This window comes from Winogradskyella sp. A2 (genome assembly GCF_046762865.1).
Taxonomy (GTDB): Bacteria; Bacteroidota; Bacteroidia; order Flavobacteriales; family Flavobacteriaceae; genus Winogradskyella.
Genome location: NZ_JBKQXM010000007.1, coordinates 115343 through 173013 on the forward strand (window position 1 = coordinate 115343; position 57671 = coordinate 173013).

Annotated in this window: 50 protein-coding genes (1 of these 50 cut by a window edge); 28 read left to right on the forward strand and 22 right to left on the reverse strand. The window is 33.4% G+C overall.

The window, feature by feature from the left end; all coding sequences use genetic code 11:
• Window positions 1-1605 carry the 3' portion of a sodium-translocating pyrophosphatase gene (locus tag ACFWV9_RS13630; protein ID WP_411895784.1) on the forward strand. The gene continues 765 nt to the left of window position 1, outside the view, so 1605 of the gene's 2370 nt are visible here — the last part of the coding sequence; its start codon lies off the left edge, out of view; it ends in the stop codon at window positions 1603-1605.
• 67 nt (window positions 1606-1672) lie between these two features.
• On the opposite strand, the gene ACFWV9_RS13635 is transcribed toward ACFWV9_RS13630, so the two are convergent.
• Window positions 1673-4189, reverse strand: a complete 2517-nt coding sequence (locus ACFWV9_RS13635) for a prolyl oligopeptidase family serine peptidase (protein WP_411895785.1) — start codon at window positions 4187-4189, stop codon at window positions 1673-1675.
• Between the two features lie 158 nt (window positions 4190-4347).
• Here ACFWV9_RS13635 and ACFWV9_RS13640 point away from each other — a divergent pair, with 158 nt between their 5' ends.
• Entirely contained in the window at window positions 4348-5352 is a 1005-nt protein-coding gene (locus ACFWV9_RS13640; RefSeq protein WP_411895786.1) for an App1 family protein, read from the forward strand.
• Here the strand turns inward: ACFWV9_RS13640 and ACFWV9_RS13645 are convergent.
• The 4 genes from ACFWV9_RS13645 to ACFWV9_RS13660 form a co-directional block, all read right to left on the reverse strand.
• Entirely contained in the window at window positions 5349-5963 is a 615-nt protein-coding gene (locus tag ACFWV9_RS13645; protein WP_411895787.1) for a deoxynucleoside kinase, read from the reverse strand. The two genes, ACFWV9_RS13640 and ACFWV9_RS13645, sit on opposite strands and share 4 nt — an antisense overlap.
• A 3-nt stretch (window positions 5964-5966) precedes the next feature.
• Window positions 5967-6749, reverse strand: coding sequence for a hypothetical protein (locus ACFWV9_RS13650; RefSeq protein WP_411895788.1), 783 nt, complete (start codon window positions 6747-6749; stop codon window positions 5967-5969).
• A 65-nt stretch (window positions 6750-6814) separates the two neighbouring features.
• Window positions 6815-7498 carry a response regulator transcription factor gene (locus ACFWV9_RS13655; protein ID WP_411895789.1) on the reverse strand — a complete coding sequence of 228 codons (684 nt, stop codon included), beginning with the start codon at window positions 7496-7498 and terminating at the stop codon, window positions 6815-6817.
• Window positions 7491-9023 carry a sensor histidine kinase gene (locus tag ACFWV9_RS13660; protein ID WP_411895790.1) on the reverse strand — a complete coding sequence of 511 codons (1533 nt, stop codon included), beginning with the start codon at window positions 9021-9023 and terminating at the stop codon, window positions 7491-7493. Before ACFWV9_RS13660 ends, ACFWV9_RS13655 begins: the two co-directional genes overlap by 8 nt.
• A gap of 124 nt (window positions 9024-9147) precedes the next feature.
• On the opposite strand from ACFWV9_RS13660, the gene ACFWV9_RS13665 reads away from it, so the two are divergent.
• The 5 genes from ACFWV9_RS13665 (at window position 9148) to ACFWV9_RS13685 (ending at window position 15305) form a co-directional block, all read left to right on the forward strand.
• Window positions 9148-9528 carry a hypothetical protein gene (locus ACFWV9_RS13665; protein ID WP_411895791.1) on the forward strand — a complete coding sequence of 127 codons (381 nt, stop codon included), beginning with the start codon at window positions 9148-9150 and terminating at the stop codon, window positions 9526-9528.
• Between the two features lie 16 nt (window positions 9529-9544).
• On the forward strand, window positions 9545-10399 hold the full coding sequence (locus tag ACFWV9_RS13670) for a GLPGLI family protein (protein ID WP_411895792.1): 855 nt from the start codon (window positions 9545-9547) through the stop codon (window positions 10397-10399).
• Window positions 10400-10541: 142 nt separating this feature from the next.
• On the forward strand, window positions 10542-11381 hold the full coding sequence (locus ACFWV9_RS13675; protein ID WP_411895793.1) for a GLPGLI family protein: 840 nt from the start codon (window positions 10542-10544) through the stop codon (window positions 11379-11381).
• 163 nt (window positions 11382-11544) lie between these two features.
• Window positions 11545-12432, forward strand: coding sequence for a GLPGLI family protein (locus ACFWV9_RS13680; protein WP_411895794.1), 888 nt, complete (start codon window positions 11545-11547; stop codon window positions 12430-12432).
• An 80-nt stretch (window positions 12433-12512) separates the two neighbouring features.
• On the forward strand, window positions 12513-15305 hold the full coding sequence (locus ACFWV9_RS13685; RefSeq protein ID WP_411895795.1) for a TonB-dependent receptor: 2793 nt from the start codon (window positions 12513-12515) through the stop codon (window positions 15303-15305).
• A gap of 55 nt (window positions 15306-15360) precedes the next feature.
• On the opposite strand, the gene ACFWV9_RS13690 is transcribed toward ACFWV9_RS13685, so the two are convergent.
• The 3 genes from ACFWV9_RS13690 to metK form a co-directional block, all read right to left on the reverse strand.
• Window positions 15361-17142, reverse strand: a complete 1782-nt coding sequence (locus ACFWV9_RS13690; RefSeq protein WP_411895796.1) for a carboxypeptidase-like regulatory domain-containing protein — start codon at window positions 17140-17142, stop codon at window positions 15361-15363.
• A gap of 129 nt (window positions 17143-17271) precedes the next feature.
• A complete protein-coding gene (locus tag ACFWV9_RS13695) occupies window positions 17272-19098 on the reverse strand; it encodes a hypothetical protein (RefSeq protein WP_411895797.1) in 1827 nt (608 codons plus the stop codon).
• Window positions 19099-19245: 147 nt separating this feature from the next.
• Window positions 19246-20499: a methionine adenosyltransferase gene (gene metK / locus ACFWV9_RS13700; RefSeq protein ID WP_411895798.1), complete on the reverse strand. Its 1254-nt coding sequence runs from the start codon at window positions 20497-20499 to the stop codon at window positions 19246-19248.
• 204 nt (window positions 20500-20703) lie between these two features.
• On the opposite strand from metK, the gene ACFWV9_RS13705 reads away from it, so the two are divergent.
• Both ACFWV9_RS13705 and ACFWV9_RS13710 read left to right on the forward strand, forming a co-directional pair.
• Window positions 20704-21798 carry an acyloxyacyl hydrolase gene (locus tag ACFWV9_RS13705; protein ID WP_411895799.1) on the forward strand — a complete coding sequence of 365 codons (1095 nt, stop codon included), beginning with the start codon at window positions 20704-20706 and terminating at the stop codon, window positions 21796-21798.
• A complete protein-coding gene (locus ACFWV9_RS13710) occupies window positions 21795-22538 on the forward strand; it encodes a head GIN domain-containing protein (RefSeq protein ID WP_411895800.1) in 744 nt (247 codons plus the stop codon). The genes ACFWV9_RS13705 and ACFWV9_RS13710 overlap by 4 nt, the downstream gene beginning before the upstream one ends.
• Here ACFWV9_RS13710 and gldA read toward each other — a convergent pair.
• Complete coding sequence (gene gldA, locus ACFWV9_RS13715; protein WP_411895801.1) at window positions 22531-23424, reverse strand: gliding motility-associated ABC transporter ATP-binding subunit GldA; 894 nt, start codon at window positions 23422-23424, stop codon at window positions 22531-22533. The genes ACFWV9_RS13710 and gldA overlap by 8 nt on opposite strands.
• 274 nt (window positions 23425-23698) lie before the next feature.
• Between gldA and ACFWV9_RS13720 the strand changes: the two genes are divergently transcribed.
• From ACFWV9_RS13720 to ACFWV9_RS13735, 4 genes are read left to right on the forward strand one after another with little or no spacing between them, the layout of a single operon-like run.
• Window positions 23699-24526, forward strand: coding sequence for a prephenate dehydratase (locus ACFWV9_RS13720; protein WP_411895802.1), 828 nt, complete (start codon window positions 23699-23701; stop codon window positions 24524-24526).
• The gene (locus ACFWV9_RS13725) at window positions 24523-25665 is read left to right on the forward strand and encodes a pyridoxal phosphate-dependent aminotransferase (protein WP_411895803.1); all 1143 of its coding nucleotides are present in this window, start codon (window positions 24523-24525) and stop codon (window positions 25663-25665) included. Before ACFWV9_RS13720 ends, ACFWV9_RS13725 begins: the two co-directional genes overlap by 4 nt.
• A 5-nt stretch (window positions 25666-25670) precedes the next feature.
• Window positions 25671-26522, forward strand: a complete 852-nt coding sequence (locus tag ACFWV9_RS13730) for a prephenate dehydrogenase (protein WP_411895804.1) — start codon at window positions 25671-25673, stop codon at window positions 26520-26522.
• A 29-nt stretch (window positions 26523-26551) separates the two neighbouring features.
• A complete protein-coding gene (locus ACFWV9_RS13735) occupies window positions 26552-27634 on the forward strand; it encodes a chorismate mutase (RefSeq protein WP_411895805.1) in 1083 nt (360 codons plus the stop codon).
• A gap of 81 nt (window positions 27635-27715) precedes the next feature.
• Here ACFWV9_RS13735 and ACFWV9_RS13740 read toward each other — a convergent pair whose 3' ends face one another.
• Together ACFWV9_RS13740 and ACFWV9_RS13745 are read right to left on the reverse strand one after the other, a co-directional pair.
• Window positions 27716-28432, reverse strand: a complete 717-nt coding sequence (locus tag ACFWV9_RS13740; protein ID WP_411895806.1) for a hypothetical protein — start codon at window positions 28430-28432, stop codon at window positions 27716-27718.
• A 164-nt stretch (window positions 28433-28596) separates the two neighbouring features.
• Window positions 28597-29076: a hypothetical protein gene (locus ACFWV9_RS13745; protein WP_411895807.1), complete on the reverse strand. Its 480-nt coding sequence runs from the start codon at window positions 29074-29076 to the stop codon at window positions 28597-28599.
• A gap of 79 nt (window positions 29077-29155) precedes the next feature.
• On the opposite strand from ACFWV9_RS13745, the gene rsgA reads away from it, so the two are divergent.
• The 8 genes from rsgA to rlmN all read left to right on the forward strand — a co-directional run bounded on the left by rsgA (window position 29156) and on the right by rlmN (window position 38575).
• Window positions 29156-30103 carry a ribosome small subunit-dependent GTPase A gene (rsgA, locus tag ACFWV9_RS13750; RefSeq protein ID WP_411895808.1) on the forward strand — a complete coding sequence of 316 codons (948 nt, stop codon included), beginning with the start codon at window positions 29156-29158 and terminating at the stop codon, window positions 30101-30103.
• Window positions 30103-30555, forward strand: coding sequence for a D-aminoacyl-tRNA deacylase (dtd, locus tag ACFWV9_RS13755; RefSeq protein ID WP_411895809.1), 453 nt, complete (start codon window positions 30103-30105; stop codon window positions 30553-30555). The genes rsgA and dtd overlap by 1 nt, the downstream gene beginning before the upstream one ends.
• 150 nt (window positions 30556-30705) lie before the next feature.
• Complete coding sequence (locus ACFWV9_RS13760; protein ID WP_411895810.1) at window positions 30706-32610, forward strand: DUF3857 domain-containing protein; 1905 nt, start codon at window positions 30706-30708, stop codon at window positions 32608-32610.
• A 22-nt stretch (window positions 32611-32632) separates the two neighbouring features.
• On the forward strand, window positions 32633-34666 hold the full coding sequence (locus ACFWV9_RS13765; protein ID WP_411895811.1) for a DUF3857 domain-containing protein: 2034 nt from the start codon (window positions 32633-32635) through the stop codon (window positions 34664-34666).
• Window positions 34663-34989, forward strand: coding sequence for a nucleotide pyrophosphohydrolase (locus ACFWV9_RS13770; protein ID WP_411895812.1), 327 nt, complete (start codon window positions 34663-34665; stop codon window positions 34987-34989). The genes ACFWV9_RS13765 and ACFWV9_RS13770 overlap by 4 nt, the downstream gene beginning before the upstream one ends.
• A gap of 34 nt (window positions 34990-35023) precedes the next feature.
• Window positions 35024-36250 (forward strand): 3-phosphoshikimate 1-carboxyvinyltransferase, encoded by a 1227-nt coding sequence (locus ACFWV9_RS13775; protein ID WP_411895813.1) that lies wholly within the window; start codon window positions 35024-35026, stop codon window positions 36248-36250.
• Between the two features lie 149 nt (window positions 36251-36399).
• Entirely contained in the window at window positions 36400-37449 is a 1050-nt protein-coding gene (gene queA / locus ACFWV9_RS13780) for a tRNA preQ1(34) S-adenosylmethionine ribosyltransferase-isomerase QueA (protein ID WP_411895814.1), read from the forward strand.
• 85 nt (window positions 37450-37534) lie between these two features.
• Window positions 37535-38575, forward strand: a complete 1041-nt coding sequence (rlmN, locus tag ACFWV9_RS13785) for a 23S rRNA (adenine(2503)-C(2))-methyltransferase RlmN (RefSeq protein ID WP_411895815.1) — start codon at window positions 37535-37537, stop codon at window positions 38573-38575.
• Between the two features lie 45 nt (window positions 38576-38620).
• Here the strand turns inward: rlmN and ACFWV9_RS13790 are convergent, their stop codons facing one another.
• On the reverse strand, window positions 38621-40066 hold the full coding sequence (locus tag ACFWV9_RS13790) for a T9SS type A sorting domain-containing protein (protein ID WP_411895816.1): 1446 nt from the start codon (window positions 40064-40066) through the stop codon (window positions 38621-38623).
• Window positions 40067-40311: 245 nt separating this feature from the next.
• Window positions 40312-41949 carry a choice-of-anchor J domain-containing protein gene (locus ACFWV9_RS13795; RefSeq protein ID WP_411895817.1) on the reverse strand — a complete coding sequence of 546 codons (1638 nt, stop codon included), beginning with the start codon at window positions 41947-41949 and terminating at the stop codon, window positions 40312-40314.
• A gap of 174 nt (window positions 41950-42123) precedes the next feature.
• Here ACFWV9_RS13795 and ACFWV9_RS13800 point away from each other — a divergent pair, with 174 nt between their 5' ends.
• The 4 genes from ACFWV9_RS13800 (at window position 42124) to ACFWV9_RS13815 (ending at window position 45739) form a co-directional block, all read left to right on the forward strand.
• Complete coding sequence (locus ACFWV9_RS13800; protein ID WP_411895818.1) at window positions 42124-43101, forward strand: polyprenyl synthetase family protein; 978 nt, start codon at window positions 42124-42126, stop codon at window positions 43099-43101.
• A gap of 119 nt (window positions 43102-43220) precedes the next feature.
• Window positions 43221-43784, forward strand: a complete 564-nt coding sequence (locus tag ACFWV9_RS13805; RefSeq protein ID WP_411895819.1) for an RNA polymerase sigma factor — start codon at window positions 43221-43223, stop codon at window positions 43782-43784.
• The gene (locus ACFWV9_RS13810; protein WP_411895820.1) at window positions 43771-44556 is read left to right on the forward strand and encodes a hypothetical protein; all 786 of its coding nucleotides are present in this window, start codon (window positions 43771-43773) and stop codon (window positions 44554-44556) included. Before ACFWV9_RS13805 ends, ACFWV9_RS13810 begins: the two co-directional genes overlap by 14 nt.
• A 49-nt stretch (window positions 44557-44605) precedes the next feature.
• Window positions 44606-45739, forward strand: coding sequence for a hypothetical protein (locus tag ACFWV9_RS13815; RefSeq protein ID WP_411895821.1), 1134 nt, complete (start codon window positions 44606-44608; stop codon window positions 45737-45739).
• A gap of 52 nt (window positions 45740-45791) precedes the next feature.
• Here ACFWV9_RS13815 and ACFWV9_RS13820 read toward each other — a convergent pair whose 3' ends face one another.
• Both ACFWV9_RS13820 and ACFWV9_RS13825 read right to left on the reverse strand, forming a co-directional pair.
• On the reverse strand, window positions 45792-46613 hold the full coding sequence (locus tag ACFWV9_RS13820) for a cyclase family protein (RefSeq protein WP_411895822.1): 822 nt from the start codon (window positions 46611-46613) through the stop codon (window positions 45792-45794).
• Between the two features lie 11 nt (window positions 46614-46624).
• The gene (locus tag ACFWV9_RS13825) at window positions 46625-48049 is read right to left on the reverse strand and encodes a T9SS type A sorting domain-containing protein (RefSeq protein ID WP_411895823.1); all 1425 of its coding nucleotides are present in this window, start codon (window positions 48047-48049) and stop codon (window positions 46625-46627) included.
• Between the two features lie 135 nt (window positions 48050-48184).
• Between ACFWV9_RS13825 and dnaG the strand changes: the two genes are divergently transcribed.
• Entirely contained in the window at window positions 48185-50164 is a 1980-nt protein-coding gene (dnaG, locus tag ACFWV9_RS13830) for a DNA primase (protein ID WP_411895824.1), read from the forward strand.
• Here the strand turns inward: dnaG and ACFWV9_RS13835 are convergent.
• Entirely contained in the window at window positions 50154-50786 is a 633-nt protein-coding gene (locus tag ACFWV9_RS13835; protein WP_411895825.1) for a response regulator, read from the reverse strand. The genes dnaG and ACFWV9_RS13835 overlap by 11 nt on opposite strands.
• Window positions 50787-50922: 136 nt before the next feature.
• Window positions 50923-51711 (reverse strand): NAD(+) synthase, encoded by a 789-nt coding sequence (gene nadE / locus ACFWV9_RS13840; RefSeq protein WP_411895826.1) that lies wholly within the window; start codon window positions 51709-51711, stop codon window positions 50923-50925.
• Between the two features lie 94 nt (window positions 51712-51805).
• Between nadE and gldB the strand changes: the two genes are divergently transcribed.
• Entirely contained in the window at window positions 51806-52762 is a 957-nt protein-coding gene (gene gldB / locus ACFWV9_RS13845; RefSeq protein WP_411895827.1) for a gliding motility lipoprotein GldB, read from the forward strand.
• On the forward strand, window positions 52762-53100 hold the full coding sequence (gene gldC / locus ACFWV9_RS13850; protein WP_411895828.1) for a gliding motility protein GldC: 339 nt from the start codon (window positions 52762-52764) through the stop codon (window positions 53098-53100). Before gldB ends, gldC begins: the two co-directional genes overlap by 1 nt.
• Before the next feature lie 4 nt (window positions 53101-53104).
• Here the strand turns inward: gldC and ACFWV9_RS13855 are convergent, their stop codons facing one another.
• The 5 genes from ACFWV9_RS13855 to ACFWV9_RS13875 all read right to left on the reverse strand — a co-directional run bounded on the left by ACFWV9_RS13855 (window position 53105) and on the right by ACFWV9_RS13875 (window position 57596).
• The gene (locus ACFWV9_RS13855; protein ID WP_411895829.1) at window positions 53105-53824 is read right to left on the reverse strand and encodes a hypothetical protein; all 720 of its coding nucleotides are present in this window, start codon (window positions 53822-53824) and stop codon (window positions 53105-53107) included.
• 195 nt (window positions 53825-54019) lie between these two features.
• Window positions 54020-54475 (reverse strand): hypothetical protein, encoded by a 456-nt coding sequence (locus tag ACFWV9_RS13860; RefSeq protein WP_411895830.1) that lies wholly within the window; start codon window positions 54473-54475, stop codon window positions 54020-54022.
• A 41-nt stretch (window positions 54476-54516) separates the two neighbouring features.
• Window positions 54517-56238: an amidohydrolase gene (locus tag ACFWV9_RS13865; RefSeq protein WP_411895831.1), complete on the reverse strand. Its 1722-nt coding sequence runs from the start codon at window positions 56236-56238 to the stop codon at window positions 54517-54519.
• 69 nt (window positions 56239-56307) lie between these two features.
• Complete coding sequence (locus tag ACFWV9_RS13870; protein WP_411895832.1) at window positions 56308-56655, reverse strand: TfoX/Sxy family protein; 348 nt, start codon at window positions 56653-56655, stop codon at window positions 56308-56310.
• A 26-nt stretch (window positions 56656-56681) separates the two neighbouring features.
• On the reverse strand, window positions 56682-57596 hold the full coding sequence (locus ACFWV9_RS13875; protein WP_411895833.1) for a hypothetical protein: 915 nt from the start codon (window positions 57594-57596) through the stop codon (window positions 56682-56684).
• Window positions 57597-57671 lie beyond the last annotated feature (75 nt).

Below are 57671 nucleotides of genomic sequence, written 5' to 3' on the forward strand. Positions count from 1 at the left end.
CCTGAATTTGATGGATTAGGTGCAGTTTATTTACCATTGGTATTAGCTGCTGTTGGAATCATAATGTCTATTATTGGTACGTTCTTCGTAAAAGTAAAAGATGGAGGTAATCCACAAACGGCTTTGAATATTGGTGAGTTTGGTTCAGCTGGTTTAATGCTTGTTGCGTCATACTTTATAATTACTGCTTTAATACCAGAAACTGTTGAAGGATTACCAAGTGGTGCAATAGGTGTATTTATTGCTGTAATTGCAGGCTTAATTGCAGGTTTGGCTGTTGGTAAAGTAACAGAATATTATACAGGTACTGGTACAAAACCGGTAAAATCTATTGTACGTCAGTCAGAGACTGGTGCAGCCACAAATATTATTGCTGGATTAGGTGTTGGAATGATGTCTACAATGATACCTATTCTTCTTATCGCTGCTGCAATATTAGTATCTCACCACTATGCAGGATTATACGGTATAGCAATCGCTGCTGTAGGTATGCTTGCTAATACAGGAATACAACTTGCAGTAGATGCTTATGGACCAATTTCAGATAATGCTGGTGGTATAGCAGAAATGGCAGAATTACCTAGTGAAGTACGTGAGCGTACTGATAAGTTAGATGCTGTCGGTAATACAACCGCAGCTATTGGTAAAGGATTTGCTATTGCATCTGCGGCATTAACGGCATTGGCTTTATTCGCAGCTTTTATGAAAACAGCAAATGTAACTGCAATTGATGTTTCCAAACCAATGGTAATGGCAGGTTTATTAGTCGGTGGGATGTTACCATTTGTATTCTCGGCATTATCTATGAATGCAGTCGGTAGAGCTGCAATGGCAATGATTGAAGAAGTTAGACGTCAATTCAGAGATATACCAAAATTAAAGGCTGCATTAGAAGTAATGAGAGCTGTAGATTCCGATATGTCTAAGGCTACGGATGCTCAACGTAAAATATTTGATGACGCTGATGGTGTAGCCGAATACGATAAGTGTGTAGCTATTTCAACACAAGCATCTATTAAAGAGATGGTTTTGCCAGGATTATTGGCTATCGCTGTACCAGTTGCAGTTGGATTTATTGGTGGAGCTGAAATGTTAGGTGGTTTATTAGCTGGTGTAACAACTTGTGGTGTTTTAATGGCAATATTCCAATCTAATGCTGGTGGTGCATGGGATAATGCTAAAAAAATGATTGAAGAACAAGGAAGAAAGGGTACAGATGCTCATAAAGCGGCAGTTGTAGGTGATACGGTCGGAGATCCTTTTAAAGATACTTCTGGTCCTTCATTAAATATCTTATTAAAGTTAATGTCTGTTGTTGCTTTGGTAATTGCACCTAGTATAGCAATTTCTGCGACAGGAATGGCATCTTACGAGACTGAAGAGATTAAAAAGGAGATTGTTGTTTCTGATAATAATGAGGCTGAAGCTACGGTTGAATACACTATGGTTGTAAATGGTAAAGAGGTATCTGAAAGTAAGACTTTTAAAGGAACAGAAGCTGAGGTTGAGGCGCAACTTAAAGCTTTTGAAGAAAACTTAAAGTCTACTGAGAAAGATGCAGAAGTTGAAACTATTATAGAAAAAGTAGAGGTTTCTAAAAGCTAAAATATTAGCTGATTATATAAAAAAACCCTCGCAATTGCGAGGGTTTTTCTTTTCCATGCAGTTTAGGCTATTTGCCTTTAGGCTTATCTCTATTCATTTCTGTAATGTCAATTTCAGTAGCTTCATGACCTAAAAGATGTTTGCTGAAGTGATCTGCTCGTAACCAAAAGGAGTATTCTGTCATACTACCAAATCCATGACGCTGCCCAGGCATTAACATAAAATCAAAACGTTTATTTGCTTTTATTAAAGAATTCGCCATCCGAATTGTTCCGCCTGGATGTACATTATTATCAACATCACCAGTAATTAACATTAAATGACCCTTTAAATTTTTTGCAAGCGATTGATTATTGTCAATCATGTACTTATATTTTACATTACCCTCTTCATCTATTTCTTCTTGCACACCGTGATGTGTTTCGCTCCACCAACTATTGTATATATTATTATCATGGTTTCCTGCAGAAGATACAGCCGCTTTGAAGAAGTCCGGGTAAACTAAAATTGCTGCGGTAGACATAAATCCACCACCTGAATGTCCATATATACCAACTTTTTCAATATCTATGTAATGGAATTTGTCAGCCAATTGTTCAGCAACATGTTTTTTGTCCGCTAAGCCATAATCTCTTAAGTTGCCGTAGCCATAATTATGATACCATTTTGACCTATCTGGATGACCACCTCGATTTCCCATAGTTACAACTATAAATCCTACTTGGGCCATTCGGTCTAACCTGTCCATTCTAACAGAGAATGATTTGTTTACAGCTTCTGTTTGTGGGCCAGGATAAACATATTCTAACAATGGGTATTTCTTTGTTTCATCAAAGTCAAACGGTTTATACATTACACCGTAGATATCTGTAATACCATCATCAGCTTTCATTTTGAATGTTTCAGGGAATTTATAACCTGAGGCTATTAGCTGTGACAAATCAGCCTCTTCAAGTTGCATTACCAACTTGCCATTACTATCGCGTAATTCAGATTTAGGAGTTGTATTAACTCTAGAGTAATTATTAACAAAATATTTGTTTGAGTCAGACATATTTGTATTCGTATTAAAATCGCCTGAGTTCAATGATTTTAACCCAAATCCACCCAAATTGATTTTATACATATGCTCGTAATAAGGGTCTTGATCTTTTGGTATTCCGTGGGCTGTAAAAAACAGTGTTCTAGTTTTTTCATCTACTCCTATAGAACGTTCTACGTGATATGAACCACTTGTTACTTGATTTTTTAGATTACCTTTAGTATCATATAAGTAATAGTGTGCCCAGCCAGAGCGCTCTGCCCAATGCAACATTTCTGTTTCATTATTGAATAAGACTAAGGGTCTTGTTTCAATGTAAGTATTAAAGCGTTCTTCTATTAATACTTTTACATCTCCAGTATTTATATCTGCCACACAGATATCCAATTTCTTACGGTCTCTACTTATACTATTAAAGTAAATTTTACCTTTTTTAGACAACAAAAGTGAGGGTTGAAAATCATCTCTATAGTTGGATTTTTTACGTGGCTCTCGATAAATCTGAATGCTTTGTTGCTTAATGGTATCTAATTGTACTTGGATACTATTTTTTGATGGCATATCAAAAACATGAATTTCTGTTTTATAGAATTCATCTTCTCCTGGCATATGGTATTTGTAAGTTTCTAAGGTTGGTCTTTTGCCAGAAGTTGTGTTAATAACCCAAAGATCTTTAATGTGTCTTGCATCACGTCTTTGAAAAACAAACTTTTGAGAGTCATGTGACCAGACACCACCTACATATTTGCGATTATCCTTGTTTTTGAGTTTTGTCTCATTATTTTCTCCTCTGGTTCTGCCACCATAACTATAATTTTCTTCACCATCAGTGGTCCACTGGTTTTCTACTATGGTAGAGTCTTTTTCATTTTTAACAGCTTTAAGGAAATTGTCCTTGTCCATCCAATAAAGATTGTAGTTTTTTGAAAATAATACTATAGAACTATCTGGTGCAATATTGGCCCATTTCTTCCATTCTTCTTTTTCCTTCTTTTTGTTATCTAAAACGATTAACGAATTCCCACCAAGACGATATTCAAAATGATAAATCTTATTTACCAATTTTGGTTTACTTTTTTTCTTTTTGGTTGATGTAGAATCAGTTTTCTGTTCATCCTCCTCGTCTTTAATTTCTTCTACCTTTTCAGTAGAAGTAACATAGAATTGTATTGCAGTTTCATTTTTTACAAACTTAAAGTCGAATTTTGGAAGATGCTTTGCATCATAGGGATCTTTAGTGATTTCTGTAAGCCATTGAGCCATTTTTTCATTGTCAAATAACACTTTTTTCGTTCTGTTATCAGCATCAACGATATAGTATTTAGAACCTTCTGTTGTTTTATATTGATACCAAAAGCGATTCCCCTTTTTTAACCAATTTGGCCTTACTGAGGTAGAGTGTACCATTTTACCAAGGCTTGTAGGTGAATATTTAGCTGCTGCTCTATAATTAGGGACAGGAATATTATCGTCATTTTTTGTCTGTGCAATAACATTTCCAAAAGTGAATGATACTAAAAGAAGTATAAGTAAATTCTTCATGAGTAGTTGGTTTTTTGAAGTTTAAAAGGTAATGCCACTAAAATACTTGTTAAATTTTGAAGTCATTCTTACTTTAACATTTTCATTAGTTTTTTAATTTGGCATCAAGAGTTAAATTATAGTTTTAGTATCTTCAAGCTTTCAAAAATTAAATTTCTTTGAGCTGGTTTAAAAAAGATCCATTACAGATAATACCTTTTTATACTTATGGTACAACTGAACATCTCTATTTAAAAGGTAGGGCATTGGAAGATGAGGATATAGATTTAGAAAAAAAGGATTGGTTTAGCTTGCTTTTAAATTCTTGGAAGCGTTTTGAAACGGATGAGATAAGAAAGACACCTTTGGTGGTCTCAATACCTAATAATGATATTATAAAATCAAGTACCGATGCCGAAGGGTATTACTTATTGGATAATCATTCAAAAAATTTAAATCAATATATAGATGATGAAGGTTGGCTAGAATATTATGTGTCTTATGAGAGTGAAAGTAAGAAAAGACAGATTCAACTAAACAATAGGTTTACAGGCCAAATGCTTATACCAAGAGAGAATGCCAGTTTTGGTGTGATAAGCGATATTGACGATACCATTTTACATACTGGTGTTACTTCTAGATTAAAGTGGCGAGTTGTTGTAAACACCTTTTTTAAAACGCCTCACAAGCGCAAAGCATTAGAGGGTTCAGCAGAATTTTACCATTTGTTACATAATGGAAAATCTAGTAATGAGGCTAATCCAATTTTTTACGTAAGTAATAGTCCTTGGAATTTGTATCGCTATCTAGCCTTTTTTCTGAAAAATAATAATTTTCCAAAAGGCCCAATTTTACTCAGAGACTTCAGAACCCCATTTGATAGAACACCCAAAATGGAGTTAGCGCACAAGTATCATGAGATTTTCAATATTTTGAAAACATATCCTAATCTCAATTTCATTTTAATAGGTGATTGTGGTGAAAAAGATGCTTATATATATTTAGATGTAGTTAAAGAATTTCCGAATAGAATTACTGCAATATATTTGAGAGCGGTTGAACATTCAAAACGGATGAAACGCATTGGCAACCTGTTCAAAGATTATGATGAAGTACCTGTTTTGATCGTAGAAAATGGAGAACAGGCGTTAAAGCATGCAAGAAATCACGGATTTATTGTTTAAAATAAGCCGTTGATCTGCGCATCGATTTTATTAATGATATCACCTAGATCTTCAGGATTATCAACAAAGTCTAAATCATCCACATTTATAATCAGCAGATTTCCTTTATCATATCCGTGAATCCAAGCCTCATAACGTTCATTTAGTCTACTTAAATAATCTATACTAATTGAATTCTCATAGTCGCGTCCACGCTTATGGATTTGGGCAACAAGATTCGGAATTGTACTTCTCAGATAAATTAATAAGTCAGGTCCCTTTACAAAAGATTCCATTAAATCAAACAAAGAGGAATAGTTCTCAAAATCGCGATTAGTCATTAAGCCCATTGCATGAAGATTAGGTGCAAAAATATGAGCGTCTTCATAGATGGTTCTGTCTTGAATAATATCTTTTCCGCTACTGTGAATCTGGTTTACCTGACGAAATCTGCTATTAAGGAAATATACCTGCAAATTAAAGCTCCAACGTTCCATTTGATTGTAAAAATCATCTAAATATGGATTGTCTACGACATCTTCTAATTGAGCTTCCCATTTATAGTGTTTAGCAAGTAATTTGGTGAGCGTAGTCTTCCCAGCTCCTATATTTCCAGCAACAGCAACATGCATAATCTATTCTAGTTTAAGTTGATATTGACGCAGAATTCCGTCGTTGTAAATATACAAGGTTTCATTGGTTACCAAAAACTGATTTATTAACAAATTTGGATGCGAAATTGGCATGATTTCAGAATTGTTTTTTGGTAAAATATAAAGCTGATTGTCACTTTTTAAAACAGTTTGAGCTTTGCTAAATGCCATTTTATCATAATTAATATTAGGAAATTTTTTTACTAAACTCCCAAAGTAATTATAGACATATAAATATTGTTTAGTAAGTAGATAACAGAAGTTATAATCACTCTTTAAGTCTATCACCTCAGATTGTATGGGGACTGTTTTAAGTCTTATTTTATTGGTTTTGTAATCATATAATTCTAATTGCTGTAAATCCTGATTAAAAATCCAAATGGTATTATCATAACCGGTAGAAACATAACTCACATTTTTATAGGGAACTACTGTGTTGAAGTCAATTTTAAAAATTTCAGCTAGTCTATTATCTAAAATTATTACCGAATTAAAATCCCTGTAGAAGAGATTAATTTTTAAAGGGTTAAAGGCATTTGCCGTACTTATTTCACTGAGTTGGTAATTGGTATAGGTTATTGTAGTATCCTTGGTTTTTTTGTTAAAAGTATTGTCGTTGGTAGAATAATACATGGTACCAAAAGTATCTACTCCGAAAATGTCAAGAACATCAATCGTCATAGAATCTACCAATTTAGCCTTAATAGATTTTTGGGAAAAGCAAACCGTACTTATAAATAATAATAAATAGAATATTTGTTTCATAACGTTTAGAAAAATACAAAAATTGAACTACAAATTAACGTTGTGGATTTGTATTTAGTTTTTATCTAGACAGTAAGTTTATAACCAAATCCTCTAACGTTTATAATTTGGATGTTTTCATCTTTGCTTAGTTTCTTTCTTAGCTTAGAAATAAATACGTCCATACTTCGAGCTGAAAAGAAATCGTCCGTTCCCCAAAGTTTGTTTAGGATGAGAGACCTATCTAAAACTTTGTTTTGGTTTTTAATGAGATGAAATAATAAATGCGCTTCTCTATGAGTAAGCTGTATAGGTGTTTCTTCTTTAAAGTGTAGAAATTGTTTTGGGAAATTAAATTGGTATTCTCCAATATTTAAAATATCTGCAGTCTTCTGAACTTGGGTTCTGTTTAGTAAATTATGAATTCTCACTATGAGCTCTTCCATACTAAATGGCTTTTTGAGATAGTCATTTCCTCCAATTGAAAAACCTTCTACCACATCTTCTGTTTGAGATTTTGCTGTGAGAAATATAATGGGAATACTATCATCAATTGCCCTAATTTCTTTAGCTAATGTAAAGCCATCTTTTTTGGGCATCATTACATCGAGTACAAGTATTTCAGGTTGTTCAGATTTATATTTTTCAAAGGCTTTCTCGCCATTTTCACATAGAGTTACTTCAAAGTCTCTTGTTTCTAGACTTTCTTTAATTATTTGGCCTAATGCAATTTCATCTTCTGCTAAAATGAGCTTTATTTTTTTAGCCATTAGGTAATGTAATTTTAAATGAGGTTAAATTATTTGATAAATCTAAATTAATTGCACCATTGTGTTTTTCAACAATAGTTTTGGTGTAATAAAGTCCTATACCAAATCCTTTTATATCATGGGTATTGCCTTTAGGAATGCGATAAAATTTTTCGAAAATTCTACTCTTATTTGCCTTGTTAATGGAATTGCCATTGTCTGCAATAGTAATCTCAAAATTCTCGTCTTTTGCTAGTAGCGTAATTGATATTATGTCTCCACCGTATTTTATAGCATTATCTAGTATGTTATTAATGGCATTTTCAAAATGAAAAGCATCAACATTAGCCATAAGATTTTCTACCATTAAGTTAAGATTAAAGGTTTTGCCAGGAAATTGGATGCCGTATCTGTTTAACAAAGAATTTAAAAGGTCATTGATATTGATTAGTTCCTTATTTAGACTCAAATTGTCGCTGTCTAGGGTAGCAGTTTCCAATAACTTCTCAACCATAAGGTTGAGTTTGTTTAGCTGATCAGAAGACATATTTATGTATTTTTTCGTCTTTTCTTTATCATCAATGCCATTAAAATTACTGATGCTTTCTAATGCCACACCAATAGTTGCAATTGGTGTTTTAAACTCATGTGTGATATTGCTTATAAGATCATTTTTTACTTCGGCCAATTCCTTTTGATTTTTAATAATTTTTAAAAGGTAGAAGAGGCAACTTATGACGGCCAAGACTAATACAGTCGAAATTAGAATACCATTAAGACTTCTTTTTAAAATGGTTAAAGTTTCATTGGTGTAGTTTAATTCTAGGATACTTCCTTTTGGAAGAAAGGAAGATTTTGATATTGCGGTAAGTCCAAATTTGTATTCTACGTTTTTGTTAGATAGTGAGTCTTTTATTCTCTTTACCTGTCGCTTAATATCTGATTCAAAAAAGGACAATTCACTTTTTAGTCCGATTTGTTTTCTTTTAAATTCTTCATTTAACAGACTATCCACTTCAGCCACATTTAAACTATCGTTTGTAATCGAAACTACAATTTTAGATGTCAACATTTCTATTTCATCTAATTCTAGATTTAAATTATTGGTTTTTATACTGTCAATTCTTTTTTTAAAGATTGCTGTTGAAGTAGAAGGAAATAATTTTTCATGGACAGCATTCATAGAGTCTAGTTTAGGACCCCTAAGAATGGTAATGCCATCTATACTTTTGAGTTTTAATGAATCTAATGTTTTAAACTCGTTATTTACACTATCTATTTGTTTAAAAAACTCATCTAACTCACCTCCTTCGGATAATGCATTCTTTTGCTGATCACCTTCAAGAAATACACCAATCGTAGTGCGCTCAGCAAGTGCAGTGTAATAATCATCTACAGCCTTGTCTAAACTAGCCTGAACATCACTAACCAATTGCTGTTTATTGTTTAAATAGTTCTTATAATTCCAATAGCCTTGTATGGCAATTGTTGCCACAATTACCGTGACAATAACATATAGAATCCATCTATATCGTTTTTCATTCATATATCAAAAGTATAAGTAATTATATAGTTTAAAGAATCGGTTAACACACGTTAACACTAGTTAACTCAAATACTTAGATTGAGTTGGGACATTTGTACGGTATTAATCAAAGAAATATAAAAACATGAAAAATTTAATTTTACCTTTATTGTTAATTGTTGGTTGTTTAGGCTTTAGCCAGACTAAATCTGTTGAAGAAATTGAAATAATAAAAGAGATCGAAGAAGCCAAAGTAGAAAGTGTAGATGTTGTTGTAACCGTTGATAATGTTGAAGAGTTGGAATCTACATTTACACTAGATGATATCAAAGAGATGTTTGATCTAGGTGAAGGAAATCAATCAGTTTCATTTAAATTAATTTGTAACGGCGACGTGATGTCTAATGGGAAGAAGTCTAACATGTCCTACAAAGTTGAAGGTACTTCTGATGATGAAGAAGCATTTGTAAAACGTGTAGAGAAAATTAGAAATGCGGCAATTAAGTATTACAAGAATAAAGAATAATTATAAAATCAATCAAATGACAACAATAATTAGAGTTATAGTTATATCCTTAGCATTGCTGTTTGCTTGTGCTATTGATGCGCAAGATTTTCAAGGTGTTGCAACATACAAAACGCAAAGAAAAGTAGACATTAAAATGGATAGCACCTCGATGAATTCTGAGATGCAGGAAAGGATGATGGAAATGATGAAAAAGCAATTTCAGAAAACATTTCTCCTCACCTTCAATAAAGAAGCCTCATTGTATAAACAAGAAGAAGAACTAGACAAACCAAATGTTGGTATGGGTGATGGTATTCAGATTGTTTCTATAGGAGGAGGTGGTGGTTCTGATGTGCTTTACAAGAACACAAAAGAACAAAGATATGCTGAGCAAGTAGATACATATGGTAAAATCTTTTTGGTTAAAGATGACATTGAAAAGATTGATTGGAAACTAGAGTCTGATACTAAGTATATCGGAGAATATCAATGTTTTAAGGCAACATATACAGAAATGGTTGAGAAACCTAGAGTTTCCTTTGGTAGTGATGAAGAGGTTGAAGAAGAGAAGGAACCAGAAATGGAAGAGCGAACGGTTACTGCATGGTATACACCGCAAATACCTGTAAATAATGGACCTGATAACTATCAAGGTTTACCAGGATTAATATTGGAAGTTCATGATGGACAGCTAACTATTATATGTAGCAAAATTGTACTCAATCCAGAAGATAAAATTGAAATTACAGAACCTACAAAGGGCAAAGAAGTCAACCAAGAGGCTTACGAAAAGATCATGGATAAGAAAGCCAAAGAAATGATGGAGCGTTTTAGACCGCGTCACGATGATAGAAATGGTGAGAGTATAAGCATCTCAATAAGAGGCTAAGTAATTAGAAATCAATATTCTGTTGAGGTTTATACTTATGTAATCAGGAATAATTTAGTGTTAATATTTTGATAAACAGGACGATAATGTTTAATCTATTTTTACATTTGTTAAACAATATTAATTTAAAGTTTATCTCGCAATGAAATCAATACTATTAAAAATCAGTGTTTTAGCACTAATGTTCGCATTTTCTATTAATCCTCAGCCTGAGGTAAAACAAGAATTTCAAGGTAAAGCATATTATTTTTCAAAATCAAAGATGGAACTTGGAAGATGGGGAGCTCGTTTAAGTGAAGCACAAAAGAAGCAAGTCGCAGCGAGAATGAAAAATAGACTTGAGAAAAACTATGTGCTGACCTTCAATAAGGAAGAATCCTTTTTCGAAGAAGAAGATAAACTAGATGCAATGACAGGCGCGACGGATTCTTGGGGAAAAAACTTTACACCAGGTGATCAATATAAAAACGTGAAAACCAATACTCAGATTCAAACTCAGGAATTTTATGGTAAAAAATTCTTGGTTAAGGATAATTTACAACCAATAGATTGGGTAATGGGCTCTGAAACAAAACAAATAGGCAACTATACTTGTTTTAAAGCGACCGCTTCAATACCAACTAATGATCTGACATGGTATAACTTTTCATGGGATAGACTAAGAAATCAAGAGCCAACAACAGATTCAACAGGTGTGGTGACAGTACCAGAGGTTAAAATGACAGAAATTGAAGCATGGTACACCGTGCAGATTCCTGTTCGCCATGGTCCACTAGAATATTGGGGATTACCTGGATTGATTTTAGAAGTAAGTGCAGATAATACAACAATGCTATGTTCTAAAATTGTATTGAATCCTCAAGAGATTGTTGAGATTGTTGCACCAGATAAAGGTAAAGAAATTACAAAGGCAGAATATCAAAAGACTATATCTGAGAAAATGAAAGAATTTAGAGATAACCGTGGTAGAAGAAGAAGTTAATCTTTTAACATTAGTTTAACTTTAGTCAAATAAACCAAAGGGTCTTTATAGAGTCAAAGTGATGTAATTATTAAAATATGACATGTTAATTTTATGATAAACCAAATGAGGTAGGCAAATCATTAAATTACATTTGTTAAACAATCAATTCTCAATAATCAAGATGAATACATCATTACTTAAACTCACTTTCACTTTTGTTGCTTTACTTTTCGGAGTCAATACATTTGCACAGGACGATTTTCAAGGGAAAGCTTATTACATGTCTAAAACTACAATGGACATGGATCAATGGGGCGGAAGAGAAATGTCTCCTGATCAAAAAAAGCGGATAGAAGAACGAATGAAAAGCTTTCTAGAAAAGGAGTACATTCTAACATTCAATAAATCGGAGTCAATATATAAGGAAGATGAAAAATTAGAAGCTCCAGGATCTGGCAGAGGATGGGGTGGATTTGCTAGTAGTTTTACAGGTGGGCCTAAATATAAAAATGTGAAAGACCAAGAATTGTTGCAAGACCAAGAGTTTTTTGGCAAGCAGTTTTTAATAAAGGATGATTTAAAACCACTAGAATGGAAAATGGGTAATGAAACCAAGCAGATTGGTCAATATACTTGTTTTAAGGCTACAGCTACCAAGGTGGTAGATGAGTTTGATTGGAGAAGTATGAGAAGAAGGCCACCACCACCTCCAAAGAAAAAGGACTCTTCAAAATCAAGAGATGAGGCAAAGGCAGAATCTAACGACCCAATGGACGAAATTGAAGTGCCAAAGACCATTGAAGTTGTTGCATGGTATACACCTCAAATTCCGATAAATCAAGGGCCTGATGATTATTGGGGACTTCCAGGATTGATATTAGAGGTGAATGCAGATAGAACAACAATTCTTTGTACCAAAATAGTCATGAATCCTGAGGAGAAGGAAGATATTGATAAACCAAAAAAGGGAGATGAAGTAACGCAAGCCGAATACAACGACATCGTTACCAAAAAGATGACAGAGATGAGAGAAATGTATGGTGGACGAGGAAGAGGCAGACGTAACTAATTTATACTTAACCAACAATACAGATTTGTGAGCCATTTACATGAAATGGGCTAACATCCAACCTAAAGAAAACAAACCAAATGAAAAAAGTTTTAGTGCTACTTTTAACCTTAGTAGCTAGCAGTTCCTTTGCTCAATTAAAAATGCAGGGTATTGTTAAAGATAGTATTGGTACACCTTTAGAACTTGCCAATGTTATAGCAATAAATCAAGAAACCAATGCTCTGGAGTCTTATGCTGTAACAAATGATAAGGGTAAGTATATCCTTTCTTTAGGTAAGAATGGGAAATACAAAGTACAAGTAAGTTATATAGGATTAAAATCCTTAAATGAAGTAATAACTACTCAAGAAGAAAATATCACCAGAGATTTCACTCTATTGCCAGATAACGCATTAGATGCAGTTGAATTGACCTATGAAATGCCTGTCACAATTAAGGGAGATACGCTTATTTATAACGCCGATTCGTTTAAAAATGGATCAGAAAGAAAGCTAGAAGATGTATTAGAGAAACTACCAGGTGTAGAAATCAATGAAGATGGTCAGATTGAAGTTGAAGGTAATACAGTTCAAAAATTAATGGTAAATGGAAAAGACTTTTTTGATGGCGATACCAAATTGGCAACTAAAAACATTCCCTCTAATGCTGTAGATAAAATACAAGTATTGCGTAACTATTCTGAGGTTGGGCAATTAAGTGGTGTTCAGAATAATCAGAATAATGTTGCTATTAATATAAAATTAAAAGAAGGGAAAGAGAACTTTTGGTTTGGAGATATTACCGCAGGTGTAGGTCAGGCACCATCTCCAAATGACGAATTGTATTTATTTCAACCAAAGCTTTTTTATTACAGTCCTAAATATAGCATCAACGTTATAGGAGATATGAATAATATAGGTGAGGTTGCCTTGACTAATAGAGATATTAGAGGATTTGGAGGTGGATTCCGTCTTCCAAGTAGAACCAGTGGAACCAATATTAATTTAGGGAATAATGGACTAGGTGGTTTAACAAGTATCGCAAATGCTCAAGAAGTAATAACAAAATTAGCAACCGCAAATTTCAGTTATTCTCCAAACAAAGCTTTAGACCTAAGTGGGTTTGTTATTTACAATAGTAGTAGGTTAAGAACTAGAGAAGAGAACTTCTTTGACTATATTGAAGAGGAAGATGATCCAAGTACGCCTGTAGATGAATCTGCAGGATTACCTCCAGATGAATCAACAATTCAACGTGGTAGAGAGGCTACTAATCAATTTGTTGCAAAGTTGAGTGCGGTGTATAAACCTAACTTTAACAATCAATTAGATTATGATGTAATAGCAAGGGCCTCAGACGAGGAAGAGCGTCAAAATTTGTTTTCATCTGTTGTTGGGGATACAGATCAGCTTAACGAGGTCAATCCCTATAGTATCAATCAAAATTTAAACTATTATTTTACATTAAATGAGGATAATATATTCGCATTAGAGGTTCAACATTTGCTAAGCGATGAAGATCCATTTTATAATGCGTTGTTGGTAAATGATCCTACAAATAATAATGAAGTTGACCCAGATGATAGAGACGCATTTGATACTACAGCAGCAGGATTAGGTTTAGATTTAGATCAATTTAATTACGATGTAAATCAAGATAGACGAGTTAAGAGTAATAAATTAGATGCTAAGTTAGATTACTACAATATTCTAAACTCAAAAAGCAATATCAATTTTACATTAGGGACTATTTTTAGTAATCAAAAATTTGATTCTAATATCTTTCAATTCTTAGATGACGGAACGCGCTTAGACCCGACGCCTAATATTACAGATTTAGAAGGCGAACCTTTGTTGGCTACAAATGACGATGTAGACTATACCTTTAGTGATGTTTATTTAGGTGTACATTATAGGTTTAAAACAGGTAAATTCACCTTTACTCCTGGTGTTTCATTCCATGCCTATAGTAATCAGAATACGCAGTTAGGCAATAATTTTAAGGATAGTTTCTTTGATGTATTACCAGACTTTGAAGCCTTGATTCAGTTTAAGAAAAGTGAATCATTAACGCTTAACTATAGAATGACCAATACATTTACAGATGTTACCAATATTGCAGAAGGATTGGTGCTTAATAACTTTAATAGTATTCAATACGGTAATCCAGAATTGCAGAATGCACTTACTCATAATGTGAGTCTATTTTATAGAAGTTTCAATTTGTTTAATTATACTAATGTGATTGCTAGTGTTAATTACAGTAAAAACATAGATCAGATAAGATCTTTAACGAATTTTGAAAGTGTTATTAGAACAAACTCATTCTTTAATTCTCAATTTGCTGACGAGACAGCCTCAGTTTTTGGTAGAGTAGAGCGTACCTTTGGAAAAATTAGAGCACGATTTAGAGCAAATTTCAACTACAGTAAATTAAATCAGTTTATTCAAGGAAGGCAATCTTTAAATGAAAACTTCACTCAAAATTATACACCCGAAATCAGAACCAATTTTAGAGAAGCGCCGAATGTAAGATTACGCTATGGCTATACGGTTAGAGATAACGTACAAGGATCTAATACTACAAAGTTTATAACCAGAGCACCATCAATACGTTTTGATGCATACGTCTGGGATTCTGTAACCTTCATCACGGATTTTGCATATACAGAACAAGAAACACAAGGGCAAACCGACGCCTTTAAAACTTGGGATGCGTCTTTACGCTATAGAAAAGATAGAGATGCAAAATGGGAGTATTCTTTAAGAGCCTCTAATATTTTAGATATCGATTCTAACATTAGCAATGGCGCCTCTAATATCTCTGTATTTAGCTCAGAAACATTTATACAACCACGGTTTATAACCTTAAGATTAACGTATACATTATAAGACTAAGGTTTATAGAATAAAAAAGCCTTCCATTTATGGAAGGCTTCATTTTTTCTTATTCATCTATTCTAACATGGACTTGACCTTCAATTGTATGCTCAACTCCTCCTGGATCCTGAAAGGTACCATTGAAGTTCATATCAATTAAATCACCAACACCAGCACCAATATATGTGATTTCAATATTTATCCCATAATTGCCAATTGAAACGTATTGATTAGATGATCCAACTGGATAAAACACATTAAGAATCATTCCATTAGTGCTGGATGTAATAAACTGGCCTAATTCATTTGGCAAGTCTGTTAAAAACTTCATATCACTCCCGGGTTCTAATCGTCTTAGTACTGTAAAGTTATTTTCGTTTAGGTCTACATCGATATTATCATAGAACATAATATCATTCGAATTATCAATAAAATATATGATATATTCTTCTTGAGAGATACAAGTGTTTATGGAATCTATATTTGTTGTAGATGTATTAAATGTGTAATTGTAGGTAGCACTAGTTTGAAATGTATTTAAATCTACTGCTCTTAAACTAAAATCATTTATTGATTCGCAACTTATTATATTGAATTCAAAATTTCCATTATTGACCAATTTATAATTTTCTTGATCGTTGTAATTAATAACTACATATCCATTTTCTAAGTTTTCTCCATTACAATTATTAATAGTTCCAGTTATGGTTTGAATTATTTCATTTGTTGTTGCCAATGTAAAATTAATACTTTCATCTTCAGAAAATGGACCAATTGACTCACTAAAAATTAATTGCTGGCCACATGTAAAATCATAAACTTCAAGAAGAAGCGATTCGTTTCTTGGGACTAAACCACAGACTTCTCCTTTTTCATCAGTAATTCCGCTTGTTGTTCCATATGTTGAACTTGTAATATTTAATATGAGCGAATCTAATGGATTATTTTCAATGTCTACTACGTTTACACATAGCGTAATTGCCTCTGCAGGAATATCACAATTCCAAAAGGAGAAATGTGTTACAACACCAACATATTCATTGCCTTGCAATGTGGCTTCTCCTTCTTCTTTCCAATAACCGTGTTCCTCATCAAAATACCAAAGCGGTATTGTTGCTGGCGCCATACCCATTAAACTAGGATCTACAGGAATTCGAATCTCTGAGCTTGAGCCTTCAGCCAAATTTAAGTCTTCGCCAGACTCGCCTTTTAATTCAACAGCTAACATGCCTAAGGTTTGCAGCATACGTTCTGCACCATCTTCATTTTGCGCATACAGCATACCTGGCATTTGCAATTCCATATCATCGTCTGTTGGATCCAAATGATGCATAATAACGTTGACGTTGCCTTCGTAAGTCGTACCATTTTCATCCATAAAGTTACCATCAAAATTTACCGAGCTACCGTTGCTTAATTCTACTTCGCCTGGTTGGCCACTTGATACTGTGCCAGCAATAGTTTCTGGAAGTAGCATAATTCTAACTTTATTGGTACCCTCTGATGGTACCAAAGCTCTAGAACCGTTTAGATATCCTGGTTTTGAGGCTTTAACATAACCAAAACGTTCATAAACATCTGCATCTTGTAGAATAAATATTCCATTGATATCTGTTTGGGTTACTTGGCCACCAACACTAATAGTCGCTCCAGCAATTGGCGCATTATTTTCATCTACAACCGTACCGAGAAAATCTCTAGAAATATCATTACCGAAGTATTGTGAGAAGGTTTCAGGGATAGATTCTTGGGTGTCATTCCCTAGATAGGGACCATCATCTAAATTACATGAGGTTAAGTAGGTTATGGCAAATAGGAGCAGTACAAAAGGTGTTTTTGTTGATTTCATAGCGATTGATTTTTTTAGTTTCTTTCTTAAAAGATGTTAAAACCAACAAAAGGTTGCGTGAAAATTCTTATAAATTAAAAAAGCCTTCCACTAACGGAAGACTTTTTTAGAGGCATAAAAAAGGTGCTATTAATTATCTCGTAGTACGTGAACGGTACCAGAGATTGTATGAGGATTGCCTTCGTAGTCTTCATAAGAACCAGTGAAATTTATATCTATATATTCGTCAACTTCACCTATATAATTTAAATTATATTCAATTTCATTATTAGTGTTTGTAACACTTAAACATTCACCAATAAAGAACCCAGTATCACCTGGAGTATTCCAGTCTAAAGTGTCATAAGTACCAACATATTCTGGCCCTACAACTACACCATACATATAGAAACATGTTTCTTGGTCATTTCCTCCACCAAAAATATCTAAAGATGGTCCATCAGTAGTTTGACCCTGACCTGCCGCATAGAAATTAGCATAAATATTTTCAAGGATATAAACGGTCTCCTCATTATCAATTGTAAATTGAATAAACTCATCAACATCATTACAAGCACTTAATTCTCCAACATCAGTTAATGACGTTGTAAATGAGTAACTAATGTTTCCTGTAGATTGTAAATTGGTATAGTCGTTTCCTTTTAAAATAAAGGTATTGTCTTCTGTACAACGTAATAGATTAATCTCAAATTCTCCATTGCTTACAGCATCAACAAATGTCTGATCACCATATGTAAGTTCTACGTAACCATCAGTTACAGGATTACCGTTACAGGTATTAAATACACCTATTACAGTTTCTGAGATAATATCTGGATTTTCTGGAACTGCAATTGAGATTGAAGTATCCATACTAAATGGACCAATAGTCTCTGTATATAATGGCGTATCACTACAGTATTCGTAACCATAAACATTAAGTTCTAGGGTTTCATTACTTGGTACAAAACCACAAACTTCACCATTTTCGTTGGTGTAGCCATAGGTTGTGCCAAAAGTTGTACTGGTAATACTTACCCATAGATTATTTAAAGCATCTTGATTTTCGTTTGTTGCGTTAACACACAATGTCACAGCTTCTGCTGGTATGTCGCAATTCCAAAATGAAAAATGTGCTACTGTACCAACGTATTCATTACCTTGTAAAGTAGCTTCTCCTTCTTCTTTCCAGTAACCATTTACTTCATCAAAATACCATAATGGTATCGTAGCAGGTGCAATACCCATTAAACTTGGGTCTAACGGAATTCTTATTTCTGAAGTAGAACCTTCTGGTAAATTAAGATCTTCGCCACCAGAACCTCTTAGTTCAACAGCTAACATTCCCATAGTCTGCAACATACGTTCTGCACCAGCTTCATTTTGTGCATAAAGCATACCTGGCATTTGCATTGACATGTCTTCATCTGCAGGATCCAAGTGATGAATAATCACATCTACAGAACCTGTGTATTCTGTACCGTCTTCTTTTACAAAGTTACCATCAAAACTAACTGAGCTACCATCATCTGAAGTTACAGTTTCTGCGTTACCACTAGATATGGTGCCAGTAATACTAGCTTCTAGTAACATAATGGTTACTTTATTTGTGCCATTAGAAGGAACTACAGCACGTGAGCCATGTATATATCCTTCTTTTTCTGCTTTGATATAACCAAATCGCTCTTTAACTGTGGCATTATTTATAATAAATACACCGTTACTGTCAGTCATTGCAGTTTCATTTCCGATAGAGATAGTAACACCTTCAATGGGTTCTTTGTCATCATCGATTACAGTTCCTAGGAAATTTTTAGAAACGTCATTACCGAAGTATTCTGAGAAATTATCCGGTATGTTTTCTTGTTGTTCACCGTTATTCATTGATGGGCCATCATCTTTTTGACAAGACGTAATGGTAAGAAGTGAAATCAACAGTACTAAGAAAAGATTTGGGGTCTTTGTAATGTTTTTCATGATAGTTTGTATTGATTAAGTTTATGTTCTTTGATATATAACAGTTGAAACATAAAAACACCTACCTTTAATTATTACACATTTCATAAAAAGAAACCCTCAACAATTAATTTATGCTGAGGGTTGAATTAAAGTATTTTGTAACTTTTATAAACTAAAGGCTTCTTTTATTCTGTCTACATAGTCTAACTTTTCCCAAGTAAACAATTCAACATCTATAGTTGTAGATTCTCCGTTTGGTTGCACAAAAGTCTTACTTACAGTTGTGTTTTTACGTCCCATATGGCCATAAGCTGCCGTTTCACTGTACATAGGCTGGCGTAATTTTAATCGCTTTTCTATTGCTGCTGGTCGCATATCAAAAAGTGTAGCAACCTTTTCTGCAATCTCACCGTCAGTTAAATTTAATGGACAAGTGCCATAAGTTTCAATAAAAATTCCCATTGGTTCAACTACACCAATAGCATAAGATACTTGTACTAAAACTTCTTCACATAAACCAGATGCTACCAAATTTTTAGCAATATGTCTAGTGGCATAAGCTGCACTTCGATCAACTTTGCTCGGATCTTTTCCCGAAAAAGCACCACCACCATGAGCGCCCTTGCCACCATAAGTATCCACAATAATCTTTCTACCTGTTAGCCCTGTGTCACCATGTGGTCCGCCAATTACAAATTTCCCTGTTGGATTGATATGATATTTTATATCATCTGTAAATAAAGGTTTAATATGTTCGGGCAATTTTTCAACAACTCTTGGGATTAAAATATCCACCATATCCTTTCTAATTTTAGAAAGCATGACCTCTTCACTATCAAAATCATCATGTTGTGTTGATATAACGATAGCCTCAATACGTTGAGGTGTATTGTCATCACTATATTCTATGGTAACTTGACTTTTAGAATCTGGTCTTAAATAAGTAATCTCCTTGCTTTCACGTCTCAACTCCGCCAATTCCTTTAAAATTAAGTGTGAAATATGAAGTGCCAAAGGCATATAGTTATCAGTTTCATTTGTTGCATAACCAAACATCATTCCTTGGTCACCTGCACCCTGTTCTTCTTTTGATCCTCGGTCAACACCTCGATTAATATCTTCTGATTGTTCGTGGATTGCAGAAATAACACCACAAGAATTACCATCGAACATATATTCGCCTTTTGTATATCCTATTTTATTAATGGTATCTCGTGCAATTTTTTGAACATCTAGGTAAGTGTTGGATTTAACTTCGCCAGCTAGCACAACTTGTCCTGTGGTAACTAAGGTTTCACAAGCTACTTTAGATTCTGGATCGAATGCTAAAAAATTGTCAATTAAAGCATCGCTAATTTGGTCTGCTACTTTATCTGGATGTCCTTCTGATACACTCTCTGATGTAAATAAATACGCCATATATAAATTCTTATGTGTTGATTTGACGTAATTGTCCGGAAAGTTTACACTGTCTTTAGCATTTTTTTCCAGAGGTTGCAATCAGTCAAATCATTCCTCTAATTTTGAAGGGCAAAAATACATATTAAAATGTAAACAGAAAACCTTAATGGCTTAAGATACTCTTAAATAAAAACAATTATTTTTGCGGTGAATCACAAGTTTATGAGGCAAAGGCTTAGTTACCTTTTTGTATTATATTGTTTTTTTGGTTTTTCTCAAGTAGATAAGACTTCTAACACATATTTTGACTTAAATTATTTTTCAGGCAATATTGCGCTTCATAATACTGATATACTTCATTTGATATCTGGCAGACCACAAGGATTTATCTTTAGCTGGAACAAAAAGACATATGGAGAAGAAGCTTGGGAGCAACGATTTAATTACCCTGATTATGGAGCATCGTTCATTTATCAGGATTTAGTTGATGAAAGATTGGGTAATAACTTTGGTTTATATGCTCACTATAATTTCTATTTTTTAAAGCGCAACCTTACTTTAAGAATTGCACAAGGATTAGCTTTTACAACAAATCCGTATGATAGAATTGACAACCCAAAAAACATAGCCTTTGGTACAAGAATTTTAAGTTCAACGTACTTAATGGTTAATTACAAAAAGGAAAATCTTTTCAAACACTTTGGTATACAAGGTGGTTTATCATTAATTCACTATTCCAACGCAAATGTAAAAGCGCCTAACACTAGTATAAATACAATTGCATTAAATTTAGGTGTTACCTATAATCTGTCAGAGAATGAAAGCGAGTATATTGAAAACTTGGATAAAGAAAAGTATACTGAACCAATCCGATATAATCTAGCATTTAGATCTGGCATAAACCAAAGTGATATAATAGGTAGTGGTCAGTTTCCGTTTTATATTTTATCAGCATATGCAGATAAAAGATTAAGTCATGTAAGTGCAGTACAATTTGGTGTTGATGCCTTTTTTTCAAATTTTCTAAAAGAACTAATTTATTACCAATCTGTGTCATTTCCTGAAGAAAACGTAAGTGGAGACGAAGATTATAAAAGAGTTGGTCTTTTTGCTGGCCATGAATTATTTATAAACCGTATGTCTATTGAAACACAGCTTGGTTACTATGTATATTACCCTTTTGATTTTGAGGGTAGAACTTATATAAGAATTGGTTTAAAACGATATTTTGGAGACAAGTTTTTTGGAGCGATAACATTAAAATCACACGGTGCGAAAGCTGAAGCTGTAGAATTAGGAATAGGTGTTAGACTATGAAAAAAATAATATACATATTGTGCTTACTGATATTTGCTTGTGATAGTGAAGATGCTAATGATTGTTTTCAGACTGCGGGTGACATAATCCAAGTAGATGTTGACGTAGCTAGTTTTGATAGAATATTGGTAAATAGAGATGTGGAATTAATTATTACAGAATCTCCTGAGTATAAGGTTACTGTTGAAACAGGCGAAAACTTAATTAATGATGTAGAGATTGAGGTTATTGGAGATAGGTTGGTTTTAACTGATAATAACAATTGTAATTATGTTAGAGATTTTGGTATTACAAAAGTATATGTTGAAGCACCTAATTTATCTGAGATAAGGACGTCTTCTCAATATGATATATCATCTAATGGTATTTTGAATTTTGATGATATAACATTATTATCTGAAGATTTTAATGGTGAAGGTGAATTTACAGTTGGTGATTTTAGGTTAAGCCTTGACTCACAAAATCTATCCATTATATCTAATAATATTTCCTTTTTTTATATAGATGGTGAAGTAGACGAATTGTTTGTTGGGTTCTTTGCAGGATCTGGACGCTTTGAAGGCGAAGATTTAATTGCACAAGAGGTACAAATTAATCATCGTGGAAGTAATGATATTATTGTCAATCCACAACAATCCTTAACTGGTCTAATACGTGGAACAGGAAATGTAATTTCTGTTAACGAACCTCCATTGGTAGATGTCGAAATTACTTATACTGGCGACTTAATTTTTAACTAGTAAGTTCCCTAAAGAGACTTTCTAAACTCGCATTTTTTTGGTTTAACTGTAAAATCTTTAGATCGTTATCGTGAGCAAAATCGAAAACATGGGATCTCATGTCTTCTTCTGTAGAAAAGGTAATTTCATATATAAAACCGTTTGGGTTTTTTACTGATTTTACCTTTGGTAATTTCAATAGAAAAGCTTCTTCAACCCTATAATCAAACTCAACAACAACAATTTGTTCTTGTCCGTCTCTCAACTGTTTGAGGTATTTGTCGGCAACAACTTCTCCCTTATTAATAATGATTACTCTATCACACATTGCTTCAACCTCCTGCATAATATGGGTAGAAAGAAATACGGTTTTCTCTTTGCCTATGGTCTTAATTAAGTTTCTAATTTCAACCAGCTGGTTAGGATCTAAACCTGTTGTTGGCTCATCTAGTATTAAAACATCTGGGTTATGTAATAAAGCATTGGCTAATCCAACGCGTTGCCGATAACCTTTTGAGAGTTGTCCTATTTTTTTATGAGCTTCAGGTGCTAGTCCCGTTAGTTCTATAACCTCGTTAATTCTTAATTTTGGTGTGCCATAAACATTTGCATTGAATTCAAGATATTCTTTTACAAATAATTCGGTATACAGTGGATTGTGTTCTGGTAAATACCCAACACTTCTCTGAACATATTTTTTATCATCAACTACATCATAACCATTCACCTTGGCATGGCCTTCATTGGCATTAATGTACGTGGTTAAAATCTTCATCATTGTAGATTTTCCTGCACCATTCGGACCAAGAAATCCTACAATTTCAGCATCATTTACCTTAAAAGACACATTATTAAGTGCTTTTTGTTCCTTGTAAAACTTAGAAATATTGTTTACCTCAATAGACATTTTTTAGTATATTTTTTCAAAAATAGGTATTCTATAATATTGTGTGGTATATATTGATAAATCTTTAAAACTCTTAATTATTATTCAAAAAAATGGACTACAATTTTAATTTCTGAAAATATTAATTACTTTAGCGACAGAATAATAACGATGAATATAGTTAAAACATATTATAGCTGGTTTTATTTCTTTTTTAGCAAAAGGAACGAGGCTTAGTATGTTTTATTAAAAAATATAATTATGAAAGTCTCGATTTAGTCGAGACTTTTTTATTATGAGCAAGCCAATAGCAATACAAGGAATTAGAGGATCTTTTCATCACGAAGTAGTCCAGCATTATTTTAACGGTAGTAATAATGTAATTGAGTGCATGTCGTTTGATAGTGCTGTAGATAGCCTGTTGAATGGTAAAGCAGACGATATTGTCATGGCATTAGAGAATTCTATTGCAGGCTCAATCTTGCCCAACTACGCTTTAATAGATAAACATGATTTGAAAATTGTTGGAGAGTATTTTTTGGATATCCAGCATAGTTTCATGGCCTTGCCAGGGCAATCTATTCATGATATTAAAGAAGTGCATTCTCATCCAATGGCCTTATTGCAATGTAAGGTGTATTTAAAAAAATATCCTCATATTAAATTGGTTGAAGCAAAAGATACTGCCGATGTCGCAAAGCAAATATCAGAGGGTAAAATTGAAGGTATAGCGGCAATTGCAAGTAAAAATGCCGCCTTAATGTTTGGGCTTAATGTGTTAGCAGAGAGTATCCAAACCATTAAACATAACGAAACGCGCTTTGTTATTGTTAAACGCGAAAGCCCAGAACTAAATACTAAGTTACTCAATAAGGCTTCCTTAAAATTTATTTTGGACCATAAGCGTGGTAGTTTGGCGACGATTCTTAATGTAATGAGTGATTGTAAGCTTAATCTAACTAAGATACAATCCTTACCAAAAATAGACACACCTTGGAAATATGCCTTTTTTGTAGATGTTACCTTCGATGATTATAAAGATTATGAAAAGGCAAAATCTATCATAAAACTTATGGCCGATGATTTTAAAATATTAGGAGAATATAAAAATGCAAGACTATGATTGAAGTTGCAGATCGATTAAAGAATGTAGAAGAATATTACTTCTCCAAAAAATTGAGAGAGGTTGCGTTTTTAAAATCTCAGGGAAAGCCAATTATTAATCTTGGTATTGGTAGCCCTGATTTAGAGCCACCTCATAAGGTAACCATGGAACTTCAAGATAGTTTGACAGATGAAGGCGCTCACAAATACCAGAGTTATCAGGGTTTACCAGAATTAAGAACTGAAATTGCGAATTTTTATAGAAATAGATATAATGTTAATCTCAGTTCTCAGACAGAGGTATTGCCTCTTCTTGGTAGTAAAGAAGGCATAATGCATATTTCAATGGCTTTCCTTAATCCTGGAGATGTAGTCTTAATTCCTAATCCAGGTTACCCAACTTATGCTGCTGTTACCAAATTGTTGCAGGCAAAACCAGTATATTATGATTTAATAGAAGAAAACCATTGGCTCCCTGATTTTATTGCCTTGGAGCGTTTAGATTTAAGTAAAGTTAAAATCATGTGGATCAGTTATCCACATATGCCAACTGGAGCAAAGGCAACGAATAAATTTTATGATGAAGTTATTGCCTTTGGTAAACGCCATGATATTTTAATTGTAAATGACAATCCGTATAGTTTTGTTTTAAATGATAAGCCTATAAGCATAATGCGCTATCGCAATGCTAAAGATGTTTGTTTAGAATTGAACTCATTGAGCAAAACTTTTAATATGGCAGGTTGGAGAGTAGGTATGCTCGTTGGAAACTATGATTTTGTGCAGTCTGTATTAAAAGTAAAAAGTAATATGGATTCCGGTATGTTTTATGGTGTTCAAAAAGGAGCAATTGAAGCACTTAAATGCTCGGATCTTTGGTTTGTAAGTTTAAATAGTGTTTACCAACAACGAAGAGAGTTGATTTGGGAATTAGCTACAGAATTGAATTGTACATATGATAAGGATTCAGCAGGTATGTTTGTTTGGGCAAAATTACCACCACATGTTAAATCTGAAGAATTTACTGATTTAATTCTAAAAGAACACTCCGTGTTTATAACACCAGGAACAGTTTTTGGAAGTAATGGTGAAGGTTTTATAAGATTTTCGTTATGTGCTTCAGAAGATATTATTAAAGAAGCAATTGCAAGAGTTTAAGGATTATGAATAATGTTTATATCATAGGAGTTGGGTTAATTGGCGGAAGCTTTGCTTTAGATATTAAAGAACTATATCCTAATTGTACAGTCTATGGGATAGAAAACAATGAAAGTCATATACAAGAGGCTTTAGAATTGGGAGTAATAGAAAAAAAGGCAAATATCAAGGATTTGTGTAATGCAGAAATGGTAGTTATTGCAATTCCTGTTGATGCAGCCTTAAAGGTATTACCAGAAGTACTAGATAATGTATCTGATGAGACTATAGTATTTGATGCTGGTTCTACTAAGGAAGATATTTGTTTGGAGGTTAAGAAACATCCAAAACGTAGAAATTATTTAGCCGCACATCCTATTGCAGGTACTGAGTATTCTGGTCCGAAGGCAGCGATAACCGGACTCTATAAAAATAAAACCAATATCATTTGTGAAGTTGAGGATACTGCCTTTAAGCTACAAGAGAAGGCACTTAAATTATTTTCAGATTTAGGGATGCGAATTCGCTATATGAATCCTAAAGCACACGACAAGCATATTGCTTATGTGTCGCATTTATCACACATAAGTTCTTTTATGTTGGGTAAAACTGTCATTGAAAAGGAGAAGAATGAAAGAGATATTTTCGATATGGCAGGTAGTGGTTTTGAAAGTACTGTACGGTTGGCAAAAAGTTCACCGGCAATGTGGACTCCAATTTTTGAGCAAAACAAAACCAATGTAATTGAAACCTTAGATGAATATATTTCAAACTTAAAACATTTTAAAAAACTGATGGAAGAAGAGGATTTTGAAGCTGTGTTTAAAGAAATGGAAGAAACCAACCATATAAAACAAATTTTAAACGGAATAAAATAAAAATCTAGAATAAGAGATTAACAACAAAAATGGAAAACAAGAAAGAATTAAGGAACTGGTTAGATGCATATAACTTAGAACATCCACTAGTTATAGCAGGGCCATGTAGTGCAGAAACTGAAGAACAGGTATTAAATATAGCACATCAATTAAAGGATAGTGATGCAACAGTATATAGAGCCGGAATTTGGAAACCTAGAACACGTCCAGGTAATTTTGAAGGTGTTGGAGCTTTAGGCTTAAAATGGCTTCAAAAGGCAAAGGAGGAAACTGGGATGAAGATTACAACCGAGGTCGCCAACCCAAACCATGTTGAGTTAGCCTTAAAACACGATGTTGATATTCTTTGGATAGGTGCTAGAACAACAGTAAGTCCATTTATAATTCAAGAAATTGCAGAAGCTTTAAGAGGGACCGATAAACCAGTACTGATTAAAAATCCGGTAAATCCAGATTTATCATTATGGTTAGGTGCTGTAGAGCGTTTTTATACATCAGATGTAAAAAAACTTGGCGTTATCCATAGGGGTTTTTCTACATACGAGAAAACACGTTACAGAAATAATCCAGAATGGCAAATCGCAATAGATTTACAAAATCGTTTTCCTGATTTACCATTAATTTTAGATCCTTCGCATATTGCAGGTAGACGTGATATTATTTTTGATTTAAGTCAGACAGCATTAGACTTAAACTACGATGGATTAATGATTGAGACACACCACGATCCTGACAATGCTTGGAGTGACGCAGCCCAACAAATAACACCAGAAGCTCTTATTAAATACACAGAAGATTTAAGAATAAGAAAAGAAACTGATGATGATGCTGTGTTTAATAATAAAATAAATACACTAAGAACAAAAATTGATGTGATTGATCATCAATTAATTGAAATGTTAGGTAAGCGAATGCAGGTGGCAGATGGCATTGGTCAGCTTAAAAAAGATCACAATGTTGCTGTTTTACAATCTAAGCGTTGGAATGAAATCCTTGGAAAAATGATCTTAGAAGGTGAAGAAAAGAATTTAAGCGAAGAATTTATTTTACGTATGTTCAAAGCTATTCACCAAGAATCTATTAATCATCAAGAAGAGATTATAAATCATTAATAAACAAAAAAAAGGCTCGCAACTGCGAGCCTTTTTTTTAATGTATTTTTATTTAAGTCCTTTTTTGATAACGTATTAAGTTTACTGATATGAAAAATCAAAAACGGACTGATTTGTTCTGCCATCAGGAACATTTCCTTGATAAATAAAACAATATTCTCCTGGCTCTAAATTTTCAGGTGTTACTTTAAATCTATTTCCTTCTATTACTTCAATTTTAAAAGGAAGAGCAAACTTAGGATCTATACCATCTGAGCTACCAAGCCAAGAGCTCTTTCCAGTAATAATTTCTCTTAAGTTTTTTCTCTCCTTAACTTTTAATTTTACTAAAACAAATTCATTAGGTGATGAGGCTACTCTGAACCACCAGTTTAAGTCACCAGCTTGAGTTCCTTGGCTATTTTGCAAATTATCAACTTGAGAGGTAGCGGGATTAAATACGAATATAAATTCTGGGGTTTTGTTTGTTATTACATTATTGGAAGCTACTCTAGGTAATTGCGCTTTTTGCTTTGAGTTTATCAAGCCCGAAACTAATTTTTGTGCCGCTGCATTGGTGTTTGTTCCAGAAAAAACAGAAGGTTGAATTAATTCTTCTTCTGCCTCATTGTTTATAAAATAAATACCCGTTCTAGATTTTGTATTATGCTTTGATTTTTGCATAATCAATGAGATAACTTCAGAAGATATACCTGCATTTTTTAATACAGTTAACGCCGAAATTGAAGCATCAAATTTCACATCAGAAGAATTTATTTTATCAATAATCATCAAATCATCAAAGCCTAAATCTTTCATTTGAATAACGGATTCATTCGTAATGGTTTCTTGAGCTGATATATTATAAAAGGACAATAAGGAGATAACGGTTAATAGCAGTATTTTTTTCATTTCGTTGATTTTTAGATGTTTATTTCTTAAAAATATGAAATCTTAAACTAATTTGTAGGGTTTTTTATTTTTTATTTTTTGCGTTTAAAAATATATCGAGTTACAAAAATTCCTTGGCCGTCACCTTTACCAGCATCACTCTCAGAACTACTTGTAACAAACGCTAATTCCCAGCCTTCTTTTGCCATTGATACAAGTTTAGAGCTTATTACAGCATCATTAGCAACAATATTTTGAAATCTAATACCACCAATATTAAAAAAGTTTAAGAGTTTGGTTTCTTCAAAATCCTTTACACGGATTTCACTTCGTTTAGACTTGTTTCTACCATCTTCCTTTTTGTCGCTTGAGCGTTCTGACGTAAATTCATCATAGTCTCTGACAACATCTGAAGAGATAAGTCTAGATCTACCTAAACCGTTAGGTACTATAGATTCAACACTTGTAACAACTTTGTACTCTATTTCAGCATATGATTTCTCATCATTTATAAATGAAAATGATACAAATCCTGCAAGAAGTAAGCCGATAATTAAAAATTTTTGCTTCATAATATTTGATTTAGTTTAAGCTTAAAATTAAAGACTTTTTTCTTTAATTGTTGTTTCTTTGTTAGGATTAATATTAACAATGGTAGGAACGGTTTATAAATCTACAGGTAGCTGGTACACAGTTAAAACCATGAATGGTAAGTTTTATCAGTGCAGAATAAAAGGCCGTTTTAGAATTGCCGATATTAAAAGTACTAACCCTATTTCAGTTGGTGATATTGTTCAGTTTGAATTGGAGACAAAAAACAACACCGAAACAGGCGTGATAGACCGTATAGAAGAACGTAAAAATTATATTGTTCGAAAATCGGTTAATCTATCTAAGCAAACCCATATTATTGCTTCAAATATAGATCAGGTATTTCTTCTGATAACGCTTAATAACCCACAAACCTTTACCAGTTTTATAGATCGGTTTTTAGTTACTGCAGAGGCTTACTCGATTAGAACCATTTTGTTGTTTAATAAAATTGATACCTACGAAGAGGAAGAACTACTCGAGGTAAAGTATTTAGCAAGTCTTTACCGTAAAATTGGTTATGAATGTATAGGTATTTCTGCTGCCACAGGTAAAAACGTAGATAAGGTTAAGGCATTGATGGAAAATAAGGTGAGTATGTTCAGTGGGCATTCGGGAGTTGGTAAATCAACTCTAGTAAATGCCATTGAACCATCACTGGATTTAAAGACAAAGGAAATATCAGAACAGCATATGCAAGGCCAACACACAACCACATTTGCAGAAATGTTCGATCTTAGTTTTGACGCTAAAATCATTGACACGCCAGGAATTAAAGGTTTTGGAGTTGTTGATATGGAAGCTGAAGAAGTTGGGGATTACTTCCCCGAGTTTTTTGCTCTAAAACAAGATTGTAAATTCAACAATTGTTTGCATTTAAAAGAGCCGAAATGTGCAGTTAAAGAAGCTTTAGAAAATGATGATATATCTTATTCTAGATATCGAAGTTATCTTCAGATTTTAGAAGGAGAAGATGAAAATTATAGAACTGACAATTGGGATAATTAATGAAAGTTGTAGTACAAAGGGTTTCTGAAGCATCTGTTGTAATAAATAAAAAAGAAGTTGCCTTTATTGGTAATGGAATATTAGTCCTACTAGGAGTTGTCAATGAAGATAGCGCTCAAGACATAAATTGGTTATGTAAAAAAATAGTGAATCTTAGAATTTTCCCAGATGAGAAAATGGTAATGAATAAGTCTATTTTAGATACAGATGGAGATATCATTGTAGTAAGTCAATTTACATTGCATGCAAGTACAAAAAAAGGAAATAGACCTAGTTATATAAAAGCAGCTAAACCCAATATTGCTATACCTTTGTATGAAAAGTTTGTTGAAATTTTACAATCTGAATTAGGCAAGCAAATACAAACCGGAGAGTTTGGTGCAGACATGAAGGTTCATCTGGTTAATGATGGGCCTGTTACGATAATTATTGATTCAAAAAATAGAGAATAATCTATTTAATATCTTAATTGTTAAGACTTAACAATACAAAGTTCAACAAGAAATAAAAACTTCACTTTGTAAGTAAATTTTCACTTAAATCATTTGTTTTTACTGTTTACACTTTATATAATTGTATTAGCTTTTAATTCAATTCTTAGAATGCCCTACAGAAAATACTACTTAATATTATTGGGAGTACTTTTTTCAATTTCTTCCTCTGCCCAATCAGAATCTGATTATAAATCATTATTAATACCATTAGAATTAAAAGAGAGTGCAAACGCTGTGGTTCGTTATGAAAAAAAGACAATAGATATTATTGATTTTGATGAGATCATTGTAAGTGAAAAAAGAGTGGTTACAGTTTTCAATGAGCGAGGAAATAGGCATTCAGGGGCAGTTCAGTATTATGATGACAATACAGAAATCAAAAAAATGGAGGCTCAAATATTTAATGCTAACGGTGAGCGAATAAAAAGAATTAAGAAGAATGATTTCACCGACGCCAGTGCCGTGAGTGAAATTTCAATTTATGAAGATGACCGCATCAAATTTTTTGATTACAATCCCCTCAAATATCCATATACTATTGAATATACTGTTGAAGTTGTATATAAGAATACAGCATTTTTTCCAAATTGGAGACCTGTCGATAATTACTATTTAAGTATTCAACACTCAGAATATGAAATATCAAATACTATTGGTGTTGAATTAAAGACTAAGAAAGAGAATTTTGAAGAGTTCAATATAGAGGCACTATCAAAACATCACTTTTTGGCAAAGGATATTAAAGGAATTAAATATGAAGCATTTGCTCCAGATTTTGGCGATATAGTACCTCACTATAAAGTTGCACTAAAGGAGTTTAACATGTTAGGCGTAGAAGGAGTAAATAATGATTGGAAGGATTTTGGAAAATGGATGTATGATAAATTACTTACAGGTACAGACCAAATACCACAATCTACAATTGATGAGGTCAAGTTGTTAACAGCTGGTATTGAGAATAAAATAGAGCGTGCAAAATTAGTCTACGAATTCATGCAGGATAAAACACGTTACATTAGTATTCAGGTTGGTATTGGAGGTTGGAAACCTATGCTAGCCAATGATGTTGACAGGTTGGGGTATTCAGATTGCAAGGGTCTAACAAATTATACAAAAGCTTTGCTTGAAGCAGTTGAAGTACCATCGTACTATACGGTCGTTTATGGAGGAAACAATATTAAAAATATTGATAAAGATTTTTCTCATATTGAAGGAAATCATGTTATTCTTTGTGTCCCAAGTGAGGATAAAAATATTTTTCTAGAATGTACTAGTCAAACTAATCCTTTTGGCTTTACTGCCGGATTTACTGATGATAGAGATGTATTATTAGTTAAGCCTAACGGTGGTGAAATTGTACATACAAAAGTATACTCAGCAGAAGAAAGCCTACAAACTACAGATGCAAAGGTTGTACTGAATGAAGAGGGTGGCTTCTCAGCAGAAGTAAAAATTACCTCAACAGGTTACCAATACAACTCTCATGAAGGTGTTCAGAATGAGTCAGATAGAGATAAGGATTTGCATTATAAAGAATATTGGGATAACATTAATAATTTGTCTATCGATGATATCGAGTTGAATAATGATAAGGACAAAATTGTTTTTGAAGAAAAAGTAAAATTATCAACAGTAAGTTATGCCTCTAAAAGCGGTACTAGGTTGATACTTGAGCCAAACATGTTTAATAAAATCACTAGTATTCCACAGCGATATATTTCAAGAAGCCAAGATTTTAAAGTTGATAGAGCTATAAAGGATGTTGATGAGTACATCATCGAATTTCCAAAAGGTTTAAAAATTGAAGCTATGGCCAAAAATGGAAAAGTCTCAACTAGTTTTGGCAGGTATCACTTTAACATTAAGTTGTTAGAAGACAATAAACTTAAATACACAAGAGAATTTATAACAAATAAAGGAGAATTCGATAAAACAGATTACGAGGCATTTAGAGATTTCCTCAAAAAAGTTGTTAAATACGACAAAACAAAAATTGTATTAGTTAAAGCATAGCAATCACTACAAATTAACACACATGAAAAATCTACTTATACCTGTATTTATATTTTTAACCATTAATTATTCAAACAGTCAGGATTTTGATTTTGGTAAAGTTTCAAAGGCTGAACTACAAGAGAAGTTTCATCCTATTGATTCTTCTGCAAGTGCCGCTATTTTATTTAGAAATGAAGAGATTTCATTTAGCTTTAGTGAGAATCTAGGATTTATTCAACAAAGGATGATTCATATGAGAATCAAAGTTTACAATAAAGATGGATTTAATTGGGCAAATGAAAAGGTCTCTTTATACAAGGGTGACCCTAATCTATCTGAAAAAATTAAAGGAATAAAAGGATATACCTATAACATTGAAGGAGGCAAAATCAAAAAAGACAAGTTAAAAGGAGATGCTATTTTCGATGAAAGCTCCAATGAATTGTATAATATACGATCATTTATAATGCCTAATGTAAAGGAAGGTTCAGTTTTAGAATATACCTACATTATTGCAACTCAATCTCCGTTTATTGATGATTTAAATTTACAATTTAGTATACCAACTAATAAGTTGGAGGTAAGAGTAGCAACACCGCAGTATTACAATTATAATAAAATATTGAATCCAAAGGCATCCTTTTTGCCTAAAATGAGAGAAAGTACTAAAGACAAAAGAATCGCTAGAACAACGAGAAAAGTCTCAGAAATAGGTAGCGGTTCGGGAACTATGCTATCCTCGAGTTATGACACGAGCAATACGGATTATAAAGAAAATATTGTTTCTTTTAGTGAAGAAAACATACCGGCTTTAAGGGCAGAATCTTATGCAGATGCTTTAAACAATTATAAAGCGAAATTAAGTATGGAATTAGCTGCAATTTTAGACGAGAATAATATAGTGAGACAATCATTCTCAAAAACTTGGGAGAAAGTTTCTAAGTCAATTTATGAGAATTCAGACTTTGGCGGGCAATTAAATCGTACAACTTTTTTTAAAAATGATGTTGAAGAGGTTTTAAAAGATATAGAGGGTGATATTCAAAAAATATTTTTAATTGAAAGTCTTGTAAAGTCCAAGGTTAAATGGAACGGCGTTTATGGTAAGTATGCTCAGAATGGGATTAGGAATGCTTATAAAGAAGGAGAAGGAAATGTTGCAGACATTAATCTATTAGTTACCGCTATCTTAAGATCACAAGGATTTAACGCTAATCCTGTTCTAGTGAGTACAAGACGAAATGGTATTCCATTATTTCCAACAAGAGAAGGATTTAACTATGTAATATGTATGGTAGAATTAGGAAACAATTATATGCTTATTGATTCTACGGAACCGTTTAGCTCTAATAATATATTACCTTCAAGAGTGTTAAATTGGAAAGGACGAGTGTTCGCAAATGACGGTTCTTCCAGTTGGGTTAATTTGCTTTCAAATGAGCCCTCTGTAGAAAGTACAATGTTAAATGCAACAATCAATGAGGATTTGTTAGCTAAAGGTACGGTTAGACAAGTCAAGAAGTCACATGTGGCTCTTAATTACAGAAAAAAATATACTGGTGTGAGTTCTGAAGATCATGTTAAAGGCATCGAAGCTAACAAAGGTGATTTAGTGGTTAGTGACTTAATTTTTCAGAATGATAAAGATATTTATCAACCTATTCGTTTATCTTATAAATATGAACTTTCAGATGGTATTGATGATATAGGTGGAAATTTGTATTTCAATCCAATGTTTTTTCTTGGAGTTAAAGAAAACCCATTTAAGTTAAAAGAGCGTACCTATCCAATTGATTTTATAGTGCCATTTAAAGATAAATACTTAATAAACATTGCCTTACCAGATAACTATAAGGTAGAATCTTTACCTGAGCCATTAGCTATGGAATTTAAAGGAGGCGAATCAAAATTTGTTTATATTGCTGAGAAGAATGGCAAATATTTACAAATTAAAGTAGAGTTGAATATTGTTAACCCAATAGTTCAGCCTGCCGATTATAATGATTTTAAAATATTTTTCGAAAAAACAATTGAGAAACAGGCAGAGCAAATCGTATTAAGTAGGATAGAATGAAAATTAAAAACGCCCAATTAGAAGTTGATAATTGGATAAAAGAACATGGTGTTAGATATTTTAATGAGCTAACAAACATGGCCCAGCTCACTGAAGAAGTTGGTGAAGTAGCGCGCATAATAGCAAGACGTTATGGCGAGCAAAGTGAAAAGGAAAGCGATAAAGACAAAGACTTAGGAGAAGAACTTGCTGATGTAGTATTCGTGGTTTTATGCTTGGCCAATCAAACTGGTATAGATTTGCAAGAAGCTTTTGACAGAAAAATGGATAAAAAAGCAAAACGCGATCACGATAGGCATCATAATAATGATAAATTAAAGTAATTTTATTCCCGCAAAAGCGGGAATCTTTTTTGATATGGATATTCAAATTTTAAAATCCTCAATAAACAGACAATCTTCTATAGCCATTACAGGTTCAAAAAGTGAGTCTAATCGTTTGTTATTGCTTCAGGCTTTATATCCTGAATTGGAGATTAAAAACCTTTCTAATTCTGACGATTCTCTCTTGATGCAAAAGGCCTTACAGTCAAATGAAGAGGTTATTGATATTCATCATGCAGGCACGGCAATGCGTTTTCTAACGGCATACTTTTCCACTCAAGTTGGTAGGGAAACAATATTGACAGGTTCTTCACGGATGAAGGAACGACCAATTAAGATCCTCGTAGATGCTTTAAGAGTACTCGGCGCAGAGATTAGCTATACAGAAAATGAAGGGTATCCTCCTTTGAAAATTCGTGGTAAAAAGCTTACTCAAAATAAGGTTGGCTTAGAGGCTAATGTGAGTAGTCAATATATTTCGGCATTATTACTAATTGCCTCTCGTTTAGAGAATGGTTTAGAACTTACGTTAAATGGAAAAATAACGTCTGTACCATATATAGAGATGACACTTTCTTTATTGAATGAAATTGGAATTGACACTGAGTTTGATGGTAATAAAATAACTGTAAAACCATTTTCTTCTAATCTAAGGGTTAAAGAAATTACTGTAGAATCAGACTGGTCATCAGCATCATATTATTTTAGTTCCGTTGCTATGAGTAAAGTTGGAACTGAAGTTACCATATCTGCTTACAAGAAAAGCTCATTACAAGGTGACTCTGTTTTGGCGAAAATTTATAATGAATTTGGAGTTGAAACGCAATTCAATGACAATACTATAACAATTAAAAAAACTTCAGAGGTATCAACCAACTCAAGGATTGATTTAGACCTAAGTAATGCACCAGATATTGCTCAAACAGTTTCAGTCACTGCATTTGGACTTGGCTTAGAGTGTTCCTTAATTGGTCTTCATACACTAAAAATTAAGGAAACAGATCGTTTGGTTGCCCTTAAGATAGAGCTTGAAAAATTAGGTGCGCAGGTAGAAATTACAGATGCGACGTTGCATTTAAAGGTATCAAGTATCATAAATAGTAATATTACAATAGCCACTTATAGGGATCATAGAATGGCAATGGCATTTGCTCCATTAGGATTGAAAACGTCATTGAATATTGAAAATGCGGATGTGGTTAGCAAGTCCTACCCTCAATTTTGGGAGGATCTAAAAACTCTTGGTTTTAATTTAAAATAAGTAAGTAATTACTTGACAAGGCCTATGTTGAGATTGTATATTTGCAACTTCGAAAAACCAGGAGTTAATATATGAAATCGAAATGTTTAAGAATAGAGTTTTAAACATTGAAGATTCCATTTGACCGATGAAAACAATAAAACAAGCAAATGAAATTATCACACTTCAATTTTGACCTTCCAGAAGAATTATTAGCAGAACATCCAGCAGAACACAGAGATGAATCTAGACTAATGGTGCTTAATAGAGAGAAGCAGACCATAGAGCATAAACTTTTCAAAGATATTATTGATTATTTTGATGAAGGCGATGTGATGATACTTAATAATACAAAAGTATTTCCAGCACGTTTATTCGGAAACAAAGAAAAAACAGGAGCACGTATTGAAGTATTTCTTTTAAGAGAATTAAATCAAGATCAACGCTTATGGGATGTATTGGTAGATCCAGCACGTAAAATTAGAATAGGTAACAAACTTTATTTTGGTGAAGACGAAAGTCTGGTTGCTGAGGTAATTGATAATACAACTTCAAGAGGTAGAACATTACGTTTTCTATATGATGGATCCTATATGGACTTTAGAAGAAAACTTAATGAATTAGGCCAAACACCTCTTCCAAAATACATTAAGCGAGATGTTGAACCTGAAGATGAAGAACGCTATCAAACCATATTTGCCAAGAATGAAGGTGCTGTAGCGGCACCAACTGCTGGATTACACTTCTCTAAACACTTATTAAAGCGCTTAGAAATTAAGGGTGTAGATATGGCAGAAGTTACATTACATGTAGGTTTAGGTACTTTCAATCCGGTTGAGGTTGAAGACTTATCTAAACACAAAATGGATAGCGAAGAAATATATATTGATGAAAGAGCTGCGTTAAAAGTTAATACCGGTATAGAGAATAGAAAACGTGTTTGTGCAGTTGGTACAACTTCAATGCGAACAGTTGAAAGTTCAGTATCATCGAGCGGTAGATTAAATCCTTATGAAGGGTGGACTAATAAATTTATCTTCCCACCATATGAGTTTAGTATTGCCAATTGTATGATTACAAATTTCCACACACCAAAGTCTACTTTGTTAATGATGGTTTCAGCATTTGCAGGGCACGATTTTATTAAGAAAGCTTATGAAGAAGCTGTGAAAGAAAAGTACAGATTCTATTCTTATGGTGATGCAATGTTAATTATCTAAATAAATAATATTCAATTCAAAGCCTCTACATAGAGGCTTTTTTTATTTGTAGCATAACCAACTCAATTAAGTACTTTTGCATTATATGGAAACGAGAAAAAAGGACATACGCGCATTAACTAAAGATCAGTTAAGGGAGTTCTTTGTTAAGCAAGGCGATAAGGCTTTTAGAGGGAATCAAGTCTATGAATGGTTATGGCAGAAGTCTGCACATAACTTTGAAGACATGACAAACGTATCCTTGAAGACTCGAGAAATGCTACAAGATAACTTTGTCATTAATCATATTAAGGTAGATCAGATGCAACGTAGCTCTGATGGTACTATTAAGAATGCCGTTCGACTTCATGATGATTTAATTGTGGAGTCTGTTTTAATACCAACACCAAATCGAACTACTGCTTGTGTGTCTTCACAAGTAGGATGTAGCTTAGATTGTAAATTTTGCGCAACGTCAAGATTGAAGCGTATGCGTAATCTTAATCCTGATGAAATCTATGATCAGGTTGTAGCCATAGATAATGAAAGTAGATTATACTTCAATAGACCACTAAGTAATATTGTATTTATGGGAATGGGAGAACCACTCATGAATTATAATAATGTACTCAAAGCAATTGATAAAATCACATCTCCAGAAGGTTTAGGTATGTCACCGAAGCGAATTGTAGTGTCTACCTCCGGCGTACCAAAGATGATAAAGAAAATGGCAGATGATGAGGTTAAATTTAAATTAGCTGTATCCCTGCATTCTGCAATAGATGAAGTACGTACTTCTATAATGCCATTTAATGCTACTTTTCCTCTTAATGACCTAAGAGAAGCTTTACAATATTGGTATTATAAAACCAAAAATAGAATTACCTATGAATATGTTGTTTGGGATGGTATCAATGATAAAAGAAAGGATGTTGATGCCTTAGTAGATTTTTGCAAATTTGCACCAAGTAAAGTGAATTTAATTGAATATAACCCTATTGACGATGGCGAGTTTCAACAAGCCGACTCTAAAGCCATAGATATGTATGTAAATATTCTTGAATCTAATAACATAACTGTGACCGTAAGGCGAAGCCGAGGAAAAGATATCGATGCAGCATGTGGTCAACTAGCGAATAAGGCATAAAAAAAGGAGGCGCTAGACCTCCTTTTTTATGATTAATAATAAAAATTATTTTTTTGCCACTTTAATAGTTTGTGTTTTTTCTCCAGAAGTAATTTGAACTAGATATAAACCCTGAGGTATATTTGATAAATTAACACTACTGTTAATTATATTATTGTTGTTAAATGAAGCCACTTCCTTGCCTAATAGGTCATATACGAAAACGCTATCAATATCATTTACTGACTTAATGTTTAATATATCACTAACAGGGTTTGGTGATACACTGAAAACTTCAATTTCTTCCTCTACTACAGATAAAGCCGCATTTGTTGTAAAACTCCATACAGTTCCTGTTGTTGTACCGAAACAATTTACTGAATCAACACTCCAAAAATATGTAGTATTTAAGGCTAAACCAGTTATAGGATCACCGCTTTCAAAGTTATCAAAAGCTTGTGTTGGAGGATTCGCGGTGCCAAGATTTAGTGTAAAATTAGCTGATGGATCACCAGGTGTCCAACTGAAGTAAACGCGATTTCCATCCACATTGACATTTACACTAGGGGCGCCATCAATTGGAACAGGTGCTGATACACCAGCCGGAGGTGACGTTTCCGTACATGCATCAGTGGTGAAACTGAACACTGAGCTTGGCGTAATACCTGCACAATTAACTGCCTCTATAAACCAATAATATGTTGTATTCGGTTGCCATGCAAAATTAATGGAACCTCCACTATCAAATCCATTAAGAATACCTATGTCATCACCTGCAGTATTTGTACCAAGACTAATGTTGAAGCTATCTGCAGGATCACCTGTAGGGGCAGGCGTCCATTCAAATGGACCTAAAGTATTTGTTGTAGTACCATAATCTATCATAACACCGCTTCCTCCATTAGCCGGTGCAACTGCTGATACTGCATTTGGAGCAGTAACCGTACATTGAAAAACAGAAACATTATCTACATACCATGCAACAGACCAATTACCTGTCCATCTAAAACGAACCTGTGCATTTGAAACTCCTGCCAATTGTGTTGAAACATCAATATTTATTGCGCCACCTACATAATTATCTCCCGAGTAATTGGCAACAGTTACCCATCCATTACCATCGTTCACTTCAACAAACCCGCTACCACCAAAATTTCCGGCAAAAAGATGGTTATATGCCAAAGTTACTGAAGTTAAACCTGAGCAGTCAAACATAGGACTCTCTAAAGCGGCATCTTCTGCAGTTCCGTTATTGCCATAAGCATCACTGTCAAAAGCAGCATAGTTCCCAACTGCACCACCTCCAGTATAAACTAAAGTATTTCCTGCGCCAGCAAGTACAGCTTCGCCACTAGATTCAATGGTCCAAATCTCACCATTGCCTGCAATATCATTGTTCGTCCAATTTCCAGGTATTGATGTTCCGGCCTCAAAATCTTCATTCAAAACAGTCTGTCCAGTAATATAATTTGTAAATAGAATTACAAGAGTAAATAAAATACAGTTTTTCATAAATTAAGGATTTACAATTAAAGTTAAGTTTATGTACAGGAAAATTACATCTTTTAAAGTTAATTTTTTTGTCATTTTTATTCTGGGTATTTATCTCGAATAGCACAGTTTTAACTCTAGAAACAAAAAAATATACGACTAGTTCATCTTAATAAAAACCATAAATATGATATTTAGAATAAAGGAGCAAATAAGACATAAAAAAAGGAGGCTTTAAGCCTCCTTTTTTTATATACACTAAGTAATTACCGTTTAATAAATTTTATAGTTTTTGAGTTTCCATCTATACTAACTTTTGCCAAATATACACCATCACTTAAAGAAGATACATCAATAGTTTCGGTGGTGTTTGATAAAGACTCTGTTATTACAGGCTGTCCAAGCAAAGAATAAATCTCGATGCCAGTCATAGGCATATTAGAAGTCTCTACGCTGAGAGTTTTTGAATCTATGTTATAGTAATGTGTAAAATTATTTTGTTCAAACAGATTTACGCTTAATGTCTCAGAAACATCTAAAGAAATTAAGAAAAAGAGTCCACCGTTGGCGTCTGCAGTTGTAGCATGTACAGCAAAATAGAAATCACCATCGGTTGTTGGTGTATATGTTGCACTATTGCTGTAAGCATTTGATAGAAGATCAGTAACACCTGCACCAGCTTGAGTTATGCCTGAATATGAGCCAATAACTGTTTGCATTGTAGCCGAGGATGACGGTGCATCTAATGCAACTATGTCAAATGATTCGTTTGCCGTTCCAGGTTGGTCAAAAGCATTGTAAGTCACCGTAAGTTGATATTCTGTATTTGCTACACCGTTTAGAACAGGTAAGAATAGCCATTCATCTTTTGTTGCACCTGTGCCAGGAATCTGTACATTTATAATAGGATCACCATTGCCATCTCCATCTATGTCATTACCTATATTTCGTGTCCAGGTAAAGCCATCCGAGTTAGAATCTTCAACTTCATAACAATCCTCATAGGCGTCTACATTGCTAAAATCCTCAGAAAAAGGTATGCCATAAACTGAACAATCAAAAGCAGATGCATCAGCTTCCGTTGTAAAACTCCAAATTGAAGAGCCAACGGCTTCACCACCAACATTTTTAGCTACAATTTGCCAGTAATATAGCGTACTGTAGTTGTTTCCTGTGATATTAACAGTTGTATTACTAATTGTGCCCAATAATGGAGGGTTAGGATCCGTCCCATAATAAACATCATAAGCAGTCGCAGGATCACCAGTAGTGGCAGGTACCCAGGCTAATGTTACCGAATCGTCACCACCTGGATCATTTATCATAATATTCGTAGCCATGTCAGCTGGTGTAGGCGTTGTCGCAGGATTTGGTGCAGTTGCATTAGAAATCATATCAACATTGTCAATTGCCCATAGGTCACCGTCATCGTTCTCCATTACAAATGCTACATATATGGACTGCCCTATATATGCAGTTAAATCCACAGTATGTTGAGCAAATGGTCCACCTGCCCACAAATCTGCTTCAGTCTGTGTATCAACAATTGTAAAATCAGTGGGAGTAGTTTGTGAAGCTGTTGAAATTCGAACTGTCGCGATACTACCATAATCTATTCCTGAGCTGTCTGTTTGGTCGAATGATAAAATAAAGTTTGTTCCATCGACAGTAAACTGTGGAGTGACTAACCAATCTTCTGCAACACTAAATGCTACATTCTCCCATACAATTATAGCATAAGGGTTGGTAGTCCCAGCGACCATCCAGCTTTGAGCAGTTCCATTGCCGTTATCAAAAACGGCCCAACCAGCTGGTATAACGCCACCACTAAAATCTTCAGGAAATTGCGCATAACTTGATATTGTCATGCATAATGTTAAAAATAATAAAGTAATTTTTTTCATAAAGTTATAAGGATTAATTAATTGTTTATAAGGTACAAATTAAAATTTGTAAGAAAAGTTAATTCTTTAATATTGATAATTTTAACGATTAAGCGTATCGTAATTTGTAATTTTACATTTTTAAGAGCAAGTTTGTTGCGATTATTGGCAAATTGACAATTTTCAGTTAGATAAATGAAAATCACAGAACAAATAAAACAACCCATAGTATATGAAATGGAGCTTTTTGAGCAGAAATTTCAACTTTCAATGGCAAGTAAGGTTGCACTTCTAAATAGAATAACCCATTACATTGTAAACAGAAAAGGAAAACAAATGCGACCTATGTTTGTGTTCCTTGTTGCTAAAATGCTTAATAATGGAGAAGTAAGTGAACGCACATATAGAGGAGCTTCTGTAATTGAACTTATCCATACCGCTACCTTAGTACATGATGATGTTGTAGACGATAGTAATAGAAGACGCGGTTTCTTTTCAATTAATGCTCTTTGGAAAAATAAAATCGCTGTACTTATTGGTGATTACCTTTTATCTAAAGGCCTATTGCTCTCCATTGATAATAATGACTTTGACCTTCTTAAAATTATATCAGTAGCTGTTAGAGAAATGAGTGAAGGTGAGCTATTGCAAATAGAAAAGGCAAGGCAACTGGATATTACAGAGGATGTATACTATGATATTATAAGGCAAAAAACAGCAACTCTTATTGCTGCTTGTTGTAGTCTTGGTGCAGCTTCAGTAAGACCAAACACTCCTCAGGTTGATACCATGCGGAGTTTTGGTGAACTTATTGGTATGGCCTTTCAAATAAAGGATGATCTTTTTGACTATGGTGAAGAGAAAATTGGCAAACCAACAGGTATAGATATAAAGGAACAGAAAATGACCTTGCCATTAATCAATGTATTAAATAACTGCACCAAAAAAGAGAAGTCATGGCTTATTAACTCTGTTAAAAATCACAATAAGGATAAAAAGCGAGTTAAAGAGGTTATAACTTTTGTTAAGGCTAATGGTGGACTTGATTATGCGGTTGCAAAAATGAAATCATTTCAAAAAGAAGCTATGGATTTACTTAGCACATTCCCAGATTCACCATATAAATCTTCACTAGAACTTATGGTAGAGTACGTAATTGATAGAAAAAAATAGTTTATAAACTATTGATAATCAGTATATATTTAAAAAATTATAATTTATTTTACTTTCCAGACAACCATTTTTAAACAAATTGCGTCTTTATAAATAGAAGTGCAATCGTAAAAACAAAAATGAAAGTTATACAACTTCATAAAAACGAATCAAAACTCATTCAAAGAGCATCGAAGAATAATCGAGAAGCACAACACATATTGTATGAGTTACATGCACCAAAAATGTTAAGTGTTTGTAGGTACTATATTAAAGATGTACACCAAGCAGAAGAGGTAATGCTTAACGGATTTTTCAAAGTATTTAAGTATCTCAAAACATTTAAAAGTAATGGTAGTTTTGAAGGTTGGATGAGACGAATTATGGTGAGAGAAGCCATATCATTTTTAAGGCAAAAGAAAAATATAGAATTTGCTACAGAATCCGAATATTTAGAGAAAGATTACTCTAATAATATTAAAACAAATATAGAGGTAGCACAAATTCAGCAGGTAATAGATAGTTTGCCAGAAGGATATAAAATGGTATTTGTGATGTATGCGATTGAAGGATACAAGCATAGTGAGATTGGAGAATTGTTGAATATTTCAGAAGGAACTTCTAAATCTCAATTATTTAAAGCAAGACAGATATTGCAACAGAAGATTAATGAATTAAATAACAGCAGTTATGGCACCAATTAAATTTGAAGAACAACTAAAGGAAAAGCTAGAGAAGCGAACACTGGCACCATCAGCTGAAGGTTGGGCCAAGTTATCTAAAAAACTGGATGCCGATGACAATAAATCTAGAAGACCAATTTATTGGTGGTTAAGCATTGCAGCTGTACTCGTTTTAATGATTGCAATAACGACTCAGGTTTTTGATAGAGAAGAGGGTTCTTCAATTTCACCTCAAATAGTAAATGAAAATCCTATAGAGGTTTTAGAAGATAAAGAAAACCAAAATTTAGAAACTATTGAAACCACAGAATTAGCAATTGATGAAATGGAAATTAATGAAGAAGAATCCAAAGTGGAACCAAGAGGAGCTACAGTTAAAAGCGAGATCAAAAAAATTATTACAAATCAAAAGAATAAGAGAGAACAGCTGGCAGATAACTCCATAAGCTCTACTGAGGAAATTGGAAAACTAGAAGAAGGATTAAACAATAATGACAATATCAATATAAATCAACCAGTTATCGACAAAACTGTTGTTGCAGAAGTCTTAGATAATATTAAATCAGATAAAACACATGTAATAGATAAGGAGGTAGACTCATTACTGAAATTGGCTAGTAAGGAATTAACAAAAAAAGAGTTACTGAAAGCAACAAGTAAGACCGTTGATGCAAATTCATTACTTGAAGAAGTACAGGATGATATGGGTCAATCTTTTAGAAGCCGCGTGTTTGATGCCCTTAAGGATAGTTATGAAACAGTAAAAACTGCTGTAGTGCAGCGTAATAATTAAAATATAGAATCAAATTAAATTATATAAAATCATCAAAAATCGAACAGTTATGAACACAATTACAAGAATCGTTGTCCCATTATTAGTATCATTTATATGCACTATATCTTACGGTCAAACCAAAGAGATTGATAGTGTGAATATTGATTCAATGCAACCTGAGTTAACACGCAAGGCATATAAGAATGAACAAATTGAAATGCTTAAGAAGCAAAAACAAGAGGTTGAGAAGCAGGAGCGCGAGTATTTAAAAGAGGATATCGAAAAGATTAATAAAAGGCTTGATAATGGCGAAATTTCAGCAGCAGAAGCTGAGACTTTAAAGAAACAAGCGGCAGAGAAAAGAGCAGCGAATATTGCTGATAAGTTAGCTATAATTGATAAGAAAATAGCCATTTACGAAAGGACTGATAAAATCTATCAGGCAGATTTACCTAGATCAGAAGGTGATCAAACCATTTTAAGAATTGGAGGCGACGATGATACAAGTGAAAGTTTCATTTATATCGGCAAAAAAGAGGATGATAAACCTAGAAAGTATGATAGGAGAACTACAGAGGATATTGTCTTTGCCATTGGGTTTAACAACGCTATAATCGAAGGGCAAAGTTTCGACGATTCACCATATAAATTAGGAGGGTCAGGATTTGTAGAGCTCGGTTATGCTTGGAAAACAAGAATTTTTGACAACACTAATTTCTGGAGAGTTAAATATGGATTTTCCTTTCAATGGAATAAGTTTGATATGAAAGACAATATGTATCTTGTAAATAACAATGATCAAATAGAATTGCAAGAGTTTGCATTAGATTTAGATAAGGCAAAATTCCGCACCACTAATCTGGTATTCCCAGTTCATTTAGAATTTGGACCATCAAAGAAAATTGAAAAGGATTCATATTTCAGGTATTCCACGCGTAAGCAATTAAAAGTTGGTTTAGGAGGTTATGCAGGTTTAAATATTGGCAGTAGACAGAAATTAAAGTATAAGGAAGATGGCGATAAGATTAAGAATAAAGAAAATGGTGGTTTTGAAGTTAGTGAATTTGTTTATGGACTTAGTGGTTATTTAGCATGGGGAGATGTAGCACTTTATGTAAAGTACGATTTAAATCCATTATTTAAAGATCAAGCCATCGATCAAAATACGATTTCTGTCGGATTAAGATTCGACATGGATTAAATCAATCAAAAAATTGATGAAAAGCCTTTATCTAAATTTAGATAAAGGCTTTTTATTTTAGTATTGCAACAATTCGCAAAGGTGCTCCACTTCCGCCTTTAATTTTCATTGGTAAAGCAACTATTTCAAACCCACTATTAGGTAGTTGGTCTAAATTGGTTAGATTTTCGAATGCTGGGATATTTTTTGATAATAAAATAACATGACTTTGGAAATATTCTGATTGACCATAATCAATACTCGGTGTGTCAATTCCTATAGCATTAATATTGCGTTGTTCCACAATCCATTTGGCAGCATCTGGAGACAGTCCCGGAAAATGAAGCTTTTTAACAGCTTCTTCTCCCTTTTCATCAGTTCCCAAGTACTTGACTCTGTTAGGGTAATATTTTGAAAATCCAGTTTGTAATAAAACAATACTGCCATCAGGTATTTTAGTTTTTTTTTGTTTTTCCCAGGCAATTAAATCATCAATTGTTATTAAATAGTCCGGATTATCAAAGGCGTTTGATGACACATCTATTTTAATGGCATGTCCTACCAGTTTTTCTAGTGGTATTTCATCAACAGTTTGACCTTTCTTTGCGAAATGAATTGGAGCATCTAAATGAGTGCCACCGTGTTCTGCTGTACTGAAATTAAAGGCAGAATAATAATACCCTTTATCAGTTTCACCTTCAAAGACGGTATCTAATTCAAACTCTTTAGCAGTAACCCAATATACAGTTTCGTGCGAATAAGCATGCGAAAGATCAACTAGTCTTCTATCTGATATTTTTTTCAAATTAGATTCATTAGAATCAACAGATTGAGTGTTTTCTTGGTTGCATGTAAACAACAATAAAAGCAGAACATAAATTAACCTTGTTTTCATCTTTTAATCTATTAATTGACAATAATTTTCTTTATCATTTTTCCTTGATTAGATAACACCTCAACATAATATGTACCTGCAGTAAATTTTGAGGTATTTATATGATTTTTATTAGAGGATGTTATTAATCTACCCCAATTGTCATAAATGTCAATCTTTTCTAATTCTATATCATCAGGTAATTGAATTGTAATGCTCTCTTTAGCCGGATTAGGATAAATACTTATATTAGATTGTGGCATATCATTAACCGATAGTAAAGACATAATGCTAAATACTCTTGCATGTCCTGAATCAATACCGTTCCCATCGTTATATTCTGATCCTAATGCTAGAGTAGTTCCGTCTGATGATAAACTTGCATTAGAAGCATAGTCTTCACTCCACTCGCCAAATATTTCGTTACCAATCTGGATCCATGCGTTATTCTGGTTTTCAAAGATTCTTGCGCGTCCTGTATCAGTTGATCCAGAGGTGCTGCCTAATTCACCAATAGCTAAAATCTGGCCATTGGCAGATAAACTAACACTCCATCCTGTTCTATAATAAGCTATTTCTCCAACAATACTTGAGCCAACTTGATTCCAAATTCCTAACTCATATTTAAAGACTCTTACACGACCCGATTGAATTAAGGTGTCAGTGAAATCAGGTTCTCCTATGGCTAGAATACTACCATCTGATGATAGACTTATTCTTCTATTGGTTGATTGACTTCCCGCGGCAATTATTTCAGTTCCTAATAAAGTCCAGGTATCAGAAATATTGTGATAAACTTTAACTGACTCATCATTTGATATGGCCAGAATATTACCCTCTGACGACATATCAATACTTCGTCCAGAATGTTCTGTTGGTAACAAACCAACAATATCATTACCTACTTGATTCCACATGCCTTCTTCAAATTGAAAAACCTGGGTAGTTCCAGCTTCTGGAACAATAGGTGCGCTAGTTGAGCCAATTGCAAGGGTATTACCATCGGATGATAGTTTGATGCTATATCCAAATGAAGAAGCAGATGTATTATTTGGGATATCACTACCTTTTGGTGTCCAAACTCCAGAATTTATATCATAACTAAATACTCTAACTACATCACCCCAACCAGCAGAAGCTAATGTGTTTCCATCTGCAGATATACTTATACTTATGCTTCCTATACCACCAAAATTTTCACCATTAATATCGGTGCCATATAAAGTCCAGACACCTCCAATATTTTTAAATACGCGTATACGCCCTCCTGAACTTGAAGCAACAACACCAGAAGTTATTGCAATAATATTTCCATCAGATGATAGACTTACATTTCGGCCAAATCTGTCGCCAGATAAAAGTCCTTCGATATCATCGCCAATTTGCGTTTGTGAACTGATGTAAGCTGTTGAGCCAAATACAATTATTAATATTAAATGGAAACACTTCTTAATCATACTAATAAATCAATTTTGAATATGAACCTTGAACTAAGTTCGTTGTTTTTCTGATAAAATCAAATTAGTTTCTATTAGCTTTTTCCAAAACAAATAGTTTATCTTAAATTTACAGACTTGCAAAACAACTAATCTTTGATTTCACAGAATACCATATCACAAGTTTTTGAAACGGCTCGCGTAGAAGAGGTGATAGGTGATTTTGTACAGTTGAAAAAGGCAGGTAGTAATTTTAAAGGATTAAGCCCATTCAGCGACGAGCGTACGCCAAGTTTTATGGTTTCACCAGTTAAACAAATCTGGAAGGATTTCTCGACAGGTAAGGGTGGTAACGCCGTCACATTCCTTATGGAACATGAGCATTTTACCTATCCTGAAGCAATTAAGTATTTAGCTAAGAAGTATAATATCGAGGTTGAAGAAACGCAACGTACGGATGAAGAAAAAGCCATTGCTGATGCTCGTGAAAGTCTCTATTTAGTTAGTGAGTATGCCAATACATATTTTCAGAAGATATTAAACAAAACCGACCAAGGAAAAGCTATTGGCTTAAGTTATTTTAAAGAACGGGGTTTTACTGAAGAAATAATTAAGAAGTTTCAATTAGGTTATGCCTTAGATGAGTGGCAAGCTTTTACAGATGATGCCTTAAAAAATGGATATAGTATTGAATTCTTAGAGAAAACAGGTCTTACCATTGTTAAAGAGGAAAAACGATTCGATAGATTTAAGGGAAGGGTGATTTTTCCTATTCATAGTATGAGCGGACGCATTCTTGGATTTGGTGGTCGTATTTTAGGAAATGATAAAAAGGCTGCTAAATACCTTAACTCACCAGAAAGTGAAATTTACCACAAAAGTAAGATACTTTATGGCTTGTATTTTGCAAAGCAAGCCATTGCCAAAGAAGACAATTGTTATTTGGTAGAGGGCTATACAGATGTTATACAATTCTACCAGACTGGGATTAAAAATGTAGTTTCCTCTTCGGGTACTGCTTTAACACCAGAGCAGATAAGATTAGTCAATAGGCTAACAAATAATATTACAGTTCTATTTGATGGTGATGCAGCTGGTATAAGAGCATCTATACGAGGAATAGATTTAATTTTAGAACAAGGTATGAACGTTAAGGTTTGTACATTCCCAGATGGTGAAGATCCGGATAGTTTTGCCAAATCCAATACTCTGGAGGAGCTTTCTAATTACTTGTCTGAAAACGCGAAAGACTTTATTCAATTCAAAGCCTCACTATTGGTTAAAGAAGCCAATAACGATCCTATTAAAAAGGCTGAAACTATTCGCGAAATTGTAAATAGTATTTCTAAAATACCAGATCAGATTAAGCGAGAGGTCTATATCCAAGAATGTGCAAGAATTATGGATATAAGTGAAGATGTTCTGTTTAGTACGTTAGCTCAAATACATAAGAAGGATTTAAAAGAGGCTAATAAACAGTATAAACAAGAGCAGAAGGCTTTTGAGATTATTAAAAATGAAGATCAGGTTAAAGAGAAAGTAAATGTACAGTACGAGTTAGAGCGGAAGATTATTGAGATTTTAATGCTTTATGGTGACAGAACAGAGCAATTTGAAGATCAGGTTTTGAAGGAAGATGATGTTTCAGGTGATTTAATTATGGAACCAACAATTCACGAAGCTCGTGTTTTTGAGAAGATATATTTAGACCTTCAAGAAGACGAAATGATGTTTTCTAACGAAAGATTTAGGGAGTTATATTATTCAATAATTGATAGATTAAATCAAGAAGAAAACTTCTCTACTAAGGATTTTATTAATCAATTAGATCAAGAATCACAATCTACTATTACGAGCATTTTAATGGAAGATGAAAAATATAATCTCCATGATTGGCATAGAAACAATATTATTCCAAAAGAAAAAGAACACACAATATCACAATTAGTTAGCCAGACCATATTGAGTTTACGCTGTTATTTAATTGATCAGAAAGTGGCAGAGTATAAGGAGGATACATTAAGAGAACAATCGAATCCTCGGGCTATATTAGAAGATGTAAAAGACTATGTAGGGCTTAAAATGCTACTCTCTCGTAAATTAGGCAAAGTAATAGGAGGCTATTTTACGAAGTAAGATTATGATGTTTAGACTGATGAATAAGATCAACAATATTGGTTACATTAAGCTTTTTGAATAATCTCGCTTTATATGTACTCACTGTTTTTTCGTTAATATCAAGCTCTTGTGCAATCTCCTTGTTTTTTCTACCTGTTGAAAGTAATTTAAGTACTTCAACTTCTCTTGTAGACAATTTCTTAAATAATCGGCTTCTACTTTTACGAGTGTCTTCGTAACGTAGATGTTTATCCATTTTTTCGCTTAGAGAAACCTCACCTGCATTTACCTTACGTATTGCCATCTCTAAATCTTCAACACTAGCAGATTTGCTTAAATAGCCAGAAGCACCAGCTTTAATTGTACTAACAGCATAGATTTCCTCAGGCTGATGGCTGAATATTAATACTCTAACATCTTTGTTTTCTTTTTTAATGGCTCTTAGTGCAGTAATGCCATTGAGCTCTGGTAAATCAATTTCAGAAACAATAACATCAACATCATTTCGTCTTATAAATTCAAAAATTTCTATACCACTATTTAGCTTACCTACTATGTTAAAATCAGGCTTGTCGCCTAAAAATAAATCAAGGCCTGTTCTTACTATAGGATGACTGTCAACAATCAATATATTTACCATGATAATTGAGTTTAGCATTGGTTAGGATAATGTCAATAAAATAAGCTAATTAAGGCCCAATATGTCAGAAGATTCGTTAAACAAAAGTAACGAAAAATTTATCAGAATCATAAATTTAATCGTTAAACTGCAAAAATCACCTTAAAATATTAGGGATTTCGCAAATTGGTATAGGAATCATCTTGTGTTTGTTCAACGTATTGTAGCGTCTGTAGATTTTAAAAACTTCTAACTTTCTTCCTGTGAAATCACTTTCTTTTTTTCCAATATCATCCATTTTCATAGCCCATTCTAACTCAGGATAAGAAGCACCTATTTGATCTTCATCTGTTCTATTATCACCCCAAAGGCCATCAGTTGGTGGTGCATCTATAATTTCTTGGTTTACATTTAAGAATTCCGCTAAACGGTATACATCTGTTTTTAATAAATCTGCAATAGGACTTAAATCTACTCCACCATCACCATATTTTGTATAAAAACCAATTCCAAAATCTTCAACCTTATTACCAGTTCCAGCAACCAAAAGTTTTTCTAAAGCTGCAAAATAATATAATGAGGTCATTCTAAGTCTTGCTCTTGTATTTGCTAAAGACATAAAGCGACTTTCCTCATCTTCTACTTTAGGAAGAGATTCAACTAGGCTGTCAAATACGGTTGTGAGATTTACTTGGGTCATCCTAACTTTTGGAAATCTTTCTTTTAGCCAATCGATATGGTTTAATGCTCTAGAAACTTGATTTTCAGATTGATGTATTGGCATTTCAAGACAAAGTACTTCTAGGCCAGTCATTGCACACAATGTTGAAGTTAAAGCAGAGTCAATACCACCAGATACTCCTACTACGAATCCCTTAACTTTTGCGTTTACCGCATAATCTTTTAACCAATTTACAATGTAATCTACGACCTTTTCTGTGTGCATAATTTTTAGAATATTTTAATATAAAAGAAATGTACCTTTGCACAACAAAAATAACGGAAACGTGTTAGGATTAAAAATGTTTTACCAAATACAAATGCGATTTTACATTATTTTATTGTTGACCATGGTTTTGGTTTCATGTGCCGATGAAAATGGTTTAGAGGAAGAGATTGCGAAAATTGAGGTAGAATATACTATAGAGCGATTTGATATAGCCTTTTATAGTGCTCAAGCAGAAGATCTACCTAGATTAAAACAAACGTATCCTTTTCTGTTTTCTAAGCAAATTCCTGATACCATTTGGGTGAAACGAATGAACGACACACTGCAAAAGAGCTTATTAGAAGAAGTAAATAAAGCATTTCCAGAATTGAAGCAAACAAAGAAAGAATTAACAAGTCTTTTTCAGCATTTAAGGTATTATGATAAAACATTTAACCTACCGCGTGTAATTACACTTACTAATGACGTGGCTTACAGAGATAAAACTATTGTTACAGATTCTATTACCTTAATTGCCCTTGATAATTTTTTAGGTGAAAATCATGAGTTTTATCAGAATATACCAAGATATCTGGCACGTAATATGAGAAAGGAACAGATTGTGGTTGATGTTGTTAATGGTTATGCGGAAAAATATGTTTATCAAACCAACAGGAAGAGCTTGCTGGATGAAATGATCTATTATGGGAAACTTCTATATTTTAAAGATGTTATGCTTCCAAATAAATCAGATGCTGAAAAAATAGGCTACACTAAAGATCAATTAAAATGGGCGGAATCCAATGAAGGTCCTATTTGGAGCTATTTTGTAGAAAAAGAACTTTTGTACAGTACAGATAGTAAATTACCACCACGATTTATAATAGATGCCCCTTTTTCGAAGTTTTATTTAGAATTAGACAGGGAGTCACCTGGAAGATTAGGGCAGTATATAGGTTGGCAAATAGTGAAAGCTTATGCGGATAAATCCGAAGAATCAGTTTTTGATATAATGAGAAAGGATTCTGAAGAAATTTTTAGAAAATCAAAATTTAAACCAAGAAAATAATGGCTAAAACCATAAAAAGTAAAATAGAGCTTAATGTAGAGCTAGATGAAAATCGAGTACCAGAGAAACTTAAATGGTCAGCTCAAGATGGAGGAGTAGATAATGAAGATGCAAAGGCAATTATGCTCTCGGTTTGGGACAGCAAGGCTCAAGAGACTTTAAAGATAGACTTGTGGACAAAGGATATGCCAGTTGATGAGATGAAACTGTTTTTTCATCAAACTTTGGTTACCATGAGCGATACTTTTATGCGCGCCACACAAGACGAAAAAATGACTGCTACTATGAAGGATTTCTGTGATTATTTCGCTGAAAAATTAGAACTAAAAAAAGAATAAATAATTAGTTGATGTCTCGAATTGTGTTAAAATATGGATTAGCATTAAATGATTCAGAATCAGTTACACTTGCATAATCAGGATTTATTCTTTTTAATCTCATAAATCCACTTTTATCATATATTTCCCAGATAGTAAGTTCGTTGAATTTACCCAAGCGTGTTTGTTGATCTAACTTGTTTTGCTCAATCAATTCTTTTACAATATTCTTATCTCCTGCACGTCTTATAATCCTAGAACTATTTCCGTTTTGGATTTTACTTAAAATCCAATATCCAACAACAACCTTATTTTTTGGTTTTTCTACTATGGCCTTTCCCTCTGCGACATTTAGACCTTTAGCAGTTTCATAAGTTTCACTTTCATATAAAGAGGTCTCTGTAAATTCTGAAGTGACAAGTATTGGCTTATTACGCAGAAGCGTCATTATAATTAATTTATCATTAAGTTTTACTTCGGTTGTATATCTCCCAACGGGAATTTCATTTAATGGAATAGTTGCATTAATACTATTAACTGTAAATCTTTTTTCAAAATCTTTATTAAAAATTTCTACAGAATAAATTGTCCGATTACTATTAAGTATGAGACTGTCACCAGAGTTATTTAAATTATGCTTTAGCTCTTGCGCTCTATAATTTATATTCTGAAATAAAGTAGAATTTTGACCATACATAAATGCAGTCAAAAACAAAAATACGAAGGTATATCTTGTAGTTTTCATAAGCAGGTTTGTTGAGGGCAATGCCTGCGCTAAAAAATTAGCGAGGGTTTTTAATTATGTTAAAACTAAAAACAAAGTATAAATAGATACTAAATTGTAGATAATTTGCAAATTTTATGGGATAATCTGCGCTTGGCAACAAATTTCTGGGTTTAAAATCAACTAAAACTCATTATTAAATTACCTCAATTATCATTAAAATGTGCCACTAAATGTAGACTTTAAGTAAGCTGAATAGTTTGGTTTAAGGGCTTCTTTTAACGTATGGTTAGTCCATGCAATGCGCTCATGATTAATGATTTCTAATTCCCATATACAAGGTGCTAAACCGTTGCCAGAAATCTTTTCAAATTCAAATAAGTTATCATAGTCGCTTTTGAAAATTAAAGTGTTGAGCATGTTTTTACCAACCCACCAATTAATTAATGAAAAGATACCTTCGGTTCCTGCATGAAGAATTAAGAAACCAATATTTTCATGTTCAGTATTAAAACCATTTTTAATCTTTAACCAGTCTGTAAGTTGAACTTTTACATTTTCATAAAAAGAATTATAATTGAAATCCGTGTCCTTAGAGATTGTATAGATTTTAATTTTCCAACCATTAACATCCAATATTTCTTTAAATTCTATATGTCGTTTTTTATACATAGGCACTTTAGTTTAGCTATAAATAAAAACTAAATCTATTATCACTCAGCAGAGTCATAGACTATTTTCCCGCCAAAGATAGTCATGGTAATTTTAGTGTCTAGTATTTCATTTTCATCTACTGTCATTAAATCTTGGTCGTAAATAGTGAAATCAGCTAATTTGCCAACTGAGATAGATCCTTTTATATCTTCTTCAAAAGCACCAAAGGCCGGGTCTAATGTGTAAGATTTTAAGGCTTGCGCTCTTGTCATTTTCTGTTCTGGTTCATAACCTCCTTCAGGTGTGCCTTTTAACGTTTTTCTGCTTACACTTGCATAAAAACTTGGAATAGGATTAACAGGTTCAACAGGTACATCTGTACCATTAACTATTGGAACGCCGCTTTGTAACAAGGATTGCCACATATATGCCCCTTCTTTGATACGTTTTTCTCCTAATCTATCAATTGCCCATGGCCTGTCAGAAGACATGTGTACTGCCTGCATAGCTGGAATAACTTGTAATTCTGCAAAACGAGGTATATCTTCTGGGTGTAAATGTTGTGCATGTTCAATTCTAAATCTGTGGTCAGAAACTGATGAAGGAACTTCTTTGAACGCAATTTCGTAACGATCCAGGATTTCCCTATTGGCTCTGTCGCCAATGGCATGTGAGCAAACCTGGAATCCGTATTTCAGTCCATTTATAGCTGTTTTTTTAACAAATTCCATAGGTAGTGTTTCATGACCAAAATGACCTGGTCTGTCAGAGTAAGGTTCTAATAACCATGCGCCTCTAGAGCCTAAAGCGCCATCGCAATTAAGTTTTACAGATCTAATTGTAAAGAGATTATCAGAATCTACCATTGTTCCTTTATTGAACCACTCATTTAATAAATCTTCATCCCAACCTGTTAACATGGCATAAATGCGTGTTTCCATCTTACCTTCAGCTTTCATTTTATTGTAGAGTTCGATGGTTTCCCTTGGGATACCAGCATCATGAAAACTTGTGATTCCATTTTTATGGCAAGCTTTAACTGCAAGTTCAAAGGCTTTAATATCAGATTCTGGAGTTCTCTCAGGTATATGTTGAGTAATTAGAGTTTGAGCACGCTCATTAAATACGCCAGTTGGTTTGCCAGAAGCATCAACTAGGACTTCACCACCTTCCACTTCATATTCTTTTACGCCATCTATTGATAAATTAATTAAACCAGCAATTTCCATTGCTTTTTCATTTGCAAATCCAGCATGGCCACTAGCATGTCTTAGATAAACTGGGTTATCAGGCGAGACCTCGCTCAGTAAATAATGTGTCTGAAAACCATGAACTGTTTCTGCTGGCATACTATCCCATTTGCTTTGATGCCATCCTCTTCCGGTTATCCACTCTCCAGGTTTTACAGTTTTTACTCGTTCGGCAACAGCGTCAACGATGGATTGGTAACTGGTTGTATTCATCAAGTCCAAGTTTAGTTCATTATAACCTAAACCCATAAAATGGCCATGGCCCTCTATTAAACCTGGTGTCATGGTTTTCCCTTCTAAATCAATCAACTTTGTATCCTTAGTTTTAAATTCATTAGCGTCTTCCAAACTACCCGTAAATATTATTTTGTCATTTTTGATTGCCACAGCTTCAACTGTTATTAGCGAATCTACTGTATATATTGTGCCACCGTAAATGAGCATTGTAGCGGATTCATTTTTGGGATTTGAACATGATATAAAAACGAAGTTAAACGCTAAGGCAAATAGATAGAAGTTTCTAATGTTCATGGTATTTTATTTTTTGACCATGAATTTACAATAATCATAAGAAATAAAAGATTATGCTTTTATGATTTATTATCCAAATTGGTTTTTATTATAGGTTAGGGCAAGATCAATCCAATATTCCAGATCCTTATCCTTATCAAATCCATCAGGAGTTATAAAAATGAAACCTTTCATTGGACGCCCAGTAAAATCCATTGGTAAGCATTCAGGATTATTGATTACATTGGCATATGCTAGTTCACTAATTTTTAGCATCAATAGGCTATCGCCATATTTTTTATCGATATGGGTGCCGCAGCACATTTTGTTATTTACCATAAAAACTATGCCACCCATCATTTTCTTAGGTTGAAAGGGTATATTTCTAGATTTGATATTTTGAGATATTCTTTCGGCCAAATATTCGTCGTAAGCCATTCTTATGTCTTTAAATATTATTAAAGCTAGCGTGAATTTCTAGATATAGCAGTAGTGTAAAAGGGTGTGTGATTAAAACAATCTGAATCTGAATTGGTAATGAAATTTCTATCTAAAGACTGGCCTTTCATGAATTTAGTAGTATCATATACCTCCCAGATTGTCACTCTATTTTTTCTACCACTTGCTGTTTTTATCTCGATTTTGTTTTGTTTTATCAATTTATAAATCATGTCCTCCTGAACGAGTTTCTTCGTTTTAGATGAACTATTACCATTATTAATTTCTTTAACTACCCAATAATATTTATTAGATCTTTCAGATGGCCTTTTCAACCGAGTATTTAATAAAGCCGCAGGACTGTGATGATATCTTGTATTATCTCTTTCTGAAGCTATGGTTTCATTATCTATACCCTCGGAACTGACTTCAACAATAGATTCTTCTTCTTTCTTATCTACAATTGCCACTTCCTCACTTATTTCTTCAGTTGATGATTCTACAAACTCCTCTTTGTTTATTTCAATTACAGCGAGAGTTTCATTGGGTATGGATTCAGTCTCTATTCCTGGTTCAGCAATAGAAATATCCCCTACTTCCATTAATAATGCCTCTTTTGCCGTAACATGCCTAATAAGAGTCATTATGATACGTCTATCACTTAAAACGGCTTCAACAACATATCTTCCTTCTGGTAAGTCCGTAATGGGAATTTTACTTTTATATCTATTTATGGCAACTTTTTTTTCATAAAAGCTGTTGTAGATTTCAATTTGATAGATGGTCTGATTACTTTCTAAAAGCAAGGTGTCACCATCCTTATTTAAATCGTGTTTTAAGTCCTTAGCACGGAAATTAAAATTTTTTAAAAGACTTGTTTTTTGAGAAAATGCAAACACAGAGGAAAGCATAAAAAGTATCAAAATAAATACTCTAGTCATTGATAAATGGCTTAATTAAATTAATTAAAGCTATTGTAAGACTTGAGGAGATTTAGCTTTCTTCTTTAAAGGTAA

What these genes read in the sequence shown, in the direction of transcription:
- ACFWV9_RS13635 (WP_411895785.1), bottom strand. Translation starts at nt 4,189, where the DNA reads ATGAAGAATTTACTTATACTTCTTTTAGTATCATTCACTTTTGGAAAT.
- ACFWV9_RS13645 (WP_411895787.1), bottom strand. Translation starts at nt 5,963, where the DNA reads ATGCATGTTGCTGTTGCTGGAAATATAGGAGCTGGGAAGACTACGCTC.
- ACFWV9_RS13650 (WP_411895788.1), bottom strand. Translation starts at nt 6,749, where the DNA reads ATGAAACAAATATTCTATTTATTATTATTTATAAGTACGGTTTGCTTT.
- ACFWV9_RS13655 (WP_411895789.1), bottom strand. Translation starts at nt 7,498, where the DNA reads ATGGCTAAAAAAATAAAGCTCATTTTAGCAGAAGATGAAATTGCATTA.
- ACFWV9_RS13660 (WP_411895790.1), bottom strand. Translation starts at nt 9,023, where the DNA reads ATGAATGAAAAACGATATAGATGGATTCTATATGTTATTGTCACGGTA.
- ACFWV9_RS13665 (WP_411895791.1), top strand. Translation starts at nt 9,148, where the DNA reads ATGAAAAATTTAATTTTACCTTTATTGTTAATTGTTGGTTGTTTAGGC.
- ACFWV9_RS13670 (WP_411895792.1), top strand. Translation starts at nt 9,545, where the DNA reads ATGACAACAATAATTAGAGTTATAGTTATATCCTTAGCATTGCTGTTT.
- ACFWV9_RS13675 (WP_411895793.1), top strand. Translation starts at nt 10,542, where the DNA reads ATGAAATCAATACTATTAAAAATCAGTGTTTTAGCACTAATGTTCGCA.
- ACFWV9_RS13680 (WP_411895794.1), top strand. Translation starts at nt 11,545, where the DNA reads ATGAATACATCATTACTTAAACTCACTTTCACTTTTGTTGCTTTACTT.
- ACFWV9_RS13685 (WP_411895795.1), top strand. Translation starts at nt 12,513, where the DNA reads ATGAAAAAAGTTTTAGTGCTACTTTTAACCTTAGTAGCTAGCAGTTCC.
- ACFWV9_RS13690 (WP_411895796.1), bottom strand. Translation starts at nt 17,142, where the DNA reads ATGAAATCAACAAAAACACCTTTTGTACTGCTCCTATTTGCCATAACC.
- ACFWV9_RS13695 (WP_411895797.1), bottom strand. Translation starts at nt 19,098, where the DNA reads ATGAAAAACATTACAAAGACCCCAAATCTTTTCTTAGTACTGTTGATT.
- metK (WP_411895798.1), bottom strand. Translation starts at nt 20,499, where the DNA reads ATGGCGTATTTATTTACATCAGAGAGTGTATCAGAAGGACATCCAGAT.
- ACFWV9_RS13705 (WP_411895799.1), top strand. Translation starts at nt 20,704, where the DNA reads ATGAGGCAAAGGCTTAGTTACCTTTTTGTATTATATTGTTTTTTTGGT.
- ACFWV9_RS13710 (WP_411895800.1), top strand. Translation starts at nt 21,795, where the DNA reads ATGAAAAAAATAATATACATATTGTGCTTACTGATATTTGCTTGTGAT.
- gldA (WP_411895801.1), bottom strand. Translation starts at nt 23,424, where the DNA reads ATGTCTATTGAGGTAAACAATATTTCTAAGTTTTACAAGGAACAAAAA.
- ACFWV9_RS13720 (WP_411895802.1), top strand. Translation starts at nt 23,699, where the DNA reads ATGAGCAAGCCAATAGCAATACAAGGAATTAGAGGATCTTTTCATCAC.
- ACFWV9_RS13725 (WP_411895803.1), top strand. Translation starts at nt 24,523, where the DNA reads ATGATTGAAGTTGCAGATCGATTAAAGAATGTAGAAGAATATTACTTC.
- ACFWV9_RS13730 (WP_411895804.1), top strand. Translation starts at nt 25,671, where the DNA reads ATGAATAATGTTTATATCATAGGAGTTGGGTTAATTGGCGGAAGCTTT.
- ACFWV9_RS13735 (WP_411895805.1), top strand. Translation starts at nt 26,552, where the DNA reads ATGGAAAACAAGAAAGAATTAAGGAACTGGTTAGATGCATATAACTTA.
- ACFWV9_RS13740 (WP_411895806.1), bottom strand. Translation starts at nt 28,432, where the DNA reads ATGAAAGATTTAGGCTTTGATGATTTGATGATTATTGATAAAATAAAT.
- ACFWV9_RS13745 (WP_411895807.1), bottom strand. Translation starts at nt 29,076, where the DNA reads ATGAAGCAAAAATTTTTAATTATCGGCTTACTTCTTGCAGGATTTGTA.
- rsgA (WP_411895808.1), top strand. Translation starts at nt 29,156, where the DNA reads ATGGTAGGAACGGTTTATAAATCTACAGGTAGCTGGTACACAGTTAAA.
- dtd (WP_411895809.1), top strand. Translation starts at nt 30,103, where the DNA reads ATGAAAGTTGTAGTACAAAGGGTTTCTGAAGCATCTGTTGTAATAAAT.
- ACFWV9_RS13760 (WP_411895810.1), top strand. Translation starts at nt 30,706, where the DNA reads ATGCCCTACAGAAAATACTACTTAATATTATTGGGAGTACTTTTTTCA.
- ACFWV9_RS13765 (WP_411895811.1), top strand. Translation starts at nt 32,633, where the DNA reads ATGAAAAATCTACTTATACCTGTATTTATATTTTTAACCATTAATTAT.
- ACFWV9_RS13770 (WP_411895812.1), top strand. Translation starts at nt 34,663, where the DNA reads ATGAAAATTAAAAACGCCCAATTAGAAGTTGATAATTGGATAAAAGAA.
- ACFWV9_RS13775 (WP_411895813.1), top strand. Translation starts at nt 35,024, where the DNA reads ATGGATATTCAAATTTTAAAATCCTCAATAAACAGACAATCTTCTATA.
- queA (WP_411895814.1), top strand. Translation starts at nt 36,400, where the DNA reads ATGAAATTATCACACTTCAATTTTGACCTTCCAGAAGAATTATTAGCA.
- rlmN (WP_411895815.1), top strand. Translation starts at nt 37,535, where the DNA reads ATGGAAACGAGAAAAAAGGACATACGCGCATTAACTAAAGATCAGTTA.
- ACFWV9_RS13790 (WP_411895816.1), bottom strand. Translation starts at nt 40,066, where the DNA reads ATGAAAAACTGTATTTTATTTACTCTTGTAATTCTATTTACAAATTAT.
- ACFWV9_RS13795 (WP_411895817.1), bottom strand. Translation starts at nt 41,949, where the DNA reads ATGAAAAAAATTACTTTATTATTTTTAACATTATGCATGACAATATCA.
- ACFWV9_RS13800 (WP_411895818.1), top strand. Translation starts at nt 42,124, where the DNA reads ATGAAAATCACAGAACAAATAAAACAACCCATAGTATATGAAATGGAG.
- ACFWV9_RS13805 (WP_411895819.1), top strand. Translation starts at nt 43,221, where the DNA reads ATGAAAGTTATACAACTTCATAAAAACGAATCAAAACTCATTCAAAGA.
- ACFWV9_RS13810 (WP_411895820.1), top strand. Translation starts at nt 43,771, where the DNA reads ATGGCACCAATTAAATTTGAAGAACAACTAAAGGAAAAGCTAGAGAAG.
- ACFWV9_RS13815 (WP_411895821.1), top strand. Translation starts at nt 44,606, where the DNA reads ATGAACACAATTACAAGAATCGTTGTCCCATTATTAGTATCATTTATA.
- ACFWV9_RS13820 (WP_411895822.1), bottom strand. Translation starts at nt 46,613, where the DNA reads ATGAAAACAAGGTTAATTTATGTTCTGCTTTTATTGTTGTTTACATGC.
- ACFWV9_RS13825 (WP_411895823.1), bottom strand. Translation starts at nt 48,049, where the DNA reads ATGATTAAGAAGTGTTTCCATTTAATATTAATAATTGTATTTGGCTCA.
- ACFWV9_RS13835 (WP_411895825.1), bottom strand. Translation starts at nt 50,786, where the DNA reads ATGGTAAATATATTGATTGTTGACAGTCATCCTATAGTAAGAACAGGC.
- nadE (WP_411895826.1), bottom strand. Translation starts at nt 51,711, where the DNA reads ATGCACACAGAAAAGGTCGTAGATTACATTGTAAATTGGTTAAAAGAT.
- gldB (WP_411895827.1), top strand. Translation starts at nt 51,806, where the DNA reads ATGCGATTTTACATTATTTTATTGTTGACCATGGTTTTGGTTTCATGT.
- gldC (WP_411895828.1), top strand. Translation starts at nt 52,762, where the DNA reads ATGGCTAAAACCATAAAAAGTAAAATAGAGCTTAATGTAGAGCTAGAT.
- ACFWV9_RS13855 (WP_411895829.1), bottom strand. Translation starts at nt 53,824, where the DNA reads ATGAAAACTACAAGATATACCTTCGTATTTTTGTTTTTGACTGCATTT.
- ACFWV9_RS13860 (WP_411895830.1), bottom strand. Translation starts at nt 54,475, where the DNA reads ATGTATAAAAAACGACATATAGAATTTAAAGAAATATTGGATGTTAAT.
- ACFWV9_RS13865 (WP_411895831.1), bottom strand. Translation starts at nt 56,238, where the DNA reads ATGAACATTAGAAACTTCTATCTATTTGCCTTAGCGTTTAACTTCGTT.
- ACFWV9_RS13870 (WP_411895832.1), bottom strand. Translation starts at nt 56,655, where the DNA reads ATGGCTTACGACGAATATTTGGCCGAAAGAATATCTCAAAATATCAAA.
- ACFWV9_RS13875 (WP_411895833.1), bottom strand. Translation starts at nt 57,596, where the DNA reads ATGACTAGAGTATTTATTTTGATACTTTTTATGCTTTCCTCTGTGTTT.